The 56,061-nt window shown below is 39.1% G+C and carries 68 protein-coding genes, 1 tRNA gene and 1 pseudogene (1 of these 70 only partly in view); 43 read left to right on the forward strand and 27 right to left on the reverse strand.

Translation table 11 applies throughout. From position 1 onward, the window contains the following. A partial coding sequence (locus C4E06_RS28740; RefSeq protein WP_232826231.1) for a hypothetical protein occupies positions 1–219 on the forward strand: 219 nt, incomplete at its 5' end. A 221-nt stretch (positions 220–440) separates the two neighbouring features. On the opposite strand, the gene C4E06_RS11600 is transcribed toward C4E06_RS28740, so the two are convergent. The 4 genes from C4E06_RS11600 to C4E06_RS11620 all read right to left on the reverse strand — a co-directional run bounded on the left by C4E06_RS11600 (position 441) and on the right by C4E06_RS11620 (position 2,511). After that, positions 441–845, reverse strand: a complete 405-nt coding sequence (locus C4E06_RS11600) for a hypothetical protein (protein WP_107668209.1) — start codon at positions 843–845, stop codon at positions 441–443. Between the two features lie 3 nt (positions 846–848). Beyond that, complete coding sequence (locus C4E06_RS11605; RefSeq protein WP_107668210.1) at positions 849–1,295, reverse strand: hypothetical protein; 447 nt, start codon at positions 1,293–1,295, stop codon at positions 849–851. Positions 1,296–1,382: 87 nt separating this feature from the next. Then, entirely contained in the window at positions 1,383–1,619 is a 237-nt protein-coding gene (locus C4E06_RS11610; protein ID WP_107668211.1) for a hypothetical protein, read from the reverse strand. 646 nt (positions 1,620–2,265) lie between these two features. Next, positions 2,266–2,511: a helix-turn-helix transcriptional regulator gene (locus C4E06_RS11620; protein ID WP_107668213.1), complete on the reverse strand. Its 246-nt coding sequence runs from the start codon at positions 2,509–2,511 to the stop codon at positions 2,266–2,268. Positions 2,512–2,783: 272 nt separating this feature from the next. Between C4E06_RS11620 and C4E06_RS11625 the strand changes: the two genes are divergently transcribed. From C4E06_RS11625 to C4E06_RS11650, 6 genes are all read left to right on the forward strand, one after another. After that, positions 2,784–3,806: a hypothetical protein gene (locus tag C4E06_RS11625; RefSeq protein ID WP_198648567.1), complete on the forward strand. Its 1,023-nt coding sequence runs from the start codon at positions 2,784–2,786 to the stop codon at positions 3,804–3,806. Next, positions 3,772–4,368, forward strand: a complete 597-nt coding sequence (locus tag C4E06_RS11630) for a hypothetical protein (RefSeq protein ID WP_107668214.1) — start codon at positions 3,772–3,774, stop codon at positions 4,366–4,368. Before C4E06_RS11625 ends, C4E06_RS11630 begins: the two co-directional genes overlap by 35 nt. 86 nt (positions 4,369–4,454) lie before the next feature. Continuing rightward, positions 4,455–4,700, forward strand: a complete 246-nt coding sequence (locus C4E06_RS11635; protein ID WP_107668215.1) for a hypothetical protein — start codon at positions 4,455–4,457, stop codon at positions 4,698–4,700. A gap of 19 nt (positions 4,701–4,719) precedes the next feature. After that, positions 4,720–4,971, forward strand: a complete 252-nt coding sequence (locus tag C4E06_RS11640) for a hypothetical protein (RefSeq protein WP_107668216.1) — start codon at positions 4,720–4,722, stop codon at positions 4,969–4,971. A 448-nt stretch (positions 4,972–5,419) separates the two neighbouring features. Continuing rightward, positions 5,420–6,508 carry a hypothetical protein gene (locus C4E06_RS11645; RefSeq protein WP_107668217.1) on the forward strand — a complete coding sequence of 363 codons (1,089 nt, stop codon included), beginning with the start codon at positions 5,420–5,422 and terminating at the stop codon, positions 6,506–6,508. Between the two features lie 107 nt (positions 6,509–6,615). Next, positions 6,616–7,752, forward strand: a complete 1,137-nt coding sequence (locus C4E06_RS11650; protein ID WP_198648569.1) for a Ycf66 family protein — start codon at positions 6,616–6,618, stop codon at positions 7,750–7,752. A gap of 189 nt (positions 7,753–7,941) precedes the next feature. On the opposite strand, the gene tatA is transcribed toward C4E06_RS11650, so the two are convergent. Next, the gene (gene tatA / locus C4E06_RS11655; protein ID WP_107668218.1) at positions 7,942–8,103 is read right to left on the reverse strand and encodes a twin-arginine translocase TatA/TatE family subunit; all 162 of its coding nucleotides are present in this window, start codon (positions 8,101–8,103) and stop codon (positions 7,942–7,944) included. Positions 8,104–8,203: 100 nt separating this feature from the next. On the opposite strand from tatA, the gene C4E06_RS11660 reads away from it, so the two are divergent. Together C4E06_RS11660 and C4E06_RS11665 are read left to right on the forward strand one after the other, a co-directional pair. Beyond that, a complete protein-coding gene (locus tag C4E06_RS11660) occupies positions 8,204–8,944 on the forward strand; it encodes a phycocyanobilin:ferredoxin oxidoreductase (RefSeq protein ID WP_107668219.1) in 741 nt (246 codons plus the stop codon). A 135-nt stretch (positions 8,945–9,079) separates the two neighbouring features. Next, positions 9,080–9,670: a PAP/fibrillin family protein gene (locus C4E06_RS11665; RefSeq protein WP_107668220.1), complete on the forward strand. Its 591-nt coding sequence runs from the start codon at positions 9,080–9,082 to the stop codon at positions 9,668–9,670. Between the two features lie 15 nt (positions 9,671–9,685). Here C4E06_RS11665 and C4E06_RS11670 read toward each other — a convergent pair whose 3' ends face one another. Next, a complete protein-coding gene (locus C4E06_RS11670) occupies positions 9,686–10,840 on the reverse strand; it encodes a transporter substrate-binding domain-containing protein (RefSeq protein WP_107668221.1) in 1,155 nt (384 codons plus the stop codon). A 57-nt stretch (positions 10,841–10,897) separates the two neighbouring features. Beyond that, positions 10,898–11,947: a Rieske 2Fe-2S domain-containing protein gene (locus tag C4E06_RS11675; protein WP_107668222.1), complete on the reverse strand. Its 1,050-nt coding sequence runs from the start codon at positions 11,945–11,947 to the stop codon at positions 10,898–10,900. 293 nt (positions 11,948–12,240) lie between these two features. Between C4E06_RS11675 and psbZ the strand changes: the two genes are divergently transcribed. The 7 genes from psbZ to C4E06_RS11710 all read left to right on the forward strand — a co-directional run bounded on the left by psbZ (position 12,241) and on the right by C4E06_RS11710 (position 16,058). After that, positions 12,241–12,429: a photosystem II reaction center protein PsbZ gene (psbZ, locus tag C4E06_RS11680; RefSeq protein ID WP_107668223.1), complete on the forward strand. Its 189-nt coding sequence runs from the start codon at positions 12,241–12,243 to the stop codon at positions 12,427–12,429. Positions 12,430–12,511: 82 nt separating this feature from the next. Next, positions 12,512–13,063, forward strand: coding sequence for a 6,7-dimethyl-8-ribityllumazine synthase (ribH, locus tag C4E06_RS11685; protein WP_107668224.1), 552 nt, complete (start codon positions 12,512–12,514; stop codon positions 13,061–13,063). Positions 13,064–13,099: 36 nt separating this feature from the next. Further along, positions 13,100–13,600, forward strand: a complete 501-nt coding sequence (locus C4E06_RS11690; RefSeq protein WP_107668225.1) for a phosphoribosyltransferase — start codon at positions 13,100–13,102, stop codon at positions 13,598–13,600. Positions 13,601–13,830: 230 nt separating this feature from the next. Next, on the forward strand, positions 13,831–14,166 hold the full coding sequence (locus tag C4E06_RS11695; RefSeq protein WP_370051337.1) for a metal-sensing transcriptional repressor: 336 nt from the start codon (positions 13,831–13,833) through the stop codon (positions 14,164–14,166). Positions 14,167–14,206: 40 nt separating this feature from the next. Beyond that, a complete protein-coding gene (locus C4E06_RS11700; protein ID WP_107668227.1) occupies positions 14,207–14,644 on the forward strand; it encodes a DUF29 domain-containing protein in 438 nt (145 codons plus the stop codon). Between the two features lie 2 nt (positions 14,645–14,646). Further along, positions 14,647–15,492, forward strand: coding sequence for a uroporphyrinogen-III synthase (locus C4E06_RS11705; RefSeq protein ID WP_107668228.1), 846 nt, complete (start codon positions 14,647–14,649; stop codon positions 15,490–15,492). 119 nt (positions 15,493–15,611) lie between these two features. Then, positions 15,612–16,058 (forward strand): Hsp20/alpha crystallin family protein, encoded by a 447-nt coding sequence (locus C4E06_RS11710; RefSeq protein ID WP_107668229.1) that lies wholly within the window; start codon positions 15,612–15,614, stop codon positions 16,056–16,058. 177 nt (positions 16,059–16,235) lie between these two features. Here the strand turns inward: C4E06_RS11710 and C4E06_RS11715 are convergent, their stop codons facing one another. Beyond that, on the reverse strand, positions 16,236–17,657 hold the full coding sequence (locus C4E06_RS11715) for an NAD(P)/FAD-dependent oxidoreductase (RefSeq protein WP_107668230.1): 1,422 nt from the start codon (positions 17,655–17,657) through the stop codon (positions 16,236–16,238). A gap of 186 nt (positions 17,658–17,843) precedes the next feature. On the opposite strand from C4E06_RS11715, the gene C4E06_RS11720 reads away from it, so the two are divergent. From C4E06_RS11720 to C4E06_RS11740, 5 genes and pseudogenes are all read left to right on the forward strand, one after another. Further along, positions 17,844–18,338 carry a DUF2231 domain-containing protein gene (locus C4E06_RS11720; RefSeq protein WP_107668231.1) on the forward strand — a complete coding sequence of 165 codons (495 nt, stop codon included), beginning with the start codon at positions 17,844–17,846 and terminating at the stop codon, positions 18,336–18,338. Then, entirely contained in the window at positions 18,335–18,946 is a 612-nt protein-coding gene (locus C4E06_RS11725; RefSeq protein WP_107668232.1) for a DUF2231 domain-containing protein, read from the forward strand. Before C4E06_RS11720 ends, C4E06_RS11725 begins: the two co-directional genes overlap by 4 nt. Positions 18,947–18,949: 3 nt before the next feature. Further along, positions 18,950–19,846, forward strand: coding sequence for a cytochrome c oxidase subunit II (locus C4E06_RS11730; protein ID WP_107668233.1), 897 nt, complete (start codon positions 18,950–18,952; stop codon positions 19,844–19,846). Positions 19,847–19,969: 123 nt separating this feature from the next. Then, positions 19,970–21,353: pseudogene (locus C4E06_RS29540) on the forward strand (cbb3-type cytochrome c oxidase subunit I). 2 nt (positions 21,354–21,355) lie between these two features. Further along, positions 21,356–21,955 carry a cytochrome c oxidase subunit 3 gene (locus C4E06_RS11740; RefSeq protein WP_107668234.1) on the forward strand — a complete coding sequence of 200 codons (600 nt, stop codon included), beginning with the start codon at positions 21,356–21,358 and terminating at the stop codon, positions 21,953–21,955. A 222-nt stretch (positions 21,956–22,177) separates the two neighbouring features. Here the strand turns inward: C4E06_RS11740 and C4E06_RS11745 are convergent, their stop codons facing one another. After that, positions 22,178–23,359: an RNA-guided endonuclease TnpB family protein gene (locus C4E06_RS11745; protein ID WP_107668235.1), complete on the reverse strand. Its 1,182-nt coding sequence runs from the start codon at positions 23,357–23,359 to the stop codon at positions 22,178–22,180. Positions 23,360–23,694: 335 nt separating this feature from the next. Between C4E06_RS11745 and petG the strand changes: the two genes are divergently transcribed. The 6 genes from petG (at position 23,695) to C4E06_RS11780 (ending at position 28,023) form a co-directional block, all read left to right on the forward strand. Further along, a complete protein-coding gene (gene petG, locus C4E06_RS11755; protein WP_008278251.1) occupies positions 23,695–23,811 on the forward strand; it encodes a cytochrome b6-f complex subunit V in 117 nt (38 codons plus the stop codon). A gap of 333 nt (positions 23,812–24,144) precedes the next feature. Then, positions 24,145–25,773, forward strand: coding sequence for a glutamine-hydrolyzing GMP synthase (guaA, locus tag C4E06_RS11760; protein ID WP_107668236.1), 1,629 nt, complete (start codon positions 24,145–24,147; stop codon positions 25,771–25,773). Positions 25,774–25,862: 89 nt separating this feature from the next. Beyond that, positions 25,863–26,651 carry a hypothetical protein gene (locus C4E06_RS11765; RefSeq protein WP_107668237.1) on the forward strand — a complete coding sequence of 263 codons (789 nt, stop codon included), beginning with the start codon at positions 25,863–25,865 and terminating at the stop codon, positions 26,649–26,651. A 25-nt stretch (positions 26,652–26,676) separates the two neighbouring features. Next, positions 26,677–27,033 (forward strand): helix-turn-helix domain-containing protein, encoded by a 357-nt coding sequence (locus C4E06_RS11770; protein WP_107667889.1) that lies wholly within the window; start codon positions 26,677–26,679, stop codon positions 27,031–27,033. Positions 27,034–27,040: 7 nt separating this feature from the next. Continuing rightward, positions 27,041–27,673 (forward strand): IS630 family transposase, encoded by a 633-nt coding sequence (locus C4E06_RS11775; RefSeq protein WP_232826208.1) that lies wholly within the window; start codon positions 27,041–27,043, stop codon positions 27,671–27,673. 41 nt (positions 27,674–27,714) lie between these two features. After that, a complete protein-coding gene (locus C4E06_RS11780) occupies positions 27,715–28,023 on the forward strand; it encodes a hypothetical protein (RefSeq protein ID WP_107668238.1) in 309 nt (102 codons plus the stop codon). A gap of 196 nt (positions 28,024–28,219) precedes the next feature. Here the strand turns inward: C4E06_RS11780 and prmA are convergent, their stop codons facing one another. The 8 genes from prmA to C4E06_RS11820 all read right to left on the reverse strand — a co-directional run bounded on the left by prmA (position 28,220) and on the right by C4E06_RS11820 (position 36,235). Beyond that, the gene (gene prmA, locus C4E06_RS11785) at positions 28,220–29,119 is read right to left on the reverse strand and encodes a 50S ribosomal protein L11 methyltransferase (RefSeq protein ID WP_107668239.1); all 900 of its coding nucleotides are present in this window, start codon (positions 29,117–29,119) and stop codon (positions 28,220–28,222) included. A 116-nt stretch (positions 29,120–29,235) separates the two neighbouring features. Continuing rightward, positions 29,236–30,813, reverse strand: a complete 1,578-nt coding sequence (gene serA / locus C4E06_RS11790) for a phosphoglycerate dehydrogenase (protein ID WP_107668240.1) — start codon at positions 30,811–30,813, stop codon at positions 29,236–29,238. Between the two features lie 203 nt (positions 30,814–31,016). Beyond that, complete coding sequence (gene ilvC, locus C4E06_RS11795) at positions 31,017–32,012, reverse strand: ketol-acid reductoisomerase (protein ID WP_107668241.1); 996 nt, start codon at positions 32,010–32,012, stop codon at positions 31,017–31,019. A gap of 101 nt (positions 32,013–32,113) precedes the next feature. Beyond that, the gene (gene accB / locus C4E06_RS11800) at positions 32,114–32,581 is read right to left on the reverse strand and encodes an acetyl-CoA carboxylase biotin carboxyl carrier protein (protein WP_107668242.1); all 468 of its coding nucleotides are present in this window, start codon (positions 32,579–32,581) and stop codon (positions 32,114–32,116) included. 65 nt (positions 32,582–32,646) lie between these two features. Then, positions 32,647–33,207 carry an elongation factor P gene (efp, locus tag C4E06_RS11805; protein ID WP_107668243.1) on the reverse strand — a complete coding sequence of 187 codons (561 nt, stop codon included), beginning with the start codon at positions 33,205–33,207 and terminating at the stop codon, positions 32,647–32,649. A gap of 97 nt (positions 33,208–33,304) precedes the next feature. After that, positions 33,305–34,225: a class I SAM-dependent methyltransferase gene (locus C4E06_RS11810; protein ID WP_107668244.1), complete on the reverse strand. Its 921-nt coding sequence runs from the start codon at positions 34,223–34,225 to the stop codon at positions 33,305–33,307. Positions 34,226–34,390: 165 nt separating this feature from the next. After that, a complete protein-coding gene (locus tag C4E06_RS11815) occupies positions 34,391–35,221 on the reverse strand; it encodes a hypothetical protein (RefSeq protein WP_198648571.1) in 831 nt (276 codons plus the stop codon). Between the two features lie 513 nt (positions 35,222–35,734). Beyond that, positions 35,735–36,235, reverse strand: a complete 501-nt coding sequence (locus C4E06_RS11820; RefSeq protein ID WP_107668245.1) for a hypothetical protein — start codon at positions 36,233–36,235, stop codon at positions 35,735–35,737. A gap of 487 nt (positions 36,236–36,722) precedes the next feature. Here C4E06_RS11820 and mtnA point away from each other — a divergent pair, with 487 nt between their 5' ends. Further along, positions 36,723–37,781, forward strand: a complete 1,059-nt coding sequence (mtnA, locus tag C4E06_RS11825; protein WP_107668246.1) for an S-methyl-5-thioribose-1-phosphate isomerase — start codon at positions 36,723–36,725, stop codon at positions 37,779–37,781. Between the two features lie 27 nt (positions 37,782–37,808). Here the strand turns inward: mtnA and C4E06_RS11830 are convergent, their stop codons facing one another. The 6 genes from C4E06_RS11830 to C4E06_RS11855 all read right to left on the reverse strand — a co-directional run bounded on the left by C4E06_RS11830 (position 37,809) and on the right by C4E06_RS11855 (position 42,824). Then, positions 37,809–38,051 carry a hypothetical protein gene (locus tag C4E06_RS11830; protein ID WP_107668247.1) on the reverse strand — a complete coding sequence of 81 codons (243 nt, stop codon included), beginning with the start codon at positions 38,049–38,051 and terminating at the stop codon, positions 37,809–37,811. Between the two features lie 89 nt (positions 38,052–38,140). Then, the gene (locus tag C4E06_RS11835; RefSeq protein ID WP_107668248.1) at positions 38,141–38,869 is read right to left on the reverse strand and encodes a hypothetical protein; all 729 of its coding nucleotides are present in this window, start codon (positions 38,867–38,869) and stop codon (positions 38,141–38,143) included. Between the two features lie 136 nt (positions 38,870–39,005). After that, a complete protein-coding gene (gene cobA, locus C4E06_RS11840; protein ID WP_107668249.1) occupies positions 39,006–40,517 on the reverse strand; it encodes a uroporphyrinogen-III C-methyltransferase in 1,512 nt (503 codons plus the stop codon). 13 nt (positions 40,518–40,530) lie between these two features. After that, positions 40,531–41,958, reverse strand: coding sequence for a serine/threonine-protein kinase (locus C4E06_RS11845; RefSeq protein WP_107668250.1), 1,428 nt, complete (start codon positions 41,956–41,958; stop codon positions 40,531–40,533). Positions 41,959–42,023: 65 nt separating this feature from the next. Beyond that, positions 42,024–42,416: a 6-carboxytetrahydropterin synthase QueD gene (gene queD / locus C4E06_RS11850; protein ID WP_107668251.1), complete on the reverse strand. Its 393-nt coding sequence runs from the start codon at positions 42,414–42,416 to the stop codon at positions 42,024–42,026. 36 nt (positions 42,417–42,452) lie between these two features. Further along, positions 42,453–42,824 carry a DUF1622 domain-containing protein gene (locus C4E06_RS11855; protein ID WP_107668252.1) on the reverse strand — a complete coding sequence of 124 codons (372 nt, stop codon included), beginning with the start codon at positions 42,822–42,824 and terminating at the stop codon, positions 42,453–42,455. A gap of 201 nt (positions 42,825–43,025) precedes the next feature. Between C4E06_RS11855 and C4E06_RS11860 the strand changes: the two genes are divergently transcribed. From C4E06_RS11860 to C4E06_RS11900, 9 genes are all read left to right on the forward strand, one after another. Continuing rightward, positions 43,026–43,751, forward strand: coding sequence for a V4R domain-containing protein (locus C4E06_RS11860; RefSeq protein ID WP_107668253.1), 726 nt, complete (start codon positions 43,026–43,028; stop codon positions 43,749–43,751). Beyond that, positions 43,748–44,128 (forward strand): hypothetical protein, encoded by a 381-nt coding sequence (locus C4E06_RS11865; RefSeq protein WP_107668254.1) that lies wholly within the window; start codon positions 43,748–43,750, stop codon positions 44,126–44,128. The genes C4E06_RS11860 and C4E06_RS11865 overlap by 4 nt, the downstream gene beginning before the upstream one ends. Before the next feature lie 9 nt (positions 44,129–44,137). Continuing rightward, entirely contained in the window at positions 44,138–44,632 is a 495-nt protein-coding gene (locus C4E06_RS11870) for a phycobilisome protein (protein ID WP_107668255.1), read from the forward strand. A 5-nt stretch (positions 44,633–44,637) separates the two neighbouring features. After that, a complete protein-coding gene (locus tag C4E06_RS11875) occupies positions 44,638–45,312 on the forward strand; it encodes a V4R domain-containing protein (RefSeq protein WP_107668256.1) in 675 nt (224 codons plus the stop codon). A gap of 21 nt (positions 45,313–45,333) precedes the next feature. Next, positions 45,334–45,816: a 2Fe-2S iron-sulfur cluster-binding protein gene (locus C4E06_RS11880; protein WP_107668257.1), complete on the forward strand. Its 483-nt coding sequence runs from the start codon at positions 45,334–45,336 to the stop codon at positions 45,814–45,816. A 37-nt stretch (positions 45,817–45,853) separates the two neighbouring features. Next, positions 45,854–46,327, forward strand: a complete 474-nt coding sequence (locus C4E06_RS11885) for an allophycocyanin (protein ID WP_107668258.1) — start codon at positions 45,854–45,856, stop codon at positions 46,325–46,327. A gap of 44 nt (positions 46,328–46,371) precedes the next feature. Beyond that, positions 46,372–46,692: a 2Fe-2S iron-sulfur cluster-binding protein gene (locus C4E06_RS11890; protein WP_107668259.1), complete on the forward strand. Its 321-nt coding sequence runs from the start codon at positions 46,372–46,374 to the stop codon at positions 46,690–46,692. 51 nt (positions 46,693–46,743) lie between these two features. Next, a complete protein-coding gene (locus C4E06_RS11895) occupies positions 46,744–47,691 on the forward strand; it encodes a tetratricopeptide repeat protein (protein ID WP_107668260.1) in 948 nt (315 codons plus the stop codon). A 217-nt stretch (positions 47,692–47,908) separates the two neighbouring features. Further along, positions 47,909–47,982 (forward strand) — tRNA-Asp (locus C4E06_RS11900). Positions 47,983–48,052: 70 nt separating this feature from the next. On the opposite strand, the gene C4E06_RS11905 is transcribed toward C4E06_RS11900, so the two are convergent. Next, positions 48,053–48,424, reverse strand: a complete 372-nt coding sequence (locus C4E06_RS11905; RefSeq protein WP_107668261.1) for a single-stranded DNA-binding protein — start codon at positions 48,422–48,424, stop codon at positions 48,053–48,055. A 293-nt stretch (positions 48,425–48,717) separates the two neighbouring features. Between C4E06_RS11905 and C4E06_RS11910 the strand changes: the two genes are divergently transcribed. From C4E06_RS11910 to C4E06_RS11935, 6 genes are all read left to right on the forward strand, one after another. Next, positions 48,718–49,725: a rod shape-determining protein gene (locus C4E06_RS11910; protein ID WP_107668262.1), complete on the forward strand. Its 1,008-nt coding sequence runs from the start codon at positions 48,718–48,720 to the stop codon at positions 49,723–49,725. A 22-nt stretch (positions 49,726–49,747) separates the two neighbouring features. Next, positions 49,748–50,497 (forward strand): rod shape-determining protein MreC, encoded by a 750-nt coding sequence (gene mreC, locus C4E06_RS11915; RefSeq protein WP_107668263.1) that lies wholly within the window; start codon positions 49,748–49,750, stop codon positions 50,495–50,497. Between the two features lie 9 nt (positions 50,498–50,506). Continuing rightward, positions 50,507–51,052 carry a rod shape-determining protein MreD gene (mreD, locus tag C4E06_RS11920; RefSeq protein ID WP_107668274.1) on the forward strand — a complete coding sequence of 182 codons (546 nt, stop codon included), beginning with the start codon at positions 50,507–50,509 and terminating at the stop codon, positions 51,050–51,052. 74 nt (positions 51,053–51,126) lie between these two features. Beyond that, positions 51,127–51,372 (forward strand): winged helix-turn-helix transcriptional regulator, encoded by a 246-nt coding sequence (locus C4E06_RS11925; protein WP_107668264.1) that lies wholly within the window; start codon positions 51,127–51,129, stop codon positions 51,370–51,372. Positions 51,373–51,547: 175 nt separating this feature from the next. Further along, positions 51,548–53,341 (forward strand): translational GTPase TypA, encoded by a 1,794-nt coding sequence (gene typA / locus C4E06_RS11930; RefSeq protein ID WP_107668265.1) that lies wholly within the window; start codon positions 51,548–51,550, stop codon positions 53,339–53,341. Positions 53,342–53,648: 307 nt separating this feature from the next. Continuing rightward, positions 53,649–54,518 (forward strand): site-specific DNA-methyltransferase, encoded by an 870-nt coding sequence (locus C4E06_RS11935; protein ID WP_107668266.1) that lies wholly within the window; start codon positions 53,649–53,651, stop codon positions 54,516–54,518. On the opposite strand, the gene C4E06_RS11940 is transcribed toward C4E06_RS11935, so the two are convergent. The 3 genes from C4E06_RS11940 to C4E06_RS11950 form a co-directional block, all read right to left on the reverse strand. Continuing rightward, the gene (locus tag C4E06_RS11940) at positions 54,505–55,095 is read right to left on the reverse strand and encodes a ScaI family restriction endonuclease (protein ID WP_107668267.1); all 591 of its coding nucleotides are present in this window, start codon (positions 55,093–55,095) and stop codon (positions 54,505–54,507) included. The genes C4E06_RS11935 and C4E06_RS11940 overlap by 14 nt on opposite strands. 63 nt (positions 55,096–55,158) lie before the next feature. Then, the gene (locus tag C4E06_RS11945; protein ID WP_339377049.1) at positions 55,159–55,314 is read right to left on the reverse strand and encodes a helix-turn-helix transcriptional regulator; all 156 of its coding nucleotides are present in this window, start codon (positions 55,312–55,314) and stop codon (positions 55,159–55,161) included. 134 nt (positions 55,315–55,448) lie between these two features. Then, on the reverse strand, positions 55,449–56,061 hold the final stretch of the coding sequence (locus C4E06_RS11950) for a WD40 repeat domain-containing protein (protein WP_107668268.1). Its footprint extends 2,531 nt past the window's final position; the window shows 613 of its 3,144 coding nt (coding positions 2,532–3,144); the start codon falls outside the window, past its right edge; its stop codon occupies positions 55,449–55,451.

The raw sequence follows: 56,061 nt of genomic DNA on the forward strand, positions 1-56,061 counted from the left end.
ACTGTTAATGATCCTATTTATCTTCTATGGAGTTTTAGAAAACTGATGACGACTCAAAAACCAAACACCCCAAGCAAGTTTAAAAAAATGTCTAAAGACGACAATATAACAAGCATTGTCATAACGATTATTATCGGTCAGCTTCAAATAATATCGTTTATTATTCGCGTTTATTTAGCCATTTGTATTCTTGATATTTTTGGACTAATGCCACAATAAACTGTTTTTAACCCAACAATTTTAAAAAAGTTGGACAATTGGGAGTATAACTTAGTTGTTGATTAGTACACTATTAACCATATTACGATAACGGTTTAGTCAATTGTCCAAAAAATTTAACGGATTTAATAGGGTTACAGCCCGACGCGAAGCTTCCTGCGATCGCTTACTCGTAATACTCTTGTAGTGTACTACTTCGACTAATGGCAGTGAGAATAATCTTACCATTCTTTTATCCACTCAATTATCTTTTCAACGGGGATGTCATTCTTGATCCAAGCTTCGATCAATTGCTTACGTTTTATTGCCAACTTACTGCAAGTATTCCCCCCTTTAATATGAATATGTTTGACTCGATTATTCTTTCTATAGGAGAAGCGGTAATATTTATTTGACCTACTTGCAGTTCCCCCCGGTTGGTATTCGCTAACAGCTTTTTCTGTTACAATATTGTTGTTATCGAATACCTGATCGTTTTTTCTAGAATCCTTGCTAGGTAAGGCGTTGGGGCTGTTATCGAATAGTTCCGGGTTAGCGTCGATCTCCCAATCTTGATAACTCCTATTAACTATTCGATAACACGATTCATTTTCCCTGTTATCGAATAAATTTAACTGATCATCCATTTGCTAAATGTTCTCTAAAACGTCAATTAAGAGAAAGATTGGGGCTTCACTCGTCTGGGTAATTCCTTCTGAATCAGTCACCTTACAAACTGACCTTAAAGTAGGGTAAACCAGGAACTTAAAACTAATCACAATGGTCAAGTTCTTAATCTGTTCACTGCAAGCGAGTAAAGGCTGCTCTTGTGAGAATAAGTAAAAAAGATTTTCTCTATCATTGGCATTCTCGAAAAACGTTTTTAATAATAGGTTTTGGGGGTAATCAAAGGCATCTGGGTTAAAGTTTTGGCTGTATTGTTCCTTATCGAGTAACACCAAAGCCTCATGGCCACAATGGGGACATGACACCTGATTTTTTGTCGCCAACTCAATCGGATCGGTGGTGATTTCTAAGTAAGAGCAATTCTCGCAAAAGTAAGCTTCTAAAGTAGTGGGGGTGGGGGTGTTAGTCATATTTAAGATAGTTAAACAATGAGAATGATAAGAGTTAGGGAAAAACAGGGGAATGGTGTTAGAAAAAGGTTAGGGACAGTGAGCAGTTTAGATTAACTCATTAAGCAACATTTCTATCGGTTCGTAGTTCATAAAGAGCCATCCTTTATTAAGGTGATACCAGAGATAATAAGACTTATCTGCATCAGCTTTTAGTAGTTGTCTGTAACAAGAAAGCGCATTAAAAAAAATCAAATAACCAACTAAAAACATAAAAATGCTATCAGATAAGTCATGTAAGTAATCATGCAATTCTTGCCCGTCTGCCATTAAATACTCATTCATTTTGATTTAATCTCCTTAATTTTTCAACATTATTCTCTAAGTCAAACTCCCTAGTTTGCCTAATTTTTTTTAGAATAATACCATTTTGCATCAAAAACCAAGAGTCGTTAATCATTATAAAAAAGTCGGTTGAAGGATACAGGTCAAAAAAATAACAAAAGAACCACTCCTCAAAGCAATTAACAGAAAAGAAAAACCCGTAAATAAAAACCCTAATTGATGCAAACAAATTTGCAAAAAATCTACTTAAGGAAAGCTTTAAGCAAAAAAGAAATGTTTTAAACAAATTAACTACCTCTAACTAAAATTTCTCGGATTTTTCAATTTCTTAGCCCCGGTTGGGGGTTGGGGGATGTGGCCAGAAATGACCCGAACGGTGGTTTTTGGGGGGTGGGTTTGGGACCTATATATAAGGAGAAAATTTTTCCCTATGGGTTAGGGGTTTTTTAAAACTCACCCCCCCATTGGTCACGGGAATTCCCAAGGCTCACCCCAAGCCCTCACCGATCCGCCCCAATTGGGGACGGTCAGGAGAGACGAAAGTAAGCGATCGCCAATTTTGCAAAACATCGATATGATCAAATTTGACGGTTTAAATTGTGCAGTCCCCCCCTTGGGGGACTTAATGGGTGATCAAAGAAGATGCTTAGTCATCGGGTAATCTCGATACATCAATTCCCAATGATTGAGCAAAAGTTTTAAGAGAGCAATTAAGACAACTCGCTACGGTGACAGCACGAGCAAGAGTAGGCATTCTCTCACCAGATACCCAAGAATTAATAGTTCTTTCAGGTATTCCAGTTTTTTCAGATATTTCTCGCTGTGTTAAACCACATTCGGCGATTAGTCCTTTCAATGTTTGCTCGTCATTATGATCATTGTGTGTTTTCATTTTAGCAAAAAAACCACACTATAGTGTTGACATAAAGTAAAAACCACACTATAGTGTTGATAGTAGACAACAACGAACCAACCCCTAAAGGGCTTAGGAGTCATTAAGCCATACCTAGGATGTTGATTCAGTTTAATTGTCAGTCCTGTCCATTTCGTTAGGGAGAGTACGCTTATATTAAACATTTGCTAATCGAGAGATTCTAGACCACATTGCCTGAAAAATGATTATGTTGACAGTTTAACGGGGCATTTTAGCCCCCATTTCTTCCCATGCTTTACTATCTATTTTCGTGTAAGTATTGTCAGACCCACGCCACCATTAAAGGCCAACAGAACATCAATGAAATAATAGAAAAGGGCTTTTATCGTTGCTCTTGTTGTAACTGGGAAGAACCCTATGACAACAAGAATGTTTATGACGATGATCAGCCCGAAACCCATAAGCTTTATGGTTCTACGGCTTCTTATTGGGGTATCAAAAATGATGAGATGCCTACAATTAAAGACATGGAAGTCTTTTATGAAGACTTTGAAGAGATGGCGGATTGGCAACGATTGATCATTGAGGAGTTCGAGACATCAGAGGAGTTAACCTGGGATGATAAGAAAGGTTTTCATGATGCTTTATGTCAGCTTAAAAGCCATCAGTTTGGCTGGGTAAAGTTTGGGGTTTGGGCGTTTCAGTTCAAGGTCAAACGATTCTACAAACATCATTACCGAACCTGGTCTAAATTCTGTGAAAAAGAACTGCATCAAACCCATTGGTACATCGACAAAATCATCAAAGCGGCGAGGGTAATTAAGGATCTCATTTGTGCCGGCTTTACCGTATTACCTCAGAACGAGTATCAATGCCGCCCCCTTACCAAGTTTTGGGGGGAAGAATTGATCGATAATTGGTCAATGATTGTCGACGCTGTCGAACCTCATCTTATTACCTCAGACCTGATTAAATCTCGTTTTTGTAGTAGGGAACCGAGGGATGAGAAATGGTTTAAAGTTGACGGCAAAACCTGGGAAGAGTTCGAGTTTAAAGCCCGTTCTAGGGGCTTAGATCCTAAACAGAAATTACAAGAAATTTTAGAAGATTGGGAGGCAACCGAAGACGAAGAACCCACCGACGAATTAGACGATGATGACATTGAGGATGTGCCTATTGAAAAGTTAGAATTATGGCAAGCGGACTTACAAGCTTTAATTGAAGAAAAAGACCGCGCTGACAATTGGTTCACTAAGTTAATTTTATGGAGTTTTACAAATGACAGAGCTTCCCCGGTTTCGAGTTTATCCTAAAAAAAATTGTTACTCCGAGCCGTTAAAAGACTTATTCAATGGTTGTTTTTACTGTGATGACTATTTGCCCTTAAGTGGTGACAGTAATAACCCTTCTCACTTTGTTTTTGTCGCTACTTTCAAATATTTAGATAAGTCTGATATAGAAAAGTTTTGTAAGGCAATAAAAAGCTCTATTCTCTATCGGGATCAGGACGTTGATAAATTTATCTATTTTGTCAACTTTGATTATGTTCAGGTTGTAATTGATGAGGACGATCAATCTGTCTCCTTAAAACAATTAAAAGACTTATGGCAATTTAAAAACCATTATAAAACTGTTAGAAGTATGGAATTTGATTTTGATGGAAAATCAACCGCTTTAATTATTGATGGCTTACTAAATACTTTGAATTTTGAGCCTGAACTTCATCCGTCAGTTGAAAGGGAAGTTATGCTCTTAGCAACTAAGCTAATTCGAGAGTTTACAAAAGACAACAAAACCGTAAAACGTGCTTATATTGAGGCTTTTCCCTCTTATCTGCAAGATTGCGCCTATCATCTTTTGTTTAATATTAATTAAAAAACCCATTATCTAAAAAGCCGTTTAGGTAATGGGTTTAATACCTCACACACATTCGTAATAAACTGCACCAACAGGAGTATAACATGACAAAACGTTACTTGTCTTTAGTCTTAGTAGAAATCCCTGATGACGTTGAAGATAATCCTTATGTTCACTGGTTTAATTGTGTCTCAATCTCACAGGCAAAGCTTAGAGATGGAATGCTTGAGTTAGTTTACTGTGACGGCACAATTAAGGTCTTTAATACAGAGGAAACCGAAGAAATACTAGAAGACTGTGGGGAACTTTTAAATAAGTTTCTCTGGGAAAAAGATTTTACTAGCTCGTAACAAATTAATTACCGGAATCATGCTAAAAAACCAACTAAAAGGAACCCCTGGACCGATTTACTTAATGTATGAAGATCCTAACAATGAAGCTAATAATATAGCGATGTATTATGAAGGACTCAAAATCATTACAGGAGTAGAAATCAGTCGAAAAATATTAAGGCTTGATTTTTCTGATCAAACCAGTCACGTATTAGGGCAATATGATGCTCACAATTACCAAATTGCTCTAGAACGGTTAAACGACTTGTTAACGAATATGTACAGTTAACCTTCTGCATCCTACCCACTCTTAGAAGTGGGGGGACTGGAGGGGGTTAGCTACCCTTTCCCTACTGGGGATAATTCTGTCTTACACAATAAATAGACGATCCTGTCTTTCTTACTTAGTAGACGCTATCCCCATGATCCTTTTAACCTTTCTGTCTTCTAAAGTAATAAGCCGTTTCTGGCTTTGGGTATTAAAAGACGATAGGTTTTAAAAGGGTCAAAACTATACCCTGATACTGTTTAAAAATCATGAACAACAAGATCATAGTCGGCCTTGATGTTGGCTGTTATAAATCGGTAGCAGTACCGATGTGTTTTGATGTTCTGATGACTATCTCGAATTCCCCATTCTTAAGGCTACTGATTTTTACGATCAGGCTTATTTTTACGAGATAGAAACCACATTAGCGCACCTTGAAAAGTTAATAAGTTTAGGGGACATTTTCATCATGGAACCCACCGGCAACTACTCTAAACTATGGCTTAACACTTTGCTAGATGCTGGTAAAGAAGTTAGGTTTATTAGTAATAGGGATTTAGCGAGTTATCGTAAGCTTTGCCAGTGGGATTATAAGGATGATGCTCATGACGCGGTAGCCTTGGCTTATTGCGGGTGGCTTCACATTGATAACCCTTCTGCGTTCCTTTCTTTAAAAACCCCTGAAATTAACGCAACCTATCAGTTATTCTTAGAACATGAAAGGCTTAACCGAGAATTAAAGCCCCTTGTTAACCGCGCTCGAAATAAATTACATACGGAATTCCCAGAAGCAAAAAGTAGTAGTTCGGGAGGCAACGAACGAGTAGACGGAATCTGGTTATTTATTAGTAATAGTCCTCAACATCTCGGATGGCAAAAAGTTTGGTTAAGAAAGATTAAAAAGTCTATAGGGACTGTACAAACTCAAGGCTTTAGTCCCCAATTGGTTAAACTAAGCCAGCAGATTGTCAGGGTCAAACAGCGTCGGATTGAGATTAGACAAGCCTTTCAAGAGTTTTTAACTAACCCTAAATATCGCTTTTATAATGAAGCTTTTGACCAGTTTGACCTGGGGGTTTACGATCGCATAATCATCCTTTGTCAAGTACATCCGTTCGAGCAATTCCTTGATTCTGATGGTAAAGAACTCAGGAAAATTAAGCCCCGGAAGTTTGGACCCAGTGGCAAACCCATCACCAAGCGTGTGGGGTTAAATCGGTTTCACGCCTGTTTAGGGAAAGCCATTAAGCCCTGGGAATCAGGGAAAAAGAAGGGACACATCGTAACCGGTTCAGTCCTAGCAAGGATTCAGTTGTATTTGTGGGCGCGGCGCACCATGGCCATGACACCACCAAAGAATCCTAAGCCTAGGGTCAAGGAATTGTACAGCCGTTATCTTAACGACATTCAAGCCAAACTTACCGACGATGGAAAAATTGACCCGAATTACCCTGGCAATAATTCCCTGAAACAATGGGGTAAAGCTCGTGTCGGGGATAAATTGGTTAAGCTATTGTTTAAAGAATTGCTGATAGCTTATCGTAAATCTAAACAGTAATAACCACAGAAAAAGGGAGGCATGACGCCTCCCCAATTGGTGGTAAATAAAGCAAAAAAGTCTTAAAGTAAGTAAGAAAGAGAAACCACCAAAGGAGTAACCCACAGATGTTGGCATACATCCTAGCGATCGCTGTTGGCCTTGCAAGCTTAAGTCTTTATTTATCCGCTTTTTTCCTCCCTGAATTACACCGAAAAGATGATTTTCTTTGGAGTGGTGTCGGTTTATTTTACGCTTTGGTCCTCTGGGTATGTGCCGGAAGCGTGACAGGGGGGGTATTATTAGGGCAAAGTGCTGCAGTAACGTTAGTGATATGCTTTGGTTGGCAAACCCTGCGTTTAAGACGGGCGATCGCTCATCCTGACGAAAAAACCGATATTAGCGGATTTTCTTTGGTCAGTTGGGTACAAAACCGCTTCAAGAAAAAATCACCCTCTCCGGTTCCTTCAGTGAGTGAAACCCCAGAAGAAGAAAAACTGACTCCTCAACCAGAAAACGAGGTGACTCCTGAACCTGAGACAGAAACGACTCTAGAACAAACCCCCGTTATCTCTCAGCTAGAAACATCAGAAGAAAGTGACGTTACTCCTGAACCGGAAATCGAAACCACCACCGAACAAACCCCCGTTATCTCTCAGGTAGAACCCCCAGAAGCAACAGAGGTGACCCCTGAACCGGAAACCGAAACCACCACCGAACCAACATCAGAAGAAACCGACGATAGTGTTGAACCGGAAACCGAAACCATCGAACTAGAAACCAATGTGACCTCAGAGGTTAACAGTGAAGAAGAAACGGAGATGACCCCTGAACCGGAAACAGAAACCACTGAAACTAAAAAACAAGGATTTTCCTTTAAGTCCTTATTTGGGTTAGGTAAGTCGAAATCTCAACCCACCACACAACCCCCCGAAAAAATCAGCACTGACCCTGATCTCGAAGACAGCAACTGGGATGATGATGAGGAGGAAGAAGACAGTTCAGATATCGAACCCTTCACTCCTAGTCTGGTAGAAGAAACCGAAGTAATTAAGTCTGAATCAGGGATAGAAACAACCGAGGTGACTGAAGAAGACTTAATAGACAAAGAAACCAGCGAAATAAGCGAAAATCTTCAAGAGTACGTTGCTGAATTTGAACCTTATCTAGCAGATGATGAAGCAGAAACCCTCGTCGAAGACTATAAACCCAAAACCGAAACCGCTCCATCTCAAACCACTGAAAAAGAAGAAGAAGAAGAATAACCTCTAACAATTGAGGATTCTACCTCAGAAGTGAGTGAAGCGAGTGATCAAACAACGGACAAAAATGACGAGGAAAAATCAAATCAATCGTCAACTTAGGGAGAGAATCTGCGATCGCTAATCTCCAAAGTCCTGCCAGTGAGCCGATTCTAACCCTTCTCATTCCGTCAATTGGCTCACCCTAGGATTTTAATATTCCTCATCTTCATCCCTTGGGTTATTGACTTCTTCTTTGAAACCCCGTAACGTTTTACCCAAAGACGAGCCTAATTCTGGGATTTTTTTCGGACCAAAAATTAACAAAGCAACAACAAGAATAATAGCGACTTCGGGCCATCCTAGTCCAAACATAGATATCTCCAAAAGTTAAGTTATGTCTGCATGGTGACATGGGGGGACAGTCTCAGTATATCCTGAGAATACTGTCTTTTGTTGCATCTGTTACTGACACATGACTACTGTAAAAACCTCACCCACCACCTTATCTCTACATCCCTTAATTCATCAGTTAGCTGAGGTTATTCTCTCCCATTGGCAAGACTATTTGAATTTAAGTCCCTACGAGTTACCCGATGGTTTAGGCTATGTAGAAGGGAAATTAGAAGGGGAGAAACTGGTGATTGAAAATCGTTGTTATCAATCTCCCCAATTTCGGAAAATGCACTTAGAATTAGCTAAAGTGGGACAAGGCTTAGACATTCTTCACTGTGTCATGTTTCCTAACCCAGACTATGCTTTACCCATGTTTGGCTGTGATATTGTGGCTGGTAAGGGGGGTGTCAGTGCCGCGATCGCAGATTTATCCCCGGCCAACCCTGAGTTAACCCTATCTGATCACTATCATCAAGCCTTATCTCAACTCGAAACCCCGAATTTTTCTGATCAACGAGAGTTACCCGAATGGGGAGATATTTTTTCAGACTATTGTTTATTTATTCGTCCCCATAGTGAAGCAGAAGAAAAGCAATTTCTCAAGCGAGTTAGCGACTTTTTAAAAGTCCATTGTCAACAAGCAAACCAGTCTCAACCTGTTTCAACGCAACAACGAGAATTTAATCTACAAGGCCAAGAATATTATTGTCGTAAGCAACAACAGAACGATAAAACTCGTCGTGTCTTAGAGAAAGCCTTTGGGGAAGCCTGGGCTAATAAATATATGACTCAGGTCCTATTTGATATCCCTAACCATTAACTTATGATAGTAAGTAGTTACCAGTTACCGGTTACCAGTTATCAGTTGAATTCTATGAATTCGTAATGAATTGTTGGCTGCTGGCTGTTAACTGCTAACTGTTTATTGTTCATTGATGCAAGGAACTCGTTAAGAATGAATGAAAAGGCAAAATTATTAGAAACCATCGCAGGAAAAAATAGAGGGTTATTAGCCTCAGAAATGGATCGGGTTAGGGTATTATCAGCCATTGAACAACTAGAAGATCATAATCCCAATCCTAACCCTATCAAAACCCCTGAATTATTAGAGGGAAATTGGCGTTTACTCTATACAACCAGTAAAGGAATTTTAGGATTAGACCGTTTTCCTGTGCTTCAATTGGGTCAAATTTATCAATGTATTCGCACAGAAGAAGCTAAACTTTATAATATTGCAGAAATTGTCGGCGTTCCTTTTTTAGAAGGAATTGTGAGTGTATCAGCTAGATTTGAAGCCACATCAGATAAAAGAGTACAAGTTAAATTTGAACGGTATATTGCAGGATTGCAACGGTTGTTAGGCTATCAATCACCTAATAAATTAATCAAAGACATTGAAACAGGAAAAAAGTTTTTTCCGTTAGATTTTGGTCTAGAAAGTCGAGAACAACAAGGATGGTTAGAAATTACCTATTTAGATGATGATTTACGGATAGGAAGAGGCAACGAAGGCAGTGTTTTTGTCCTATCTAAAGAAAAAAAGTAAGATAATTTTTTATTATTAATTAGCCTTAGGCAAATAACGTTTAAGCATTGCTTGCCAATCCGGTTCACTGAGTTCTTGTAAAAGTTGCTGATTTAAAGCTTCTTGTAAGGGTGAGTTGTCGGGAAGGGCAAAGGTGTAATGACTGGCTTGAATGCCTGTGTCTTCAATCCAAATCAGCCGGTTAAACTCATTTTTGTTCAGTGTCTGTAAAGTGGTGGTGTCATCAACAAACGCCTCGATTTCCCCTTCATCAACAGCTTTGAGTCCTGCTGCTGGGGTCGAAAAAGGCTGAAACTGAATTTGTTCTAGATTTAAATACCTGGCTGCTGTGGAGTTGGGGATACTGCCAATCTGCATTGTTTTTAACTGCTGCACTTGAATCGGCTGAATTCCCTGATCAAGCAGTAAAATTGAGGTAATGGAAGCGGTCAAACTGGCTGTCAGTCCCATGGCAACCAGCATCCACAACATGGCTAAAATACGCCCCCCAATGGTCTGAGGTGCTTTATCGCCATAGCCAATGGTGGTCATCGTTACACCAGCCCACCAAAAGCCATCCCAAATGCCTTTTATTGGGGACTGATGATACATATCGTCATTAGAGTTGTGTTCAAAAAGCCAGCACAGCAGACCCACAACAAATAAAATGATACTCACCCAGAGACAAATTTGCAGAAACTGGGGTGAAAAAACGGCTTTGAGAACTTCCCAAAGTCGCTGCTTTCGTGGGGTAGCGATCCCTAACGTGGTGGCAAAATAGCTTTGAGTGAAGTCAACTGCTTGTTCTCTTGGGGCAGTGGCTGTCATCAGGGCAACATCGAGATCCCCTGATTGAAGCTGGGCGATCGCTTGGTCATATTCGACTTCGCGCCATTGATAGTCCAAATTCAGTTCATAAGCCATCTCTCGCCACAGTTGAACCCCAATGCCGTCCCAGTCGGCATTTCCCTGAGTATTAGTGGATTTAATCACAAAAGGAGGCACTGGACTCAACCCGACGATTAGGGTTTTTTCCTGGGAGATCAAGGCATTAGCGGTGTCATTTTTCGAGGGTTGGGCGACGGTGAATGAACTGGTTAGGATGAGCAGCAGACAGGTTAGGAATGCACTGAGTGAATAAAACCATCTCCTCATGGTGCGAACTAGGACTCGCCGTCTTTCTGCTTTCATCGCGATTACAAAAATTTATTTTTTCCATTCATTATAACGGTACTGTTGGGGGATGTTTCAACTTCTCCAGCGTAAGATTCTCGGTTCGACAGGATTTTTGAAAGGTCGATTTTCGGCTTGAGCTTTTTGATATTCTTGTTTCAAACGAAAATACCATTTAGCTTGGGTATCAGCATCATCAATTAACATTAAAGGGGGATCATAGGCTAACCCTTCTTGTTGTTGAATGACCACATCCCGATCTTGTGCCAAGAATTTACGGGTTAAAAGACTTAATAACGGTTTAAACAGTCCCATCCAGGGAATGGTCCAATAAATACTCTGAAACGCAATACATTGGGTTTCATCAATGGGAGTAATGGTGGTTAATAAACAAGCAGAATAGCGATCGCCTCTGAGTATTTCTGTTCTCACACTGGGTAACTCAAAAACAATCTCAATGGAGACTTTATTCCCCAAAATTTTATAGGGCCGCGCACTTACCGGCATCTCATAGGGAACAAGACGAAACCCCAACGGAACCGGTTCATACTGCTTTTCTTTGACTCGAAACCGACGGGGACCACTACGCCACCACCAGGAACTATGAACATAGGGTCCGTGGGCCGGGTCCATCAGGCCGATAATAGCATGGTCGATATGACAGGTAAAGTGGATGGTTTCAGAGATCCCAGGAGACAGTTTACCAAAGTCTGGAATGGTAGGAACTGGGGGAATAGTGGTCGGATCAAGTTCTTTTTTGCTATCTTCAGCAAAATAAACCCAAATATTCCCTTGTACTTCGCGACAGGGATAGGTGGGAACCCGAATACGACTAATATCTAAGTCATCATGTTCAGTTAAAGAAGGAATTTCTCGACAACGGCCATCATCGCTGCTAAATTTCCAACCATGATAACAGCAACAAACCTCTTTTCCTTCCATCCATCCGTATTGTAGGGGAATGCCTCGATGGGGACAAATATCGCGCATGGCAAATACCTCCCCGTCTTCGTGTCGTCCCACTAAGACCGGTTCTCCCAGCATTTTTTTATGCACCATTTTACCTGGTTTTAAGTCTTTCCCAGGTAAGGCAACATACCAACAGTTACGCAATAGGGTGGTCATGGTGCAGTCTCCCTCCTTTCAAGCTAGTTGACGCAATGCCCGATATTTTGTGCCACTCAACAGAGTCAGATTGCATTTTATCCTAACATTTTCAGAGTTTAACTATCACTAGCCAAGATTTTTCTCTATGGATACCCCTCGAACCAAAGTCGGACAGACCAAGATGTCTTATTGCCAAAAGGTCGACTTCGACAGATAATAAAGCTAATTTTGAGCCAAAAATCTGATAGTTGACTCTCAGTGTTCACTATCAATTCATCTTTTTTTAGGAGAACTTCAGGAAAAATCACATTATGTCTATTATCTTTCAACTTGTCTTAACTGCGCTCGTTTTCTTTTCTTTTGTCATGGTCGTTGCCGTTCCCGTTGCTTATGCGTCTCCCCAAAACTGGGATCAGTCTAAGCCTTTATTGTACATTGGGTCTGCTATTTGGGTGGCCTTAGTGTTGCTAGTGGCTGTCTTAAACTTTTTAGTAGTTTAATCATTATCCTGCAACATCATGCCCCATCTTTAGCTATGCTTAAAGGTGGGGATTTTTTTGTAGAACATTTAAAGCTAAGATTATGACCATTTTTGAGGGAACTTTTACCCAAGACCCATCCGCTTTACGTTTTGCCATTGTTATCGGTCGTTTTAATGATTTAGTGACGGATAAACTCTTAGCCGGTTGTCAAGACTGTTTAAAGCGTCATGGTATTGATGTTAACCCCCACGGAACCCAAGTGGACTATGTGTGGGTTCCTGGCAGTTTTGAAGTTCCCCTCGTTGCCCGTCAATTAGCCTTATCGGGAAACTACGATGCTATCATCTGTTTAGGGGCAATTATTCGGGGCCATACCCCCCACTTTGACTATGTGGCAGCAGAAGCCGCCAAAGGCATCGCAGCGGCCGGTTTTCAAACAGGAACCCCGGTGGTGTTCGGTATTTTAACCACCGATACCATGCAACAGGCTTTAGAAAGGGCGGGGATTAAGAGTAATTTGGGCTGGAATTATGCCTTAAATGCCTTAGAAATGGCCAGTTTAATGGGTCAATTACGGGGTCAAGTTCCGCCGAACAATTCTCAAGCTTCTTTACCGGTGTCTTCAATGAAAAACCCCATGATCTCAGAATAACTGAAGTTTAATTGATGACTTCAACATAAATGTTGTATGACAGATTTATATGTTTCTTGGGAAACCTATCACCACCATATTGAAACCTTAGCGGTGAAAATTTATCAATCTCAGTGGGAGTTTGACCAAGTTGTTTGTATTGCCAAAGGTGGCTTAAGGGTGGGAGATATTCTCAGTCGTCTTTATAATATTCCTTTAGCCATTGTGGCGGCTGCTTCTTATGGGGGAGAAGATAACCGTTCCCGTGAAGAACTCACCATTGGCCAACATTTAGCCATGACCAATGAAACCTTAGGATCTCGTATTTTATTAGTGGATGATTTGGTAGACTCTGGGGTAAGCTTACAAGCCGTATCTCAATGGTTACATGATTATTCTTCCCATCTTCAAGAACTGCGTACTGCCGTCATTTGGTACAAAAGTTGTTCTCAGTTTCAACCGGATTATTATGTAGAATATTTATCGGATAATCCTTGGATTCATCAACCCTTTGAACGCTACGAAACGATAAATCTAAAAGACTTATCTTTACAATAAGTTTGAGGTGGTGGCTTAAAATTTAGGTGATGTCTTAAATAATAACTGCCAAGCCAAATCCTGAAAAATATGTCATACTAATTGATTAGATACAAGTTAAGGTTAATCATAAAAAAAGACTGATGTTTTTGTCATCCTTCTTAATATAGTGTGGTTGATTTACCTACTACTACTGATCAAACTCATCTACAGTAAAATTATTGTCAAAAATTACAGTGAAAAGTAAAACATTGACCCAAGCTAAAACACAACCAACCCATAGCCATAGTCACGGTAATGGAACCGCCCATAAGCACGTTCATAGTGAGGCTTCTTTAAAGCAAATTATCAACCGTCTGTCCCGTATTGAGGGACATATTAGAGGCGTAAAAACAATGGTGTCAGAAAGTCGTCCTTGTCCTGAAGTTTTGATTCAATTAGCTGCAGTTAGAGGAGCCATTGATCGGGTATCTCGTCTTATTTTAGACGAACATTTGAATGAATGTGTCGCCCGTGCTGCTCAAGAAGGTAATATAGAAGAGGAATTAGAAGAATTAAAAGCAGCGTTAGATCGATTTTTACCCTAACTAATAACTAACCATAATTAGTAATTTTTGATAGTTAATTATGACTAAAATAGATTACGAAAAAGACTATTATAATTGGTTATTAGAAACAGCCTATTTATTAGAGGAAGGAAGATTCTCGGAACTAGATATTCCTAATTTAATTGATGAAATTGAATCAATGGGCAAAAGCCAAAAAAGAGCCATTGAATCTTATTTAAAGGTCTTACTTCTACATTTACTTAAATGGCAATATCAACCGAGTCATCGTTCTGGTAGTTGGAAAGCTTCTATTCGTAATAGTCGTTGGGGGATTCATAAAAGAATAAAAGAAAGTCCTAGTTTAAAAAATTATCCGAAAGAAGTGATTGAAGAATGTTATAAAATTGCTAGAGAAAATGCTGCTGATGAAACAGGTTTACCATTAGAAACTTTTCCAGAAACACTACAAGTGACCATAGAAAATATCTTAGATCAGGATTTTTTACCCAATGGTTAGCAATGAATGATAATTTATTAGCCAGTGCAACTCTTCCTCTTTATAACAAAAGAATTCTGATAACAGCCCCTCGTAATTATACCTCCCGTTTTGCTAGTGAAATTATTAATTATGGGGGACTTCCTGTTATTATGCCTACCATTGAAACTTGTTATTTATCCACTTATGAAAAGTTAGATAACTGTTTAAAAAATATTACTCAATTTAATTATATTGCCTTTACCAGTCGCAACGGAATTAATGCCGTTATTAGTCGTTTAGAAAGTTTAAATATTCCCTTATCTTGTTTCGATAAGTGTCAATTAATTGCCATTGGAAAAGATGCCGAAAGATTAGAAGAAATAGGGTTAAATGTTGCTATCATTCCAAAAGAAGCCAGTCCCCAAGGTATTGTATCAGAACTCGCTAAAATTTCTAACATTAATCAACAAAGTATTTTAGTTCCTATTCCTCAAGTTATCGGTATTTCCGAACCCGATATTATTCCTAATTTCATCAGAGCATTAGAAAAATTAGGTATAAAAATAACCCCTATTTATGCTTATCAAACCCGATGTTTAGAGCCTTCTTTATATAAGATTGAAATTGAGCTAATTAAACAGGGAAAAATTGATGTGATTGCTTTTAGTAGTACCGCAGAAATAGAAAGTTTTTTGCAGTTAGTCAACAATACTCAACTCCTTACAAAATGTTTGATTGCTTGTTTTGGTCCTTATACAGCAGGTAACGCTAGAAAATTAGGATTAACCGTTGATATTGTTGGTAAAGACTATCATTCTTTCGCTGGATTTGTTCAAGCAATGGCCGATTATTTAACCGCTTCTAGTAGTACGGAAATCTACGCCTAAAGAGTGTTTAAAACCGAAATAGGATAAAGAAAATATAAGCTACTATAGACAGTGGAGGGAGACAAAACCAGTCAAACTCCAGGACATAAGAGAAAATCATAAATCGGAGGTTAATATATATGGCACTTGTACGTTGGGAACCTTTCAGAGAAATTGACTCTCTACAAAAAGAAATGAATCGTTTATTTGATAGTTTCTATCCCAGTGGTTTAGGTAACGGTGACTTTGATAAATTATCCTTCGTTCCTGCAGCAGAAATGAACGAAACCGAAGAAGCGATCGACGTTAAACTAGAAATTCCGGGGTTAGAAGCCAAAGATTTAGACATTCAAGTTCAAGCGGACTCTGTTAGCATTAAAGGAGAACGGAAATCAGAAGAAAAAACCGAAGAAAACGGAACAACTCGCACTGAATTTCGTTACGGTACATTCCATCGAGTCATTCCTTTACCTAGCCGGGTACAAAATAACAATGTAACGGCAGAGTATAAAGATGGTATCCTTCATCTAAATCTGCCTAAAGCAGAAGAAGAACGCAACAAAGTCGTAAAAGTTAATATTGGATAAACACAGTGGGGTCAACAAAAGTTGACCCCTAATTTTTTAGCTAGACTTATATCTTGCACCTTCGATAATGCCCCTACCCCCCCTGCCCCCCTTTTAAAGGGGGGTGTGGGGGGTGTGGGGGGTGTGGGGGGTTGGCAATAGTGTTTTATTATAAAATCTTTGTCTTTCTAATTCTTGTCACCCTGCCAAAGAAACAGGCTGTTCAACGGGTTTTTGTTGGGGGGAAGGTTCATGATCACGCCATATAACGATTCCAACAGCAATTAAAGCGATCGCAGCCAATAAACCCCCTACCCAAATAATAATGGGATGCTTTTTAGAAGTATTGGTTTTAGTTTGGGGTACATAGTGGTTATGAAGCATTTCATCGGTTAACCAATTAGTTGTTGCTTTAAAATTATGAACGGGTGTGGGTAAGAGTTCTAAATAGGTAGCATTACGAATGACATCCCCTGCTTTTCCTGTGACTTGAATTTTGTTGAATAAATCAGCCACCCCGTTATTAATGCCTAATTTCATCAAGGTTCCACGCATATTGGGATCGGCAGATTGCAACTCTTTTCCTTGACTTAACGCCATTAAATTATCCGCAATATCAGCCCCTTGTTGATAAGCAATTTGAGCAACAGGAGGAAACGGGTTTTTTTCCACGACAGCACAATCACCGGCTGCAAAGACTTCCGGAAATTCCGGCAGTTGTAACGTGGGGGTGACAAAGGGTAAACCATGTTTATCTTTATGATCACCGAGAGAGTCTCCCAAGGATTCAATTAAGGGATTAGTGGCTGTTCCGGCTGTCCAAATGGTGGTTTGAGTGGATAATTGTTCAACGTCTGGGTGATCTTTTTGTTGATAGTTGAGGTTGTTGATATCGACGGTTGTCACTTTCACCCCTAAACGTAAATCGACAGGAACGCTACGACTTTTTAAGGCATCTAGGGCAGTTTCTCTGAGATGGGCGTTCACATCCCCCGATAAAATTTCCCTTCCGTGATTAATGAGAACGATTTTTATATCCTGAATATTACCCCCTAATTTGCTGTACCAACTGGGTAATAAATCAGCTAATGTAGCGGCTATTTCCACCCCGGCTGGACCGGCCCCTACCACTGCGATAGTGAGTAAGCGATCGCGTTCTTGAGAATTTTCGCTTTGACAAGCTTTTTGTAAACAGTCCCTGAGATGACGTTCTAAGTTAATGGCATCTTTTTGAGTGCGAAAGGGAAACGCATTTTCTTTAGCCCCTTCGGTGCCAAAATAGCCTTGAATGTTACCCACTCCTAAAACTAAATAGCGGTAATGATAATTTAATCCCGAAGCTAAGGTTATTTTCTGTTGTTGTAATTCTATGGCGGTGACTGTGTCTTGTACAAAGGTGACATTACTTCCTTCTAGAAGTTCTTTGTAGGATGGGAAAACTTGTTCATCTTGCATCTCCCCTGTGAGATATTCATATAACAAGGGTTTAAAGACAAAACGTTCTTGAGGATCGATTAAGATGATCGGATGAGGATAATGTCGATGACTTAAATGTAAAGCCGTAAATAGTCCGACAAAGCCTCCGCCGACAATAATAGTGGGAGTTGTAGAATTATTCATTGTTTCGATCCTCTTAACAAATCTATGGTTTATTTGATGAAAAGATTATTAATTTTTTAAGAAAGCTTTTATCTTGATGTTTGCAATGTAAACCATACTTATGTCAAGTTTATGACAAATTTTTGTCAATGAGATGAAACTTGATCCCATTGCTACAATAAAACTTGTTGGTTGACCCTATAAGCAATGTTGCTTTTGTTATTGAATAGTCGTAATTTACCTTATCCTGATCCCCTTCATCCGATTATTGTTCACTTTGTCATCGCGATGGTTTTTTTCTCTGTTTTTTGCGATATTGCGGGTCATGTTACGGGGAATTTTAACCTATTTGAGGTAAGCTTTTGGAATTTGTTGGTTGCGTCAGTTTCTAGTTTTCTAGCCATCATTTTTGGTCAATTTGAAGCAGGGTTAGCCCAACCCTATGAAGTGGTTAAACCTGTTTTAAATTTACATACGGTTATCGGTTGGTCATTGGCTGGTTTGATTGTTATGATCACGGCATGGCGGTTTGTCATTCGCATTCGCCGCGTAAAAAAAATTCCGACGGCTTACTTGGGCGTTGCCACAGTGTTAGTGATGTTAGTGGGTTTTCAAGTCTATCTGGGGACTCGTCTGGTGTGGGTTTATGGCCTACACATTGAACCGGTGGTACAGGCAGCCAAAGAGGGTATTTTGCAGTGAATGAAGGGTTAATTAAACAATTAGGTTTAGATTTGGGTGCAAATGGTTTACCTTATCAGTTTCCTTGGCATCCTATCTTAGTTCACTTTACTTTAGGGTTATTTATTATTGCTATTCTGTTTGATTGGGCAGGAACGTTGTTTTATTTGACTAAACCTATCCTAAAATTTCTGGGGTTGCGAGCAAGACGGGCAAGTTTTTATGATTTAGGTTGGTATAACTTAGTAGCAGCCACTTTTATCACCTTTTTCACTGTAACTGCCGGCTTTTTTGAAATAATGTTAGCTCAACCTTCTTTAAATAAACAAAGTAGTTGGGGTTTAGGGGCAGGTTCAACCATGATTTTACATGGCGTGGGTGGGGTTTTATTGTTAAGTGCGATCGCAATTTTAACGGTGTGGCGAGGTTATCAACGGTATCGTTGGCGCAAAACAAAAATTCGACAGGTGCAATGGAGTTATCTGGGCATCGGTTTTTTAATGTTAATTATCCTATTTGTTCACGGAACATTAGGGGCGCAAATGGGAGACGAGTTTGCCATTCATAACACAGCAGCCGGTTTATTACAAAAAGGACAAAACCCTAATCAGGTTCTCCGAGGATTATAACGAATGACTCAACTGTTAGAAAAAATTGCCTTATTTATTAGTGTTGCCGTTGCTATTATTATTAGTTTTGGGGTAGGACAACAAGCTTATCATTGGATGCCCACAGCAGCCACAGCAGAAGCAAAGCACGTTGATAATTTATTCAGCTTTTTGGTGTCTTTAGGAACGTTTGTTTTTTTAGGGGTAGTTGGGATGATTGTTTTTTCTATTATTACCTGTCGGGCTGCAGAGAATGACTACACCGAAGGACACCCCTCTAGAGGCAATGCTAAACTAGAATTTATCTGGACAGCTACCCCCACTCTTTTAGTCCTATGGATTGGTTGGCAAAGCTTGAATATTTATCAAGAGTTAGATATTGAGGGACTAAATACAATTATCGATTTGAAGGGTTCTAATGGTTTAGAAAACCCTACAACATTAGTTGCTCAAACTAACCCTAATCCTGTCGAAGAAATTGAAGTCATTGCTAAACAATGGGAGTGGACATTTCATTATCCTCAGTCTAATCTAACCACTTCTGAATTGCATTTACCCCAAAATCAACCAGTGCGATTAATATTAGAATCAGAAGATGTAATTCATGGTTTCTATGTTCCAGAATTTCGCTTTAAACAGGATATTATTCCTAATCATCCCCTCGATTTTACCTTTACACCGCAAAAACAAGGCAAATATAAGTTACATGATTCTCAATTTAGTGGGACTTATTTTGCCCTAATGGAAGCAGATGTTTATATCGATCCTCCTGATGTTTATCACCAGTGGTTACAGTCAGATCAACATAATATTTTAACCTCTAATTTAGCTGCCAATGAACACGCCCATCAACCTAAACAATTAATTAAAAGTCATTGGCCAACCGTAGAACCTGCAACGTCTTTCGTAGCTCAACAATAATTTGACAAGGCAAGTTTATGTCTTCTTAATAGTGGGTTACGGTGGAAACTAAAGAATACATAAAAAATCAAGAAGATTATCATTTAATCCACCCTACAAAATTTTTAACGAAGCATCAAAATCATGTCACATTCGACAACCAATAACCTTAAAAACTCTCAAGTTAAAACAGAAGTATGGAAACGTTATTTTACTTTTAATACCGATCATAAAGTAATTGGCATTCAATATCTAGTCACAACCTTTATTTTTTTCCTCATTGCTGGCATTATGTCCATGATGATACGTGGTGAATTAATTACCCCTGCCTCGGATTTAGTGGATCGTTCTCTATATAATGGCTTATTTACCCTCCATGGGACAGTGATGATCTTTTTATGGATTATTCCTTCATTAGTAGGATTAGCTAATTATCTCATTCCTCTGATGATCGGGGCGAAAGATATGGCGTTTCCTAAACTGAATGCGATCGCTTTTTGGTTAATTCCAGTGGGAGGAACTTTATTATTATCTAGCTTTTTATTACCCAGTGGTACAGCCCAAGCTGGTTGGTGGTCTTATCCCCCCGTTAGTATCCAAAATCCGACGGGTTATCCCATTAATGGGGAAACCATTTGGTTATTAAGCATTATTTTCTTGGGTGTCTATTTTTTCAGAGGTGATACCAGCTTTTACTCGTAATCCTTTGTTTGGTTATAAATCGGTTGCTGTTGCTTCTTTTGGTATTTCTATCGTCAGTGTCTCCGTTTGGGTTTACCATATGTTTGCCAGTGGTACTCCTAGTTGGATGCGTATTTTCTTTATGTTTTCGACTATGTTAGTGGCTATTCCTACAGGGGTTAAGGTCTTTTCTTGGACAGCAACGGTATGGAAAAGCAAACTACATTTAGATACCCCGATGTTGTTTGCTCTCGGTGGGGTGGTAATGTTTATTTTGGGTGGCATTACTGGGGTGATGTTAGGGGCGATCGCTTTTGATCTTCACGTCAATAATACTTATTTTGTGGTGGGACATTTTCACTATATTGTCTACAACACCATTACCATGGCTTTATTTGCAGGAATTTATTTCTGGTTTCCGAAAATAACAGGGCGAATGTATCATGAAGGTTGGGGTAAACTTCATTTTTGGTTGACATTTTTAGGGGCAAATTTAACTTTTTTTCCCATGTTACCGTTGGGGATAGAAGGGATGATCCGTCGCGTTTCTTCTTATGATCCCCAATATGCAAACTGGAATATTTTAGCTAGTTTAGGGGCATTTTTGTTAGGAATGGCGACGTTACCTTTTATCGCGAATATGGTTGCTTCTTGTTTTGTTGGTATGAAAGCACCCAATAATCCTTGGCACGCTACCGGTTTGGAATGGTCAATTTCTTCACCCCCGCCCCCAGAAAATTTTGAAACGATTCCAACTGTTAATCTTGCACCTTATAGTTATGGTTTACCTCAATATTCTACAGTGGATACAACGGATGAAGAAGCCATTAAACAACATGGTAATTAATTATGGCAAGTTTTATTGATGAAATCTTGGGGACACCATTAAAAGATAGTAGGGAACGAAAAAAAGGTAACGTTTTATTCGGGGTTACTGTCTTTTTGCTGTCGGAAAGTATTATTTTTGTCAGTTTTTTCTTAACTTATATTATTCTCCGTTTGTCTACTTATCCCTGGTTGCCTCCTGGAGTTTCAGGACCAGAATTATCGTTAGCAGTATGGATTAATACGATTATTTTATTATCTAGTAGTCTTATTATTTATTTAGCTGAACAGGCTTTAAAAAAGAAAAAATTAATAGAGTTTCGCTTACTTTGGTTAACTACTTCAGTGATGGGAACCTATTTTTTAGTTGGGACATTTAAAGAGTGGCAAGGCTTAGATTTTGGCTTATCCACTGGGTTAGTGGGGTCAACCTTTTATTTATTGACTGGTTTTCATGGGTTGCACGTTTTGGCTGGAATTTTTTTACAGATGTTAATGCTAGTTCGTTCTTTTATTCCTGGTAATTATAATCGAGGTCATTATGGTGTGACTTCGGTATCTTTATTTTGGCATTTTGTAGACGGAATTTGGGTCATTTTATTCTCTCTTCTTTATCTTTGGTAAGGAACTGGATAATCTATTTAACTCATATCTTGCACCCGCACAATAAAACTCAATGGGTTAAAAAAGTTAATCAATTTGGAGGGACTAAGAACTCACGGGGTAAGAACAAGGTTAAAGTTTAGACGGGGTCTAGGGTGCAGGGTATAGGATGTAGGCAAATATTATGACGCTGCTTCATGAAACCTAGACAAACCTGGACAGGCTTGTTGTTCAATTCCTGCTTCAACCAAGGGAGACGGCTCCTTCTTGTCCACAGGCGTTCACCGATAAGCCATCGGCATTCTTGATCCAACCTTCGATATTTTTTGAGGCGTTGAGATCCCTGTCCATAACTTGGCCACAATTTTGACAATAATAAACTCTTTCAAATAAGGGCATATCTTGTATATTTCCGCAGACTGAACAAGTTTTTGAACTGGGGAACCACCTATCTACTATGGTTAACAAAAAGCCAAAACATTCTTGTTTATAACTCAACAATTCTCGAAAACGATACAATCCTAAATTAGATAAGGCATTGGATAATTTGTGGTTAGCCATCATCCCTTTTATGTTTAAATCTTCTATGAGAATATGTTGATAAGTTTTGGCCAATAATGTGGTGGTTTTTTGCAGAAAATCTTCTCGAATGTTGGTTATTCTTTTATGCTTTTTTCTTAGTTTCTGGTAATATTTAACCGCATTTTTAGATGCAGAGATTCCAGAACGACGGTTGCTGTGTACCTTATTTCTGTTTCTCCATTGTATCTTTCCTAGCTTGGTTTTCGCTTTTTTGATGGAAGATGGAGCCTCCAAGGTGTTTCCGTCACTAAGAGTGGCAAAAGTTTTTATTCCTAAGTCAATTCCTACTTTTTTATGGCAGTGTTTCATCTCAGGTCTTTTACAAGCTGAAACGGCAAAACTTATATACCATTTCCCTGCAGACCTCGATATAGTAAAGGTTTGAGAAACACAGTTATAAGGGATAGCCTCTTTTAATCTGAATGTTCCCAAAGTAGGAATTTTTATCTTTTTTCCCTCCTTGACTAATACCTTACCGTTAGAACTATCTACTGTAAAACTACAGTGATCTTTCTTCTTTTTAAAACGAGGTAAGTCTGCTTTTATTTTAGGCTCTCTCCAACGGGAAAATGCTTTTTTCAAGTCCCTAAAAGCATTCTGATAAATGCGAGATGAATATTTATTTGTCCATAAATATTCTGTTTGCTTTTTAGTAATGTTTGTAAAGACTTTCTTGATAGCATCTAACCGTTTTGAGTCACTGCCAGAAATTTCGGGAATATCCCAGGTGGATTTGAGTAAAGATAAGCCATGATTGTATACAAAGCGAGAAAAGCCAGCACAGCCAGCAAAAAAGCTCTTTTCTTTGTTATTCAGCTTTAATTCTCTCTTAATTGCGTACATGATTAGCTCTTTTGTAATGTTTTGACACTAACTCCTGCTAAATCGGCAAATTCACTTGGTCTATAGTGCATCCTAGACATTCTGTATAGGTATGTCGAGTATTGTACAGGTTTTTGTCTTCTAGAAAAAGCTCTTATTGAACAAAATTGCGACACATTCCCCCACTTCGGAAAACAAGTGGTGGTTAAAGAGCAATTTTGTTCAAACCATACCAACCTTTAAATAAGGGTTATAGCTTCTATCGAGTCAACAAACTTTCTTTCTCCTCTAGAATTGGGACAACCTTCTCCAGTACCATAGGATAGTTATCATTCATCTCAAAGAGGAGAACCTTCATGATTGAACCTTTACTCTTAGGCATTGTTTTAGGTCTGATTCCCATTACATTAGCTGGTTTATTCGTTGCTGCGTATTTACAATATAAGCGCGGAAACCAACTGAACTTAGATTAATTGTGTAACGAGTCGGATATTCATGGCAGCAGACAGCTTACTCAGCAGATAGCTCGATTTCTTGATAACACAATCGGTAATCTCTCACCATTAAGATTGGTTGAGTAACCTTAAAAACACCCCATTCTTGAAGGATGGGGTTTTGTGCAACCATTAATGGCCAGGGGAAATTAACCCATGAATAACCTTAAATTTATTAGATCAAAGTCAGGATAACTTCAAGGATCTAGCTTAAAATGATCTAAAAGATAGTGCTATACTAACAAGACTATTTAATGATAATTTATTAAACAATTATCTCTGCATTAGCTCTACTTTTTCCATCCTCAAAACGTGACTACTCAAACTCCTTCCCTTCCCAATAACCCAGAGACTTTACCTACCCATACCCTTGATAAAAGTCTCGATCGCCAAATGATAGTTATCCTTGACTTTGGTTCTCAATACTCAGAATTAATTGCCCGTCGGATTCGAGAAACCCAAGTTTACTCCGAAGTGCTATCCTATCGCACCACCGCCCAAAAATTACGGCAACTGAACCCCAAAGGGATTATCTTATCGGGGGGTCCTAACTCTGTATACGATGATCACGCCCCTCACTGTGATCCTGATATTTGGAACTTAGGCATTCCTGTTTTAGGGGTTTGCTACGGAATGCAGTTAATGGTTAAACAACTTGGGGGACAAGTTGAAAAAGCGGTACGGGGAGAATATGGTAAAGCTTCCCTGCGTATTGATGACCCCACCGACTTATTAACCAATGTCGAAGATGGTTCAACCATGTGGATGAGTCATGGGGACTCATGTACCCGTCTCCCTGACGGCTTCTCCATTTTAGCTCATACCGAGAATACCCTTTGTGCGGCGATCGCTGATCACGAGAAGAAACTATTTGGGGTACAATTTCACCCGGAAGTGGTTCACTCAGTAGACGGGATCGCCCTGATTCGTAATTTTGTCTATCATATTTGTGAATGTGAACCCACTTGGACTACAGAAGCCTTTGTAGATGAGACTATCCGAGAAATTCGGGCGAAAGTAGGGGATAAACGGGTATTACTCGCCCTGTCTGGCGGTGTGGACTCTTCTACCCTCGCCTTCTTGTTACATCAGGCCATCGGGGACAATTTAACCTGTATGTTTATCGATCAAGGGTTCATGCGTAAAGGGGAACCGGAACGCCTCATGGACATCTTTGATAGACAATTTCATATTCCGGTAGAATATGTCAGTGCGCGCGATCGCTTTCTCAAAAAACTCGAAGGGGTAACGGACCCAGAAAAAAAACGCCGTCTTATTGGTCACGAGTTTATCCAAGTGTTTGAAGAAGAATCAAAACGCCTGGGACCCTTTGATTATTTAGCCCAAGGAACCCTATACCCCGATGTGATCGAGTCGGCCGATACCAATATTGACCCAAAAACCGGCGAAAGGGTTGCCGTTAAAATTAAAAGTCACCATAATGTGGGAGGCTTACCCAAAGATTTACGCTTTAAGTTAGTTGAACCCTTGCGGAAGTTATTTAAAGACGAAGTTCGCAAAGTCGGGCGTTCTATTGGGTTACCCGAAGAAATTGTTCGCCGTCATCCCTTTCCTGGCCCCGGTTTAGCCATTCGTATTATTGGGGAAGTCACCTCAGAACGATTAAATATCTTAAGAGACGCTGATTTTGTCGTACGGGATGAAATCGGTAAACAGGGAATGTACCATGACTTTTGGCAAGCGTTTGCTGTTCTTTTACCCATTCGTAGTGTTGGAGTCATGGGCGATCAACGCACTTATGCCCATCCTATTGTACTGCGTTTAATTAGTAGTGAAGATGGTATGACCGCAGACTGGTCAAAAGTTCCCTATGATCTCTTAGAAATCATTTCTAATCGTATTGTTAATGAGGTTAAAGGGGTTAACCGTGTGGTTTATGATATCACCTCTAAACCCCCTGGAACGATTGAATGGGAATAATTGGCATTTTGTAGGGGTTTAGCATTGCTAAACCCCTAAAGTTATCGGGACAATAATTCTTATTTTTTGGTACTATTTGATTAGTTTAAATGAGTGAGTCAGCAACACAACTGAACTTTGAACTTTTAGCTTTAGATACCTCTGAAAATTTTATTATTAAGTCAGAAGTTGATTTATTATATTTGTTTCGTTCCTACAGTGACTTATGGAAAAATGCGTCATTGGATGAACAAAATTTAACCATAACTGATGGAGATGCTACCCTCGAAGTTCAAAAAATAAAAGCCGATGTTGAACCTAATAAAACTTTTTTAATTAAACTAACAGGAGATTCTAATTGGTTAGAAGCGAAGCGAATTAATATATTATCTTTTCTCGCTGCACAAAATTTTGATTGTTTGTATATTCTTTTAGACGAAATATCACAAGAAATCGCGACTCAATTATATCCATTGATTTATCAATTAGAAAACGCACTAAGAACTTACTTAACTAAATTTATGATTACTAAAGTTGGTGTAAGTTGGTGGAAAATTACAGCGACTTCTGAACTGAGTAAGAAAGTTAATGATCGCAAAAACAATGAAAAGGAATTTTCACAATTTATTGATAATAAATTATATTTAGCTGATTTTGGAGATTTAGGACAATTAATTTATAAACATTCATCAGGTTTTATTACCAAAGAGGATATATTAAAGAAAATCGCCGAAGTAGAAGAAACACCGAAAGCAATAAGAAAACTAAAAAGTGATTTACAAAGTAATTATCAAAAATTCTTTCGCGAACATTTCAAAAATAATGGATTTCAAGATAAATGGCAAGAAATGGAAAAACTACAGCAGTTTGCGACTCAGTGTAGTACAATTTTAAATTAGCATAATAATTTTAATAAATCCTTCAATGAAACCTTATTCTATTGATTTACGTCAGAAAATTATTGAAGCTTATCAAAACCAAGAAGGTTCACAAAGACAGTTAGCTAAACGCTTTAAAGTTAGTCTTAGCTTCACTCAAAAATTATTGAAGCGATATCGCGAAACCAACGAGATAGAACCTCGTAAGAGTGGAAAAGGATTTATTGCCAGACTAGAACAGCATACACAGGTGGTTGAGAAATTAGTTGCTGATAATAATGATATCACTTTAGAAGAATTACAAAACTCTCTTGAATTAGAAACAGGGGTTAAACTATCTATTAGTAACATTTGTCGTTTTCTACAAAGAAAAAAACTGACTCGAAAAAAAGCGAGTGCGTAATTCTGGGGTGTCCCCAGAATGTAAGACGCACTCAAGACAAACAGTCAAATCGAGTCAAGCTACAACTGAAAGAGTCCAGGGTCTTCGATTTAACTATTGGAAACAAGTCAAAAAAGTTGACATGGAAAATTTAGTATTTATTGATGAAATGGGAGCCAATCTAGCTTTAGCTCGTAGATATGCTCGTTCTCTTCAAGGGACTCGTGCCTATAGTCAACAGCCTTTTTACCCTGGACAACATTTAAGTTTAATTGGAGCGATTGCTCTTAAAGGTTTTATAGGAGGAATGACTCTAGAAGGAGGAATAAATGGTATAGCTTTTCAAGTTTTTTTAGATAAAGTTTTACTACCCCAACTTTGGCCAGGTGCTTGTGTAGTAATGGATAATTTACCGGCTCACAAAGTTAAGGGAGTTCAAGAAAAAATACAATCAGTAGGTGCTTCTTTAATTTACTTATCTCCTTATTCTCCTGATTTTAATCCCATAGAAAATTGCTGGTCTAAACTTAAAGCTTATTTACGAAAAGTAGCTGCGCGTTCCCGTGAAACTCTCGAAAAAGCAATCTCTTTTGGATTAGATTTGATCACAGAATGTGATATTAGAAATTGGTTTGCTCATTGTTGCTACTGTACCTCATAAAGTCGCAAACTGCTGTAAGACATAAAGTTGCTCATAATAACTTGTTTACAAATTCTGATCTTGAAAGAGGTAAAACCTTATTTGATGAATTAATGAATATTATTGATACCGCAACCAAAGAAGTAGATAATGTCATCTTAGAACAAGAAGAGAAAGAAGCGATAGAAGAATCAATAAAAAAAGATTTTATTGAAACTCAATCTTATCACTTTGAAGACAATAAAATAATAAATTGGATAGAAAGACAACCCAATAAAATGGACGCATTGTTAATTAAATATGAAGAATCTAAACATCAACTCACAAAAAAAATAGAAGCAGCAATAGAAAAACAAACTAAATTTATTTAAGCATTAGGGTGGGTATTGCTCCCCTGAAAAGATTGTGTAAGTCCGTTAACATTCTAATAATCATGTATAGGTCTCCAGGTAAAAATTACAATTAAATGAAAAAGATTGTTATAGTTTATAATAATAGGCTCGAACATTATAGATTTATGAAGAACAAAGTAATATTTATTCTCTTCCCTCATACCTCCTACCTCCTTCAATCCTCTGGTGCTTTACGAATTTGAAAACAACACCATTGTTTACGTTTCCATAAAGCAGCAACAATCCATCCTTCTTGTTCTAACGTATCAGCGATCGCCTGAGATTGTTCGATCAAAATCCCACTTAAAACCCCCCAAGTATTGGGTTTAGCTAACTTAGAAAAGTGAGGAATTAAATCAATAATCACCTCAGCTAAAATATTACAAACGATACCATCTACCCCCTCACTGACTAAGTCTAATAACTCTGTCAGACTTCCTTGATTAATAACTAAACGATCTGGATGAATTTCATTAAGATGACGATTTTCTCTGGTTGCTTTGACAGCTAAGGGGTCAATATCGACCCCATACACTTTACTGGCCCCGAGTAAAATCGCCCCAATGGAGAGAATACCGGAACCCGAACCAATATCAGCGATCACCACATTTTCAGGAGATTTAGATAAGCGCATTTCGAGGGACTCTAGACACAACTGAGTGGTGGGGTGGGTTCCCGTACCAAATGCTACCCCTGGATCAAGTTTGAGGATGAGTTTATCGGTGGTTTGAGGAGGGGTTAACCAAGCCGGATAAACAATAAAGCGATCGCCTACTTCTGTGGGTTCCCAGTGATCTTTCCAACTACTGGCCCAGTCTTCTTCCTCGATTAATTTCCAACGGGTTAGGGGTTGGGGTAAATTTAAAACCAAAGCATCTTGTTGTAACCACAAGGATAATGCAGAGATATCTAAGGACTGGTATTGAATTTGTGGGGCATAGGCCTGAATCACATAAGATTTTCCTTTAATTTCCCGTGAGGTTCCTGAACAGCCAAACTTATCTAACCGCCAAGTAATGGATTCTTCTAAATGAGGATGACACAAAATGGTGATTTCCCACCAATTGTTAGACATAGGACATTTTTATCAATAAAAGGACTCGAAAATGGGGAGAGTAGGGGACAGGTCAAGTCGTTTATCTATTTTACGATTGCCTGTTCCCCGTTCCCCGTTGCCTCTCTCGAAGGGAGTTAAAGTTTAACCGTATAAGCGTCTCGAATACCAGAAACTTTAGTAATTTCGGTCAAGAGTCCTTCTGGTAAGGGATCATCTAAACTCAGAGCCATTACCGCATCTCCCCGTACAATTTTCCGTCCCACTTGCATACTAGCAATGTTAACGTTAAAACTGCCTAACAGAGAGCCAATTTTACCAATAATCCCCGGCATATCACGGTGAACGGTAAACAACATATAATTACTGGGAGGTACGTTAATAGGGAACCCATCCACATCGGTAATGCGAATTTCACCATCACTTAACAACGCCCCAGTCACCGAATGTTCTCCTAACGATCCCTGTGCTGACAGATGCAAAGAACCCGAATAGTCCCGAATAGAAGCGTCACGGGTTTCAATGATCCGTACCCCTCGTTCTTTGGCTTCAATGGCTGCATTGACGTAATTCACCCGTTCTCGTAAGGCTTGAGAGAGTAATCCTTTAATGGAAGCCACCACAATCGGTTGACCTTTGGTACTGGCTAATTCTCCTTGTAAACGGACTGTTAAGCGTTCAATGCGTCCGCCGGCTAATTGACCGACTAAATTGCCCAACGTTTCTGCTAATTGCAGATAGGGGCGCATTTTTTCCATTACATCTGGGGTGAGTCCGGGGATATTAACCGCAGAACGAGCCGGAAGTCCTAATAAAACGTCGCGAATTTGTTCAGCCACATCAACGGCCACATTCACCTGTGCTTCAGCCGTAGAAGCCCCTAAGTGGGGGGTTAAAATGATGTTGTCGTAGTCTCTAAGTTTGGAGTCTCCGAGGGGTTCTTCTTCAAATACATCTAGGGCCGCCCCGGCTATTTTCCCTTCTGCGATCGCTTCTGCTAGGGCATCTTCATCGATAGTTCCCCCTCGCGCACAGTTAATCAGGCGAGCGGTGGGCTTCATTTTACTGAAAGCTTCCTTATTAATCACGTGGGTGGTTTCGGGGGTTTTTGGGATGTGTAGGGTAATATAATCGGATTCAGCGAAGAGGAGATCGAGATCCACTAAGGTACAGCCTAGCTGATCGGCCCGTTCTTTAGAAATAAAGGGATCATAAGCTAATAATTTCATGCCCATGGATTTGGCCACATTAGCCACATGGGACCCAATTTTTCCTAACCCGACCACTCCTAGGGTTTTCTTATAGACTTCTGCCCCGATAAAGCGTTTACGTTCCCATTTGTTATTTTTAACGGATTGGTTAGCTTCGGGAATGTGCCGAGAGAGGGATAACATCATGGCCAGGGCGTGTTCTGCTGCTGCGATGGTGTTTCCTTCTGGGGAGTTGACCACCACAATACCCTGACGAGTGGCCGCCGGTACATCGATATTATCGACACCAACCCCTGCCCGTCCAATAATTTTCAGTTGGGTTCCGGCCGCAATAATTTCTTTGGTAACACGGGTTCCCGAACGTAGCATCATGGCATCGTATTCCGGGATAATTTTTACTAATTCTTCTGGGGGTAATCCCGTTTTAACATCCACCTGCGCCACTTGTGAGAGGATATCAATACCAACTTGGTCAATGGGGTCTGATACAAGAACTTTTGCCATAGTAATTCGTCTTGGTAGGGGTGATCGTTTCTATACTTTGCTCTCATGGTTGCAGTAGCTTATTGTAGCGGTCAATGTCCCCCTAAACCTCAAATCCTTAAGAAGTTTTCCAGTTTCCTTTGAAAGGGTTTCGCGCTTCCCCCTCTCAATTAAACATTGTAGATAGGCACTGCGCGAAACCATGAGGTTCAAACCTTAGTCTCTTACTTATCTTTTAACCAACTAAACATCGCCCGTAAATCTTTGCCCACTTCTTCGATAGAATGTTCAGCTTCTTGACGACGCATCGCCGTAAATCCTGGTTTACCGGATTGATTTTCTAGAACAAACTCCCGTGCAAATTGACCGGATTGAATCTCTCTGAGAATTTGTTTCATTTCCGCGCGGGTTTCATCGGTAACAATGCGAGGACCTCTGGTTAAGTCTCCATATTCTGCGGTATTGGAGATGCTATCACGCATTTTTGCCAGTCCCCCCTCGACGATCAAATCCACAATTAACTTGACTTCGTGGAGGCATTCAAAATAGGCTAATTCGGGCTGATAACCAGCATCGACTAAGGTTTCAAATCCTGATTTGATCAGGGCTGATAACCCGCCACAGAGTACCACCTGTTCTCCAAATAAATCGGTTTCTGTCTCTTCTCTAAAGCTGGTTTCGAGAATACCAGCGCGGGTTCCTCCGATTCCTTTGGCATAGGCCATGGCGCGATCGCGGGCTTGTCCACTGGCATCTTGATAAACGGCAAATAAACAGGGAACCCCTTCCCCTTGTTCGTAGGTACGGCGCACTAAATGGCCTGGACCTTTGGGGGCTACCATCACCACATCGACGGTTTCGGGGGGAACAATTTGACCAAAGTGAATGTTAAAACCATGAGCAAAGGATAACACCTTGCCCTCTCTTAAATTAGGTTCAATATCTTCTTGATAAACTGCTTTTTGAACTTCATCGGGTAACAAGATCATGATCCAATCAGCAGCACTAGCCGCGTCGGCTACATTCATCACTTTTAGCCCTGCGTCTTCGGCTTTTTGTCGTGATTTACTGCCTGGATACAGCCCCACTACCACATTGATGCCACTATCTTTTAAATTGAGGGCGTGGGCATGACCTTGAGAACCATAACCAATAATGGCCACGGTTTTATCCGCTAATAAATCAAGGTTGGCATCTGCATCGTAATACATCCGAGCCATGAGGCTGTCTCCTAATTTTCTTACAAACTCTCCATTATATAATCTATAGGCCCTAGGGTGCGGATTTGGGGATTTTGTAATCTTTCTTTTGTCTTTGAGGGTTAACTGGGATTCACCCACATCAAGGTTTGACCATATTCGACCGGTTCGCCGTTGGCCACAGCTATTTCCATCACTTCTCCTGTGACTTCGGCTTCAATTTCATTCATCAGTTTCATCGCTTCAATAATACAAACCGTTTGAGTATTACTGACGCGATCGCCCACGTCTACAAAGGGCGGTTCATCGGGGGCCGGGGCGCGATAAAAGGTTCCTACCATCGGGGAGGTAATGGCCACCCATTTTTTTTCTGTGGGAGATGGGGTTGTTTCTGGGGGTGGGGTGGATGTGGTCGGGGCTGAAGGTTGGGCTACGGTTTCCGAGGCGATGGGGGCTACCGTTTGAATTTGGGGGGTAGCGTCTCGACGAACATTTAACTCAAACGTTTCTGTTTTTAGGCTAACTTCGGCAATATCAGTATGAGCGATCGCCCCTAATAAATCTCGTAGTTCATTAAAATTAATTGACACAGATTATCTATCCCATAATCGTTGAGCAAACAGAGGTTGTCTCCCTAGGGACAACCGTTCGGGCGTTAATTTTCTCGTCCTAAATAGGAACCATCACGGGTATCGACTTTAATTTTTTCCCCAATGGAAATAAACAGAGGAACCATCACTTGCGCCCCGGTTTCAACAATGGCGGGTTTCGTTCCCCCGGTTGCGGTGTCCCCTTTCACCCCTGGATCGGTGTCGGTTACTTCTAAAATCACTGAGGTTGGTAATTGTACCTCTAAAACGGTATCGTTCCAGAAGAGAACATCGGCTTCCATTTCTTCTTTGATATAGTTGACCGTTGTTCCCATTTGTTCAGGGCTTAACCGCACTTCTTCATAGGTTTCCATATCCATAAAGACGTATTGTTCCCCTTCTTTATAGGTATGTTGCATGGTTCGTTTTTCTAAAGTGGCTTGGGGAACGGTTTCCCCTGCGCGAAACGTCCGCTCAACCACGCTACCGGTCTGGGCGTTTTTTAATTTGGTTCGCACAAAAGCTGAACCTTTCCCCGGTTTGACGTGCAGGAATTCAACGACGCGCCATACTGAACCATCTAATTCAATGCTGGTACCAGTCCGAAAATCGTTACTAGAAATCATGAAAGGCTTTTAGAGCTTAGAAAGTCAAGATTTATTTTACAAGAGTTTGGCAACCCTGAGGTTAATTACCTCATATCTGTTAACATTCAGTGCTTGATTAAGACACCCTAGCGACGATCGCCCGATGTCTAGGACTGATGGGGGTTATTTTCGGGGGTTCAAACCCGGCTTCTTGTAAGGCAGTTTCTACCTCTAAGGCAAAATATTGATCGAGGTAGGGTTCGGTACTTTTGAGTAGGGTTAGGATGTAGGGGGGCATTTTTTCATAGGCTTCGGCGCGGGGGTTCATATCCATCATCGTGAAATAGCCCCCAGGTTTGAGGAGACGACGGGCTTCAGCGAAGATAGCGATCGCTGCTGTTTGGGGGAGTTCGTGGTACAACAAAAAGGCTGACACGAGATCAAAAGAGGTTGGGGGTAAGTTACTGGCTTCGGCTGCCCCATGCACCCAGTTGATGGGCAGGTTTCGTTGTTGACTTCGATACTGGGCCACAGCTAAATGATAGGCCGATAGGTCTAAACCTGTTACTGTTGCGTCGGGATAAAGTTCTTGTAGAGGAAAGGTACTCATCCCGACGCTACAACCGATATCTAAAATAGCTTGAGGGGTTAAGGATAATTGTTGTTTAAGAATTTCGTGATAATTGTGCCGTAAACGGGGATCGCCATCGACTCCTGCCCCCGGCCAAATGCTGGCATGAACGGCATAAGCAGCAGATTCGACTTCTAGGGCTGATTCCCAACTTAAATTTCCTGTTTCATAACCATGAAAGGAACAGACATAATAGTCAGGATAGATCAGGTCAGGATTTTCAACTTTGGCCAGTTCTTCTTGCCAGTTATGGCGACTAAGTTGACGGACATTCTCTCGCCAGGGAACCCCTATTTTTTCTGCCCGATTAATAATCATGTTCCGGGCTTGATGTTTAGCTAGTTTGGCTAGGGGTTTGACCGATAAAATGCCATTGATGAGACGGGAGGCGATACTGGGTTGGGATTGATATGAGGTAACAGTCATAAAATTCTCTAGAGGTCGATCCTGACAGTAACCAAGTCGTATCGATGGTTACTCTCTTGTCTTCGTTCCTGATTTTACCAGTTACCAGTCACCAGTGAACAGTTATGGTTCACTGTTCACTGATGAGGGAAAACCCCTAGTTATTCGGTCACCCCATAAGTCAAATTATTCTTCAGTTGCCGAGGGATAAACATCACGGGCAACTAAGACAGGTTTTTCTTGATATTCTGCCTCTATTTCTTGTTGTAAATCTAAATCCCAGGTCAGATCGTAGTCTCGCTCAAATTCACTGCTAATATAAGGACGCAATACCCCTGTTACCGTGACATAGCGGTCTTCTGGGTCATTTTGGTTAGCCAGTTGAGCGTTGGGTGTCGCACCCACCACTAATAGTTCACCATCGCTAAACCAACCTTCTTCACCTACGGTATAGGCACTCGAAGAATAAACCTCAGCTACTTCGGCTTCTACGGCAACAACTCGATTGTAATAAGCCTCTGGGTTTTCTGCCAATTCTTCGGGATCGGGGGCTAAGGCTATGGACTCAGCAATGATCGCAGGTTGCTCTTCATACTCAGCATAGAGATTGGGATCTAACCCAATACCATAGTCTCTCTCAATATCGGCAATCACAAATTGCACAACTTCTCCGGTGACTTGTATGGGAACATCTTCTGCGTCGGAGAGACTCATCTGTGATCCAGTAGCATCAATGATTAAGATGTCTTCTCCCCCAAAAAACTCATTGGACTCTACCACATAACCACCATCGTCGATCATTTCTTCGATTTCACTTCTAATGGTAACGGTTTGACCGACGAGTTGTTCGGCTTGTTCGCTAATGTCTTCGGTTGTAACATTATTAGATGAGGTGATGTCAGGTTGAGTACATCCAGAAACTAGCAGTGCTGAAGAAGATAAGGCGATCGCCCCTAAACAAGCTAGGGTCTTCCTTGTCCACTGAAAACGACGAAAAGGATAATTTTGTTTATACATATAATTTTTCTCCTGTTTCATGGTTAACATTACCTATATTTTTATTTTTCTAACTTTCAACTTAGTCATTTTTGGGCCATATTATATCCATCTATAGAATTAGTTTTGTGATCAGCGCACAATAAACTTTAGACATAAATTTTCTTGTCCTGACCTCTTCTACTAAGCCTGAAATCCCCTAGAAACCCTAGGGAAGAGGCCAACTTTATCCAATACAATAACTGCGACTCCTCAGTCCTGTTTATGAACTAGATAGGTAGGAAAAGCAGGAAGTCTGAAGAGTAAAGATGACGCTACTACTAAGTAGGTAGGCACAATTAAATGGATAAAACTTGTAGGGTGGGCAATGTCTCAAATCGTTTCTGGCTCAGGTTTGTAAGTTTTTTCTTAGCATTGCCCACCTTCCGTTTATTTATCCACCTATATATCATAAGTGGATGTAATCTGAAAACTTTTTTTCACCGTTATCAGTGATCAGTGAATTATCTGGGTCACTGATCACTCATGACTGGTTTAACTTTCTGTTTCTAGTACATTTAATAGTTTATCTTCTAGGGTTGTTAAAAAGGGACGATCAATTTTTCCCAATTCTTCTAAAAACTTTTTAACTGAATTGTCTAATTTATTTTGAGAAATTTGGTTCAGGCGGTCGCTTATTTTTTTCATCTCTTGTTGTTGTTTTGATGAATAATAAACATCTTTTAAGTGTTCAATTTTAACTTGAATTCTTCCATCCCAAGTTTTGACGATGCAGGAAAAATTGAGAACTTCTTCAATAATGCACCACTGACCACTTCTTCCTTTGAGATCGGGATTTCTTTTCATGACAATTTGGGCAACTTCTCCCACTCGCCAAGGGTTAGGTACGGGCCGACGTTCCCGAATTTCATCAACGACGCTTCTTTTTTGATTATTTTTGCTTCTGGTTTTGACTGTTTGATTGATACTCTTATTTTGATTTCTTTTCGGTTTTTGGGTCTTTAGTTGATCGAGAGAATTGATAGAGTTACTCATTCCTTGCAATGTTTACAGGTTAATAATTTGGCACAAGATGACAAAAGAACTTATCTTTTCTTAAGTTCTTGGAGTTGCTTAAATGCTTTTAATCCGTTGACAGCACTTTTTGATTTTTTTAGGGTCTATCACTGTAACCTATTATAACATAAAAATCAAGGGGTTAACTTTGTAAAATTGAGGATAAAGTCGGGGTTATTTTCCCCAATTTTATCAATATTTAATAGGTAAAAGAAGCGAACCGATGATTGATAAATCCTTTGCACAAGACTCAAGGATTCTGTGAATTGTTAAAAAAGCTGTGGAAAATAACCATGAAAATGTGGAAATATGTTAAAAATAGAGAAAATTTCTGAATGTAAACATAAATAACCCGAAACTTTAAATAAAGTAAAAAATTGAAATAATCACTCGGATTAACTGTTCAAAAAGATAAAAATGTGACAGAATAACTTATAGAAATTGATTATTAATTGTTCCTACTATTATGAATACAATTTATCCTGTTGTTTGGTCTAATAATAAAGTGTTATTGATCGATCAAACCTCTTTACCCAGTCAATACACCCTAGTAGAAATTAGTCGCTATGAAGATATGGCAAAAGCGATTAAAACCATGATTGTTCGCGGTGCGCCTGCCATTGGGGTAGCAGCAGCCTATGGAATGTATTTAGGGGCAAAAGATATTCAAACAAAAGAGAGAGAAATCTTCTTAAAAGAATTAGACAAGGTAGCCGAAATATTACGTCAAACTCGTCCCACTGCAGTGAATCTTTTTTGGGCAATTTCTCGAATGCTAAAAACCGCTTATGAAACCATTGGGACAGTAGAAGAAATCAAACAAATTTTACTAAAAACGGCTCAAAAGATCCAAGAAGAAGACTTAAAAACTTGTCAAGCGATCGGTGAAAATAGTTTACCCATATTACCCAAACAACCAGCAAAATTAACAATACTAACCCATTGTAACGCCGGGGCATTAGCGACAGCCGGTTATGGTACTGCATTGGGGGTAATTCGTTCGGTTTGGGCGGCTAACCGCTTAAATAGGGTTTTTGCTGATGAAACAAGACCCCGTTTACAAGGGGCAAAATTAACGGCTTGGGAATGTGTTCAAGAAAAAATTCCGGTGACTGTTATTAGTGATAATATGGCAGCCCATTGTATGCAAAAAGGACTCATTGATATGGTGGTAGTCGGGGCTGATAGAATTGCTTCCAATGGAGATGCTGCCAATAAAATCGGCACTTATGGACTCGCGGTTATCGCCAAAATGCACCATGTCCCTTTTTATGTAGCAGCTCCCCTTTCTACGGTAGATTTTAGTTTAGAAACCGGTGATTTAATTCCCATCGAAGAAAGAGATCCCTCCGAACTTTATCAAATTGGCAATACAGTGATTTATCCCGATGGAGTAGATTATTATAATCCGGCATTTGATGTTACCCCTGCTCATTTAATTACAGGGATTATTACTGAACAAAAAACAGTTAAACCAGAAGAACTGATTACTTTAAAATCAGAGTTCTCCTATCAATCAAGTTGATTGTTTCTGACAATTTAATAGAGCAAATTAGGGTTGTTCGACCAATCGATCCCGATTTCCTTTAACTCTTTCCTCCATATCCTCCACTTGAGCATCTCGTTGCTTACTGGGTTTCTCAAAGTCAGTGTCTGGGGTAAAACTGAGGAAAATTTTATTAACCTGGGTACGAGTATTTTTGCTCACCGTGCTTAAGGGTTTGGGTAAAAAGCTATCCCCAGCCGCGACAAAAATTAACCCTAATACTAATATGATCGATCCTAATGGTTTCATAATTTCTACTTCAGGCAATGCAAATCTGATAAGATTAGTATTCCCTAAACTCTGTTAGAACAAAACACGCCTCACACCGAAAAACAAGGTTAACGACGAACATTCAACCCACGACGATAAGAGAAATTTTGCCGGTTAGCGATGAGAGATAGATCGGAATTTAGGGTTAAGGTGAGATCACGGTTAGGATCAATAACCACTTCTTGATGCTCTCCACCGCCAATAATTTGACCTTCCGGTAAACCCCATCCTAATAGGGTTCCTAAAGCGGCCCCTCCTAACACTTCTAACGCATCAATGCGGCGATCGCCTGTGGTTCCTGCGATAATGGTGGCAGCCCCGGCACCGGAAAAGGTTCCCGATAAAATATTACCAACGGTTGCCCCATTGTTGACGGTTTCTGTCCTAGAAATGACCTGAGATGTGGCATTAAGGGGTATCCATTGATTATTAATAATCATCTCCCGTGCCACAAACCGCGTTCCTTGTTCGGTGGGTTCGAGTTGCCCCATAATTCTCGTACCGGCCGGAATTAAAAGACTACCATTACTATCCCGAAGGTTAGCAGACACTTGTAATTCTAGGGGTAAATATTCTCCTTGATTAACACGAATTTGTTGTGATTGAGTATAGGTAACAGGAATTAATGTTCCTTGGGGAATACTAACCCGATAATTGTCTGTTGCAGTGGGGTTAGAGGTGGGAAAAGGTTGAGCGGAAACGGCGGTTAAGGGTAATAAAGATGTAGAGGCGGTAATCGCAACTAAGAACGCGCTGAGTGTAGAAAACCCTGATTTTTTAAGACTAAGTTTTAACATTTTTTGTTCCCTCCTTTGCTTTAGAGGTTAGGTGTTATCCCCCTCTATTTTCAGCATAATTCTTTCATCAAGGGATGTCAGTCCCAACCATAAGGGAATGTTTCGGTTGTTTCATAGAAAAAAGTGGAAATTAAGGTTAACTAAAATAGTTAACTAATGCTTCTGTTAATCCATCTAAGGTATATTCCTGGGCTTCTATATCCACTCTTTCTAATAAGTCATAACAAGTTTTTGACGTTTGTGGTCCGATGGAGGCTAGGCAAACTTGCTCTAAAAGAGATAGAATGTCTGATTTGCTCTGAGTTTTTAAGGCTTTCTCCACTAAAGTATAAAAGTTTTTAACGGTTTTAGAACTGGTAAAGGTAATAATATTAACTTGTTTATTTTTTAAGGCTTCCCAGGCTTGAGGATTGATGGTTTCAGGGCATCCTGACTGATAAGCCGGAACTTCAACAATATTGGCTTCTTGTTTTTGTAATTCTTTGACTAATATTTCCCTTCCCCCTGTTTCTACACGGGGAAATAAGATTTTTTGATGACTTAAACTTTCAGGAAAAGAATCAATTAATGAATCGGCAATAAAATTAGGGGGAATAAAATCAGGAGTGAGATGATATTGCTTTAAATAAGACGCTGTTTTTTTACCCACTACCGCAATTTTAATGTTACTTAAAACACGAAGATCATGACCTAATGCTTCTAACCGTTGAAAGAAAAATTTAACCCCGTTGGCTGAGGTTAAAATTAACCAATCAAAAGAAGATAATCCTTCAATGGCTAAGTCTAATTCTTCCCAACAAGAAGGCGGAGAAATTTCTAAGGTTGGCATTTCTAGCGTGTTGGCACCCTGTTGTTGCAAGAGATGACTAAACTGACTTGATTGTTCTTTTGCACGGGTAATTAATACTGTTTTATGAGCTAAAGGAAGGCTAATAGATGAAGACATAGAGCGTAAATTAACGACATTTCCGATAATAATAATAGCTGGAGATAAGGATAATCCTGATACTTGTTCTATTATAGTCTTTAATGTAGCGATCCAAACTTTTTCTTGCTCAGTTCCACTATTTTGAATAATGGCGATGGGTTCATGGGGAGATTTCCCGTTACTGATTAAATGAGCAACAATTTTATTAAGGTTTCTGGTTCCCATTAATATTACTAATGTATCAATTTTAGCTAAAGCCGACCAATTTAATAAGTCAGGTTGATGGCCGGTTAAAACTGTGAAACATCGACCTACTTCTTTATCAGTTAAGGGAATTCCTGTTAATAAAGGTGCAGCTAAAGCGGATGAAATACCGGGGACTAATTCATAAGAACAATTGGCTTCATTTAAGGCTTTAATTTCTTCATTAACCCGTCCAAAAATTAAAGGATCACCACTTTTTAAACGAATGACTTGTTTTCCTAGTAAACAGTAATTGATGAGTAAACGATTAATTTGATTTTGTTGGGTACTGGGTTGACCTGCTCGTTTACCAACATTAATTTTTAAGCAAGTTTCAGGTACTAAATGCAGTAATTTTTCATCCACTAAAGCATCATAGATTAAGACCTCAGATTGAGCAATGAGATGATAGGCTCTCAAGGTTAAATAATTAATATTTCCGACTCCTGAACCTACTAAATAAACTTTACCACTCATCTATTTATTATCCTTATAAAACACTAGAAAGTAGTTGATAAATTAATTTAAATAATGATGTAACTGCTATTAAACCGGCTCCTGCCACTAATCCTGCTATGAGTAAAAACGAAACCGAATTAAATCCTAAAAAGCCTAGAAATAAAGTAACTATTAATGAAACTACTGTTATTATTCCAATGATTAATAAATCTTTTTTATCAAGAATTTGACGATATTGAAGATAAAGTAAACCGCCCATAATCATACATCCAATGATAATTCCAGGAACAGCCAGGAAGTTTTTTAAACCTAAAATAAGGATGGCTCCTTCAAACCCGGTAAACCCTGAATAAATTAATAGATCAACACTAGAAAAAGTCTTGGTTGCACGAGGAGAAATAGGAGACGGAGACGGTTGAGGAGGGGGAGAAGGAACCGAAGGTTTAGAGGGATTAGAAGGGCGTTGAATTGATGTTTTTGTCCCCGAAGAAATTCCTTGAGATTGAGATGAATGTAACGCTTGTAAAACCTCAGACGCACTTTGATAACGTTCCCTCGGACTGGGTAATAATAATCGATCCAATATATTAGCTAATCCATCACTAAGATTGGTAACATGAGTTCTCCAATTCCAACAATTATTATAAGAATCATATAACTCTTCTGGGGATTTTCCTGTTAATAAATTTAAACAAGTAGTCGCCAAAGCATATAAATCCGTAGCCGGATAAACCGCCGATCCCTGCATTTGTTCAGGGGGAGCAAACCCCATAGAATAAATTCCCGTTGAGCGTTTTTGAGGATTCCCCGCAGTTGCCGTAACTTGTTTAACAGCACCAAAATCTAATAAATATAAACGACCTTGTTTGTCTCGCATAATATTAGAGGGTTTAATATCGCGGTGAATACAATTATTATCGTGAATAAACTGTAAAACCAATAAAATTTCGTGAAGCACTTCTATGATTTCACTTTCTTTGAAAATGCCTTTTCTTTTTAATTCGGTTTCTAAATCTTCCCCATCAATGAGTTCTTGTACTAAGTAAAAAAACTGTTCTTCTTCTTTGGTGATCTGATTAGAAACCACCAAAGGAAAAAAAGCATAAAGTTGGGGAATTTGAGGATGTTTACTACCTAAATCTTCTAAAATAACCGCCTCTCGTTCAAATAAATCTTGAGCGATCGCTAATGCTTGAGCATTTAAGTTTCCTTCCGGTTGAAACTGTTTCACCACACATAAACGCATGGTAGGAGTAAAGCGATCTTGCGCTAAAAAAGCAGCTCCAAACCCCCCTTTTCCCAACAACTTAGACGGTAAATAACGGCCGGCTAGAATCAGAGGCATTCCGCAACTGGTACAGTATTTTTGTTGAACCGTTTTTAATTTTGAGGGATCATCAAGATCAGAAAAATTGTTGTGAGGATGAGAACATCCCGGACGAGTACAAAGAATTTCCATGTTAAATGGATAGGGTGAGTATTTTCTGTGCTTTTATTGTAAGCAACGGATTAAATTTGGACAATTTATTGAAGACTACGACGATATTGGGCCCCAGAGGTACAGGTTTCTCGTATTTCTACCATACACAATCCTGGTAGTTGGGCTGCTTCTAATTTTTCAAAGATCCATTGGGCGATCGCTTCACTGGTCGGACTTTCTAACCCTGTGGTTTCATTTAAGTAGTAATGATCTAAGAAATTTTCCACCAACGGGTCAAGATAAGCACTAATCTCGCCAAAATCCATCACCATTCCCTGCTGTGGCCCGGTTTCGTGGAGGCGATCGCGACTAACATAAACCCGTCCCACCCAACTATGACCATGAAGACGACAACACTTCCCCTGATGATGGGGGAGTCGGTGGGCTGCTTCAAAGCGAAACTCTTTATAAATCGTCCATTGATGGGGTGGGTTCATGGTTCAATCCCAGACAACTTGGTATCTTCTTTAATTTTATACATTGGAACGTCGTTGTCGCTCTTTTAGCTCTTGTTCGGTTTCTAATTCTTGTGTCAAAAAATAGTTCAAAAACGTCCGAATCACCGCAATGGCCGCCAATTTTCCCAATGCTTGAAACGAAGGAGCAATAGTGGTGCTTAACACATCTGAACCCAGTTGAAATTCTAGGGCCAATGCTAACCAGGAACCAAAACGCAGACGAACTTCTAAAAAGGGAAAAGAGCGAAAGCGAAAATTAATGATCACGCAACGGATACCTGCTAATAATCCACAGACGATACATAATACTGATACAGACTCTAACATGAGGCGAAACAGTGTCACCCAATGTTGCAACGCTGCTTCTATCTGCTCAAACCATTCCATAATAACCCTGAATAATTGTTATCAAACCGTAATCTTGTTTATTTTTTATAACTGATTTTTGTTTTTTTTGCTGATCAGTCCGTACAACTACTAAAACTTAAGTAAAAAACCCTGGTGATTTCCCCATAACCACAGAGGAAAGCCCTATATTATCTTCCTACAATAAAATTATCTTTGATAATAAATTGAGGTTTATATAAGATGGTTTTCACCTCAAGTGATAGCAAACAAGAAACGAAACAATTACTAACAGAATTTGAGCATCCTTTAAAACAGAAATATCCGAAAAGACATCATCATTATGGTTTAGAAGATTTTTTCTCTTTTCAGACAGAAACCGGAACAATTGTTGATTGGAATGAATCTCGTAATATTCTCACTAGCGAAGATTTTATTTTAGGCTTAATTGAAGGACTAGAAGAAGAAATTGGTAGTGCTGCAGGGGTTGTTACTTATAATATCGGTAAAGAATGGGGGAAACGAGACGCAGACTTTTTTAAACAATGGCTTTACTCTGAATATGAGTATGAGAAACCCCTTAACCAAATGAACTTAAACTATGTTTTAGAAGCTTGGTGGTGGCCCTTTACTGCACAAGGTTGGGGTAACTGGGAAGTTGATATGAGTGAGCAGAAAAATGGCTTTATGTTTGTCAATATTTTTGATTCTGCTGTGGCTCGAACCTTAGGAGATGTGGGTAAACCGGTTTGTCATATTTATGCTGGTTTATTAGCGGGATTTTTTAGCAATTTAGTCAACAAAGATTTGAATAGCATTGAGATCCAATGTTATGCCATGGGGGAAACTTATTGTAAGTTTTTAATAGGCAAAAAAGACCGTATTGATGCAGCAACTTTCTGGTTAAATGAAGGAGCCTTAGCTAAGGATATTGAAAAGCGTTTACACCACGGGGAGTATCTTAAATGATGAGTAGACAAACATGGTCAAGTATTAGTGTTTATGATTTTTTTCGTACCTATAATTGGACAGGAGAAAAGATCACAGTTACCCCTTTAACATCAAAGGATTTTAGTCATCAAAATGAGGATTTATTTTCATTAAATTTAGGAGAGTTTCTCTTAAAATCGAATTGGACAGGAAAACAAGAAAAAGGTTTTACAACACAGTCTCTTCAACTATCAAATCAATCTTTACTAAGTTTATCTGTGAGAAACTTTTTTCAATCTGTGGGTTGGAAAAGTAACCCAAATATTGCCCCCGTTGCTAAACCCTACTCAGCCAATAATTTAATTAATTCGTCCTCTACCAACCTAGATTTAGACAATTTATCGGATTTATTTTAGAGTAACATCATGCAAAAAGATTTTGAAACTTTATTCTACGAAGCAGAAGATCACTATCTTCAAGCCTCAGAATTACTGACCCTAAAAAACAGTGCTGATACCCTTAAAAAACGGCTAGAAATTTATCGATTTTTAAGAGACCAAGAGATTAGCATTTTTCAGTTAGTTGCTGATCATTTAGTAGAGACATTTCCGAATGAGAATCCCCAACGGTTAGAAAAAGGTTTAAAACATTGGATTTCCGTGGTACGTTATGCTGCTATGGCCATGTTATTAAATAATCCTGATTATTTCAGACATCGTATTTTAGAATGGCTCACAGATATTGTTCAAGCTCAAGAAATGGTAACTATTGAAACCCAGATTTTTGAGAAGTTAAAACAAGGATTAGAAGAGATGCTTTCCTCGGAGCAAATGGAACTTTTTAGTCCCTTTTTAGAGCAAGCAAAAATCACTTTATTAGAAACAAAATCCCAATCTGAAACCTTAATGATAGGAGAATAAATAACATGATTGATGTTGCCAATTTAGTCGAAGAATCTTCCGTAAAAGGTAATTATTTTTCCCACGATGTTTATTTACAAGGAGACTTTGAATTTGGTTTATTAGAAAACCGTAGTGGTTCCCGTTTATTAGCATTACCTCAACCTTTATTAGAAGCTCTTTATGTTACCTTAGAAGATGAATTAGGAGCAGGAAGTAGTGTTGCTTTATTCAGTTGTGGTCGTTGGTGGGGCAAAAATTTTTATCAACGATTTGCTGATGAATTAGGAGAATACTACGGAAAACCTTTAGCAGAAATAGAGATGATTCAATTCATCCAATCTTTAAAACAGTGTTGGAAAACCCACGGATGGGGAACCTTAGATATTGATTTAAAATATTATCAAAATGGTTTCTTAATTCCTAAAATAGTTAACTCTCCCTTTGCTCAATTTGCTCCTAAAAATTTGCGGTTTATGTGTTTTTTAGAAGCAGGAATTTTAAGTGCTTTTTTCAGTCAACTGACAGGAGAAGATTTAGACTGTATTCAAACAAACTGTGAATCTATGGGTGCTAATTCTAATCGTTTTGTCATTGGTTTAGCTGAGAGAATTAAACCGATAAAAACCTGGCTAGAAGAGGGATATAATCATGAAACAATCATGGAATTATTATGCCGAAATCAATCTCAAAGTAAATAATTAATTTAGGAGCATTAAAACATGGCAAAAAAAGTTAAACTTGACCCTATTAACCAACAAGTTGATATACAAACTAATGATCATCTTTTAAGCGGTTTACTAGCTAAGGATTTGAATGTTTGGAAAGAGTGTGGCGGCCGGGGAATGTGTTCCACTTGCCATGTTTTTATCACAGAAGGAATGGAGAGTTTATCTCCTGTTAACCGCCGAGAAATTCGCACAATGGAAGTCATTACCACTGCCAATAAATGCTCTCGTTTAGCTTGTCAAGCAAGGGTTATCGGGGAAGGAGTCGTAGTAGAAATTCCTTCGGGGATGTATGTCAGTGAAATCGAAAATATTGAAGATTTAATTGGCAGTCGTGCTAAGGAAAATATACTCCATCCTATTAACGGTTCTATTTTAGTTGAAGAAGGAAAGTTAGTCACCCGAACTATGATTACTCAACTAAAAGATACTCAAATTGAAGTATCAGAATATATGGCAAAAATTCAAGATGCTTAGTTGTTTTTAATTCTAATTCTTGTTTGGAGAAATAACAATGTTAACCCAGTTTTCAAAGTTAAGTTTAGATACGGATGGTCGCTATGCAACGGATACTGAATTAAAGTTTATTGACGACTATTTAAACTCGGTCGATATGCGGATTCAAACCTACGAAAAAATTAAGGAGAATGAAGAAGCAATCTTACAAGAAGTTGATGCAAAAATGCACGAACTAAACAAAAATAATTGCTTGTATAAAATGGATGAACATGGCAAAGAAATTTGTCGGCGCGATCGAAAACAAGCTATTAAATATAGCAGTGCAGCTATGTTAATCAATGATTTAGACCGGTTACGAGATGGTCTTTTAATTTGGTTACAAACCATCGTTCGTGCGGTAGGATACGAGCATTTTGTTCGGACTCACTACCCCATTATTCAGGAAGTTATTCAACAATATTTAACCCCTGAAGAAGCTAAGTTTATTTTACCAGCTTTACAACTCGACTGTACCATTTTGGGTGCATAAACTTGTTAGTATTTGTTCATTAATTTAACATTGAGGATCTAAACATGAGTCAACAGGAAGGAAAATTTCAAGTAACCTTAATTAATCCTAAAAGAAGGTTAAAAAAGACTATAAATGTTGCCCCTGGGGAGTATATTCTTGATATTGCTGAATCAGAAGGAATTGAACATCCTTGTTCCTGTCGTGCAGCCTCTTGTTTTGACTGTTTAGGTAAAGTAATGGCAGGAAAAATTGAACAAACAGAAAAGGCTGAATCTTTTCTGAAACCCGACGAATTAGAGCAAGGATATGTTTTGCTTTGTGCTTGTTCTCCCACTTCTGACTGTACCATTTTAACCCATCAAGAAGAAGAATATTTAGTTTAGTCTTGGGTCATTAATTATCATTCATTCCACCGTAAAACGGAATTTAATATCATGGAAAATCAAGTTGAACAGCAAGAATTAAACAATGACAATAGCAAGAACAACCTATCTGATCTTTTCGATTTATTATCAGGTATTGGTCTAGTAGGTGGGGCGGTTGGCTCTTTTTTTGGTAACGCTGCTTTTGCTGCAATTCCTATTTCTTTTTCCGTGGCTTTACAAATTGCTAATCGTCGCCAATTAAAAGTAGATTTAGCTCAATTACAAGAAAGTTCGGTAATCCAACTCACCGAACAAATGAATAATAATCAAGGGACTATTTTAGAACAATTTAAACAGTTCAGAAAAGAAAGTGAAGATCAATTAAATCAACAAGATCAAAAAGTTCAAACCATTGTGAGTGAACTATCAGAGAAAATCACAAATAACCAAGAATCTTGTAATTTACTCAAAGTCGAAAAAGATCAATTAAATCAGTTGACCCATTCCCTAGAATCTCAACTGAATAAAATTCAGAATGTTGTTGAAACCTTACAAAAGATTGAAAATACGTCTCAAGTGATTCGTACGAATCCTCAAGGGGTTGATGCTTATTACGAAAGAGGTTTAAGTCATCAAAAATTAGGGGATAAAACAGGAGCTATAGAAGACTATACCGAAGCTCTCCATCTTGACTCCACTTATGCAAAAGCGTATCATAATCGGGGTATTCTCTTAGCAGAAATGGGGAATAAAAAACAAGCAGTTGAAGATTTAAGATTAGCTGCTAAATATTATTTTGACCAAGGAGACATTGAAAGCTACGAAAAAGCGAGAAATTTGAGCAAAGAATTTTATGAAGTCCGTCATTCTATTCTGGATGATAAAGTAATTGATTCGATGGTTTCTCAAGAATTGACTAGGGAAGAAAATTCATCTCAGGAAGTGAATTTAATTACGGTTGGTAGTCTTTTTGAAGATGATGGAGATGCTGAAGAAAGCATTAGTATGCTTGGGTAAATCATTTTCAACTCATTTCAATTTTGTGTCTTAATTCTCCTTGCTAACAGTGATCTATCATTGGATCACTGTTTTTTTTGAGGCAATCCTTTGACTCGGAAAACAGGCTCTAACCTAGGGATTATAAGGGTTTCCTAGGGATTAAAAAAATTTTCTCCCCAAACCCTTGACAAATTTTTTGAGAACTTGTTATGATTATATTCGGCTCAAAAAACAAGGGACTGTAGTTCAACTGGTTAGAGCACCGCCCTGTCACGGCGGAAGTTGCGGGTTCGAGCCCCGTCAGTCCCGTAAAATGATAAATAATAATAAAGCCCGCAAAAGCAGGCTAATGAGTGATTAAAAGATACTTAATTATTATTTAAAATTCGTCATCGCCTCCTGAATAGCTACCCACCAAACCCGGATCATTATCCCGTTTCGATCCCAATAAATCTAAACGATCAACATGGACGACAGGACTAGAACGATTTGTCCCTGTGTTACGATCTGTCCAAGTTTCAATTTCTAGGGAACCCTGAATTCCAATTAAACTGCCTTTTTTAACATAGCTAGCAGCGATTTCTGCGCTTTTTCCCCAAAATTTAAGGTTAAACCAATCAGGTTGATCGGTTCGACTAGAACGGCGATTAACAGCTATGGTTAAGGTACATAAAACGGTTCCCGATTCAAAATATCTGACTTCAGGATCTCGACCAGCACGACCCACTAAATTAACAACATTTAAACCCATAACGCTATACTCAAGTTAAAGTGATACTAACGTATTTTATCCTTTTTGAGGGCTAGATGACCATGATGGGAACAAATCCTCCTCAACCCCTGTCAAGACTCCCGTAACTGATAAATTCTACTTACCCTTAAAAGGTTTTCTAGTATAAATTAATTAATATCGCTAGACTTACTAAAAGAAACGTAATAAAATCCGTTCGATCCCCTGTGGATCATCGAGTCATAGCAGTCTTTTATAATTAAGGGGCATAAACAAACGTGGGTATTTTTAATCGTTTTTCTCTCTCAAGAGATATGGGCATAGATTTAGGCACAGCTAACACCCTAGTCTATGTATCCGGTAAAGGTATTGTACTTGAAGAGCCATCCGTCGTGGCCATTGATCAAGATCGAAAAATTCCCCTAGCGGTTGGGGAAGAAGCCAAGAAAATGTTAGGACGGACACCCGGTAACGTGGTGGCCTTGCGTCCGTTGCGAGATGGGGTCATCGCCGACTTTCTCAGTGCCATGATTATGCTCAAAGAGTTTATTCAACGGGCCCACGAAGGCAGCCCTTTAGGCAACCCTCGCATGGTTATTGGCATTCCCAGTGGTATTACAGAAGTAGAACGACGAGCCGTCATTGATGCTGCTAGAGAAGCCGGTGCGAGGGATGTCGGATTAATCGAAGAACCGGTTGCAGCAGCCTTAGGAGCCGGTTTACCTGTCACAGAAGCCACCGGAAACATGATTGTAGACATCGGTGGTGGAACTACTGAAGTCGCCGTCTTAAGTTTACAAGGACGAGTCTTAAGCGAGTCCGTCAGGGTAGCAGGAGACGAGTTAACGGACTCCATTATTCAGTACATGAAAAAAGTCCATAACATGGTCATTGGGGAACGCACCGCCGAAGAAATTAAAATTCGCTTAGCCTCTGCTTATCCCATGCGTCACGACGAAGAACCAAAAATGGAAGTGCGAGGATTACATCTAATGTCAGGGTTACCTCGTACTGTCACCATAAAAGGGGAAGAAATCCGCGAAAGCATGGCCGAACCTTTGGCCGTGATTGTTGATGCCATCAAACGTACACTAGAACGGACTCCCCCAGAATTAGCTGCCGATATTATCGATCGCGGTATCATGTTGGCCGGCGGTGGGGCTTTATTACGGGGCATTGATACCCTACTCTCCCATGAAACCGGTATTGTCACCCACATTGCAGAAGATCCCTTACGCTGTGTGGTGAAAGGAACTGGGGAAGTATTAAAAAATCCCACGGTTTTAGATCGGGTCATGAGTCAAAGTTCTCAAATGATGTAAACAGTAGAGAAATAGGCAAACAATCGTGATAATACGTCGTTGGTACGGTCGATATGGTTCTAAACTGGTGTGGGCAGCAGTCGCTTTAGGGATTGGCTGGTTTTTACGTCAGACCCAAGGGGCCCCAATTTTAGAACTGTATTACTGGGTCAGTCGTCCCTTACGGTCCGAGTCCCCTGAACTGCTACAAGAGAGACTAACCAACGCACGTATTACAGAACTACAACAGCGAGTGACGGAATTAGAGCGAAAAAACCAACAGTTACAGAAGTTATTAGGCTATTTTGAAGCACAAAAACAAGAGGTGATCGTTGCCCCTATCATTGGCCGTAGTGTAGATGATTGGTGGAAACAAATTGTTTTAGGCCGGGGCAGTGAAGATGGCATCGAAGTGGGTTTTGTGGTCACCGGCATTGGGGGTTTAATTGGGCGTATTGTCGATGTTACCCCGAATACCAGTCGGGTCCTCTTGATTAGTGATCCCACCAGTCGTGTCGGGGGTAGAGTGAGTCGTACGGGAACCATGGGGGTGGTGATTGGGGGTAGTTCTCGCATCGCTGTGATGCGCTTTTTTGAGAAGGTTCCTAAAGTGAGTCCTGGGGATACCATAACTACGTCGCCCGTAAGTCGTTTATTTCCCGATGCTTTACCCATTGGACGCATTCAATCGGTGGATTTAGAAAAAGGCCCGGCCCCAGAAGCTAAAGTCTTATTAACTGCCCCCCTTGATGACTTGGAATGGGCGGTGATTCATCCTTATCAAAGTAAATAAATCAGTATGATGACCTTTTGGAGACGATATTCATTCCTCAATAAAGTCGTGATCGCTGGTTCTGCGACTCTCTGTTTATTATTGTCTCTGACTCGTCTTCCGGGAATGGAATTACTCGGTATTGGTACCAATTGGATTTTAATTTGGGTGGTGGTGTGGAGTACCAAAAGAAGCGTCTTTCAAGGAGCGATCGCAGGATTAGTTATGGGATTGATTCAAGATGGTTTAACCGGTGCTTATCCCTCTCATATCATTAGTTTAGTGGTGGTTGGGGTGTTAACGGCACGTCTGCAAAAACATAAATATATTCACGAGGATTTTATTTCTGTCGCTTTGATTGTTTTCTTCATGGTGATCATCGCTGAAAGTATTACTTCAGTTCAATATGTTATCGGCCGTACACGAACGTTTGAAGATGTTTGGCAAGAGTATCAACAATTAGTTTTATCCTCAGCTATTTTGAGTAGTTTATGGGCCCCTGTTTTGTACTATCCCCTTAATTCTTGGTGGGAAAATAATCCTATCCGTAATGCTAAAGCCACAAAACTGAATTAAGTTAAATATTGGAACATTATGGCATTTTTATTGGTCTTAAAAATTGTACTTTGTGAATATAGATAGACTTAACCTTGCCATTTACTATTATTTCACCAACTCCAGGTCCAACCACAAAAGAGCGAATTTTAGAGTTGATTTTAACTCACCCCGAAGGAATAACAGTCAAAACATTAAGCGATCGCTTAAATCGTCCTGTTTCTATGATTAATTATTGTTTAAAAGATTTGAAAGGATCAAAATTTATACAAGCCAAATTAAACTCGCAAAATAAACAATGGGTTTATTATCCTGTTAGTTCTTTTGAGGATATCAAATAAGCAATATGATTTTTGGGAAAATGAAAAATAATCTTTAAACTTTTTTATGCATTTTCCTAGGGCTAATGGAATTAGCCTTTATTTATAAAGTTTTTATCCAACTATCCCTAAACTAAGCTAGAATTGTGAAGAAATCTGTAGTAATGTAACTATACTCTTCTCACTACCGTATCCTATGTCTCTTCCCATTCGTAACGTCGCTATTATTGCCCACGTCGATCACGGTAAAACCACCCTGGTTGATGCCCTTCTCAAACAGTCTGGTGTCTTTCGTGAAGGGGAAGAGATTCCCGACTGCGTGATGGACTCCAATACCCTTGAACGGGAACGGGGTATTACTATTTTGTCAAAGAATACGGCTGTTCGCTACAATGACATCCTGATCAATATCGTTGACACCCCCGGACACGCGGACTTTGGGGGAGAAGTGGAACGAGTATTAGGGATGGTTGATGGTTGTATCTTGATTGTAGATGCTAACGAAGGTCCCATGCCTCAAACCCGCTTCGTTCTCAAAAAAGCCTTAGAAAAAGGGTTGCGTCCCATCGTTGTGGTCAATAAAATTGATCGCCCTCAAGCAGAACCGGATCTCGCAGTAGATAAAGTGTTTGACCTGTTCGTAGAATTAGGGGCCGACGATGATCAATGCGACTTTACCACCCTTTACGCTTCGGGTTTATCAGGGTTTGCTAAAGAAAACTTAGAGGATGAGTCAGAAGACATGAAACCTCTATTTGAAGCCATTTTACATCACGTTCCCCCACCAGCCGGGGACGTAACCAAACCCCTACAACTCCAAGTGACGACGTTAGACTACTCTGACTATTTGGGTCGTATTATTATTGGTCGTATCCATAACGGAACCATTAAAGCCGGTCAACAAGCAGCCTTGACCAAAGAAGATGGTAGCATCGTCAAAGGAAAAATTAGTAAATTATTAGGGTTTGAAGGACTACAACGGGTAGAATTAGAAGAAGCAACTGCCGGTTATATCGTTGCAGTAGCCGGGTTTGCTGATGCCAATATCGGGGAAACCTTAACTTGTCCCGATGAACCCCAAGCGTTACCTTTAATTAAGGTAGACGAACCAACGTTACAGATGACCTTCTCAGTTAATGACTCCCCCTTTGCTGGACAAGAAGGCAAGTTTGTCACCTCTCGCCAATTACGCGATCGCTTAGACCGTGAGTTAGAAACCAATGTGGCCTTACGGGTTGAGTCAGGAGACTCCCCAGATCAATTTTTAGTTTCCGGTCGCGGTGAACTCCATTTAGGTATTTTAATCGAAACCATGCGCCGCGAAGGGTATGAGTTTCAAGTGGCCCAACCTCAAGTTATTTATCGAGAGGTGAATGGACAACCCTACGAACCCTTTGAATATTTAGTTTTAGATGTCCCTGAAGAAGCTGTGGGATCTTGTATTGAACGCTTAGGCCAACGCAAAGGGGAAATGCAGGATATGCAAACCGGCGTTAATGGACGGACTCAGTTAGAGTTTGTCGTCCCGGCCAGGGGTTTATTAGGGTTCCGGGGTGACTTTATCCGTATTACACGGGGTGAAGGGATCATGAACCATAGTTTCTTGGAATATCGTCCCATGTCCGGGGAGTTGGAAACCCGTTACAATGGGGTAATTATTGCCTTTGAAGAAGGGGTATCTACTTTCTATGCGATGAAAAATGCAGAAGATCGCGGCGTGTTCTTTATTACCCCTGGAACCAAAGTGTATAAAGGGATGATCATTGGTGAACATAACCGTCCCCAAGACTTAGAGTTAAATGTGTGCAAAACCAAACAGTTAACCAACCATCGCGCGGCCAGTGGAGATGAATTAGTTCAACTTCAGGCCCCCGAAGAAATGAGTCTAGAAAGGGCTTTAGAATACATTGGTTCCGATGAGTTGGTAGAAGTGACACCAGAGTCTATTCGTCTGCGGAAGATGAAGACCAAAAAATTAGCCAAACGCTAAACCTTGTAGGGTGGGCAATGCCCACCTTTTTAGTAGGGTAGAATAAAATAATAAGAGATGTTAGCAATATCATAAAAATGGCAAAGATTGATTTTATAGAAGACCTAAAACCAAAATTTTTACACAAAATAAAACTAAAGAAAAATATAATCTAGAAACTATTTGATATCATTACTTCAATATCATTCTTAGACTTTTATAGGAAAACATCAAGTAATTTCCGACTTTTGTTAGCAATTATCTTGACTAAAAATAATTTGATCGCTATGATGACAATAAGTAGCAAAATAAATCAGGGGAGTATTATATGGAATTATCTGATTTTAAATCTTTTTTAGGAAAACCTATTTATGAAGATAAAAATGTTTTAATTTATCAGGGAGATTCTTTAGAATTAATCAATTATATACCTGAAGGATCTTTACCCTTAACTATCACGTCACCTCCTTATAATATTGGCAAAGAATACGAATCTATTTTAGAATTAGATGATTATATTGAATGGATAGCTAAATGGATCAATCAAGTATATCGTTGTACATCCTCTCATGGTTCATTTTGGCTAAACTTAGGTTATTTATCAATTCCTAAAAAAGCAAAAGCAATTCCCATTCCTTACTTAATTTGGGATCAAGTTCCTTTTTATTTAATACAAGAAATTGTTTGGAATTATAGTGCAGGTGTAGCAGGAAAACTATTCTTTTCACCGAGAAATGAGAAATTTTTATGGTATGTAAAAGATCCGAACAATTATGTTTTTAATTTAGATGATATTCGTGATCCAAATGTTAAATATCCTAATCAGAGGAAAAATGGTAAATTAAAATGTAATACTAAAGGAAAAAATCCTACTGATGTTTGGCAAATTCCTAAAGTAACATCAGGGAAAAATAGAAGTTCTAAAGAAAGAACTCCTCATCCTGCACAATTCCCTGTTCAATTAGTCAGTCGTATTATATTAGCAAGTAGTGATATTAATGACATTGTTTTTGATCCTTTTTTGGGATCAGGATCAACCGCAGAAGCCGCTATAAAAAGCGGTCGTAAAGTAATTGGATTTGAAATAAACGAAAATTATATTAATATTGCTATAGAAAGAATAAAAAATATTTGTTATGACGATCAACAGAAAATAAAACAAGGAAATTTATTTGATATTATGGTTAGTAACTCTTGAGTGTAATTAACTTTAAACGAGCCAATTTTGCTCCGATAGAGGCTTGTTGTCCAGTGGGTTTATTTTGACCTAACCAGTCCTCATCATCGATCCAACCAAAGCGAATTTTCCATAATTGACGACTTAAATCTTCTTCTTTTGGTAACTTATAATTAATCACTAAATAATAACCTGTTCTATATTTTGTGCGATCGCTTGAACGATGTCCTGTACTTCTGTTGCCATACAATCCATTTTTACTAGAAGATGTTTTAATCTCGAATGAATAGCGATCATTATTAATACAAATAATGTCCTTTTCTTGCTTTGCTTTACCACCCCTCCATTCTGAATAAGTATTAGTTAAAATAACAGCAATTAACTTTTCTAAAATCATTCCTGTTGCTTGAGCAGGTAAAAAAATATCTTGACCAATTTTTAATTGAGAATTACCGAAACTAGAAGAAAAAAGCTCTTCCCATGCAGATTCTACTAAATTAATTAAATCATCTTTTGAAAGCGGAAATTTATCAACCAGTTGCTGAGTAATATGTAACCATTCTTTCTCTGGACGGTCTGAGTACGGAGATGTTAACATTACTCTACGTCTTTTAATAAGGTACTAGCCAAAACACCAAGAGCGCGAGAAATAGCTAGAATATTATCTAAAACTTACATTCCGTTCACCCCGTTCTACTGCACCCACATAAGTCCGATGTAAACCAGCTTTTTCTGCGAGTTGTTCTTGTGAAAGTCCTAGAGATGTCCGAAGTTGTTTAATATTATTCCCCAATTGTTTACGCGGTTGATTGTTCATATAAAAAACAAAACATGACTCATGAACCAAAATCTACAGACGATAAGTAGCATTAATTATGATCCAAACTACTCAAGTATAAATTGAAAAATCATAATTGCTGATCACTGATCACTGATAACTGTTGATTAACTTTACCATAATGGCGGTTTATCCGAAGAAGATTCAGATTGTAATTGAGGGAGTTTTTGAGTATTCTTATCGGTATTTTGAGAATTTTTCGGACTAGGAGAAACTTTCGGTTTATTGTTTGCTTGTTGACGATTTTTAAGTTGTTGAATATTAGCCGTAATATTTTCAATTGTTTGATCAATCTTTAATAATTGCTCATTAATTTGTACTTGTAACCTTCTATCTCCATTCGTATTAATCGCTTTGAGCCTATTTTTTATAGTATTCCACTGACCTTGAGCAAGATTATAAGCTTGAATGGTTTTAGCTGATTCCGTTTGAATCATGGCTTCTTTAATCAGGTTATTAATATCATTAAACTGTTGTTCTTTGCTCACTTTCTGATTAATCTGTTCAATTTTATTATTAATAGTATTAATGGTTTTTTCTGTTGATTCTTTTTCTGTTTGTACTTGAGGGGCAAAGAACTTCTCTGAAGAAATTTGCTCCAATTGTTGTTTAACCTGTTGCCATTGTTGTTTTGCCTCTTGATAATCTTCGAGGGTATTAGCAGTTTGTAAAATTTGAGTAGCTTCTATGGCTAATTGAGAGGCTTCGGTTAATTGTTTTTTAGCT

The organism is Cyanothece sp. BG0011, from assembly GCF_003013815.1.
Lineage (GTDB): Bacteria > Cyanobacteriota > Cyanobacteriia > Cyanobacteriales > Microcystaceae > Crocosphaera.

Bases quoted from the DNA above. Each gene is read 5' to 3' on its own strand.
- C4E06_RS11715 (WP_107668230.1), bottom strand. From the start codon at position 17,657: ATGAATAATTCTACAACTCCCACTATTATTGTCGGCGGAGGCTTTGTC.
- C4E06_RS11945 (WP_339377049.1), bottom strand. From the start codon at position 55,314: ATGAACAATCAACCGCGTAAACAATTGGGGAATAATATTAAACAACTT.
- C4E06_RS11940 (WP_107668267.1), bottom strand. From the start codon at position 55,095: ATGTTAACATCTCCGTACTCAGACCGTCCAGAGAAAGAATGGTTACAT.
- C4E06_RS11670 (WP_107668221.1), bottom strand. From the start codon at position 10,840: ATGAAAGCAGAAAGACGGCGAGTCCTAGTTCGCACCATGAGGAGATGG.
- C4E06_RS11845 (WP_107668250.1), bottom strand. From the start codon at position 41,958: ATGGAAATTCTTTGTACTCGTCCGGGATGTTCTCATCCTCACAACAAT.
- ilvC (WP_107668241.1), bottom strand. From the start codon at position 32,012: ATGGCTCGGATGTATTACGATGCAGATGCCAACCTTGATTTATTAGCG.
- C4E06_RS11815 (WP_198648571.1), bottom strand. From the start codon at position 35,221: ATGTATAAACAAAATTATCCTTTTCGTCGTTTTCAGTGGACAAGGAAG.
- C4E06_RS11885 (WP_107668258.1), top strand. From the start codon at position 45,854: ATGTTAACCCAGTTTTCAAAGTTAAGTTTAGATACGGATGGTCGCTAT.
- C4E06_RS11810 (WP_107668244.1), bottom strand. From the start codon at position 34,225: ATGACTGTTACCTCATATCAATCCCAACCCAGTATCGCCTCCCGTCTC.
- C4E06_RS11720 (WP_107668231.1), top strand. From the start codon at position 17,844: ATGTTGCTTTTGTTATTGAATAGTCGTAATTTACCTTATCCTGATCCC.
- C4E06_RS11740 (WP_107668234.1), top strand. From the start codon at position 21,356: ATGGCAAGTTTTATTGATGAAATCTTGGGGACACCATTAAAAGATAGT.
- C4E06_RS11635 (WP_107668215.1), top strand. From the start codon at position 4,455: ATGACAAAACGTTACTTGTCTTTAGTCTTAGTAGAAATCCCTGATGAC.
- C4E06_RS11870 (WP_107668255.1), top strand. From the start codon at position 44,138: ATGCAAAAAGATTTTGAAACTTTATTCTACGAAGCAGAAGATCACTAT.
- C4E06_RS11705 (WP_107668228.1), top strand. From the start codon at position 14,647: ATGAATGATAATTTATTAGCCAGTGCAACTCTTCCTCTTTATAACAAA.
- C4E06_RS11650 (WP_198648569.1), top strand. From the start codon at position 6,616: ATGTTGGCATACATCCTAGCGATCGCTGTTGGCCTTGCAAGCTTAAGT.
- mtnA (WP_107668246.1), top strand. From the start codon at position 36,723: ATGAATACAATTTATCCTGTTGTTTGGTCTAATAATAAAGTGTTATTG.
- queD (WP_107668251.1), bottom strand. From the start codon at position 42,416: ATGAACCCACCCCATCAATGGACGATTTATAAAGAGTTTCGCTTTGAA.
- petG (WP_008278251.1), top strand. From the start codon at position 23,695: ATGATTGAACCTTTACTCTTAGGCATTGTTTTAGGTCTGATTCCCATT.
- C4E06_RS11910 (WP_107668262.1), top strand. From the start codon at position 48,718: ATGGGCATAGATTTAGGCACAGCTAACACCCTAGTCTATGTATCCGGT.
- C4E06_RS11745 (WP_107668235.1), bottom strand. From the start codon at position 23,359: ATGTACGCAATTAAGAGAGAATTAAAGCTGAATAACAAAGAAAAGAGC.
- cobA (WP_107668249.1), bottom strand. From the start codon at position 40,517: ATGAGTGGTAAAGTTTATTTAGTAGGTTCAGGAGTCGGAAATATTAAT.
- C4E06_RS11625 (WP_198648567.1), top strand. From the start codon at position 2,784: ATGCTTTACTATCTATTTTCGTGTAAGTATTGTCAGACCCACGCCACC.
- C4E06_RS11860 (WP_107668253.1), top strand. From the start codon at position 43,026: ATGGTTTTCACCTCAAGTGATAGCAAACAAGAAACGAAACAATTACTA.
- typA (WP_107668265.1), top strand. From the start codon at position 51,548: ATGTCTCTTCCCATTCGTAACGTCGCTATTATTGCCCACGTCGATCAC.
- C4E06_RS11710 (WP_107668229.1), top strand. From the start codon at position 15,612: ATGGCACTTGTACGTTGGGAACCTTTCAGAGAAATTGACTCTCTACAA.
- C4E06_RS11880 (WP_107668257.1), top strand. From the start codon at position 45,334: ATGGCAAAAAAAGTTAAACTTGACCCTATTAACCAACAAGTTGATATA.
- ribH (WP_107668224.1), top strand. From the start codon at position 12,512: ATGACCATTTTTGAGGGAACTTTTACCCAAGACCCATCCGCTTTACGT.
- C4E06_RS11765 (WP_107668237.1), top strand. From the start codon at position 25,863: ATGAGTGAGTCAGCAACACAACTGAACTTTGAACTTTTAGCTTTAGAT.
- C4E06_RS11610 (WP_107668211.1), bottom strand. From the start codon at position 1,619: ATGAATGAGTATTTAATGGCAGACGGGCAAGAATTGCATGATTACTTA.
- mreD (WP_107668274.1), top strand. From the start codon at position 50,507: ATGACCTTTTGGAGACGATATTCATTCCTCAATAAAGTCGTGATCGCT.
- C4E06_RS11690 (WP_107668225.1), top strand. From the start codon at position 13,100: ATGACAGATTTATATGTTTCTTGGGAAACCTATCACCACCATATTGAA.
- C4E06_RS11675 (WP_107668222.1), bottom strand. From the start codon at position 11,947: ATGACCACCCTATTGCGTAACTGTTGGTATGTTGCCTTACCTGGGAAA.
- C4E06_RS11875 (WP_107668256.1), top strand. From the start codon at position 44,638: ATGATTGATGTTGCCAATTTAGTCGAAGAATCTTCCGTAAAAGGTAAT.
- C4E06_RS11600 (WP_107668209.1), bottom strand. From the start codon at position 845: ATGGATGATCAGTTAAATTTATTCGATAACAGGGAAAATGAATCGTGT.
- C4E06_RS11830 (WP_107668247.1), bottom strand. From the start codon at position 38,051: ATGAAACCATTAGGATCGATCATATTAGTATTAGGGTTAATTTTTGTC.
- C4E06_RS11905 (WP_107668261.1), bottom strand. From the start codon at position 48,424: ATGGGTTTAAATGTTGTTAATTTAGTGGGTCGTGCTGGTCGAGATCCT.
- C4E06_RS11620 (WP_107668213.1), bottom strand. From the start codon at position 2,511: ATGAAAACACACAATGATCATAATGACGAGCAAACATTGAAAGGACTA.
- C4E06_RS11820 (WP_107668245.1), bottom strand. From the start codon at position 36,235: ATGAGTAACTCTATCAATTCTCTCGATCAACTAAAGACCCAAAAACCG.
- C4E06_RS11640 (WP_107668216.1), top strand. From the start codon at position 4,720: ATGCTAAAAAACCAACTAAAAGGAACCCCTGGACCGATTTACTTAATG.
- C4E06_RS11935 (WP_107668266.1), top strand. From the start codon at position 53,649: ATGGAATTATCTGATTTTAAATCTTTTTTAGGAAAACCTATTTATGAA.
- C4E06_RS11890 (WP_107668259.1), top strand. From the start codon at position 46,372: ATGAGTCAACAGGAAGGAAAATTTCAAGTAACCTTAATTAATCCTAAA.
- C4E06_RS11700 (WP_107668227.1), top strand. From the start codon at position 14,207: ATGACTAAAATAGATTACGAAAAAGACTATTATAATTGGTTATTAGAA.
- C4E06_RS11865 (WP_107668254.1), top strand. From the start codon at position 43,748: ATGATGAGTAGACAAACATGGTCAAGTATTAGTGTTTATGATTTTTTT.
- C4E06_RS11835 (WP_107668248.1), bottom strand. From the start codon at position 38,869: ATGTTAAAACTTAGTCTTAAAAAATCAGGGTTTTCTACACTCAGCGCG.
- C4E06_RS11855 (WP_107668252.1), bottom strand. From the start codon at position 42,824: ATGGAATGGTTTGAGCAGATAGAAGCAGCGTTGCAACATTGGGTGACA.
- prmA (WP_107668239.1), bottom strand. From the start codon at position 29,119: ATGTCTAACAATTGGTGGGAAATCACCATTTTGTGTCATCCTCATTTA.
- psbZ (WP_107668223.1), top strand. From the start codon at position 12,241: ATGTCTATTATCTTTCAACTTGTCTTAACTGCGCTCGTTTTCTTTTCT.
- C4E06_RS11630 (WP_107668214.1), top strand. From the start codon at position 3,772: ATGACAGAGCTTCCCCGGTTTCGAGTTTATCCTAAAAAAAATTGTTAC.
- C4E06_RS11895 (WP_107668260.1), top strand. From the start codon at position 46,744: ATGGAAAATCAAGTTGAACAGCAAGAATTAAACAATGACAATAGCAAG.
- C4E06_RS11665 (WP_107668220.1), top strand. From the start codon at position 9,080: ATGAATGAAAAGGCAAAATTATTAGAAACCATCGCAGGAAAAAATAGA.
- tatA (WP_107668218.1), bottom strand. From the start codon at position 8,103: ATGTTTGGACTAGGATGGCCCGAAGTCGCTATTATTCTTGTTGTTGCT.
- C4E06_RS11660 (WP_107668219.1), top strand. From the start codon at position 8,204: ATGACTACTGTAAAAACCTCACCCACCACCTTATCTCTACATCCCTTA.
- C4E06_RS11770 (WP_107667889.1), top strand. From the start codon at position 26,677: ATGAAACCTTATTCTATTGATTTACGTCAGAAAATTATTGAAGCTTAT.
- serA (WP_107668240.1), bottom strand. From the start codon at position 30,813: ATGGCAAAAGTTCTTGTATCAGACCCCATTGACCAAGTTGGTATTGAT.
- C4E06_RS11645 (WP_107668217.1), top strand. From the start codon at position 5,420: ATGGAACCCACCGGCAACTACTCTAAACTATGGCTTAACACTTTGCTA.
- efp (WP_107668243.1), bottom strand. From the start codon at position 33,207: ATGATTTCTAGTAACGATTTTCGGACTGGTACCAGCATTGAATTAGAT.
- C4E06_RS11730 (WP_107668233.1), top strand. From the start codon at position 18,950: ATGACTCAACTGTTAGAAAAAATTGCCTTATTTATTAGTGTTGCCGTT.
- C4E06_RS11605 (WP_107668210.1), bottom strand. From the start codon at position 1,295: ATGACTAACACCCCCACCCCCACTACTTTAGAAGCTTACTTTTGCGAG.